This is a genomic window from Rhodococcus qingshengii JCM 15477 (genome assembly GCF_023221595.1).
GTDB lineage: Bacteria > Actinomycetota > Actinomycetes > Mycobacteriales > Mycobacteriaceae > Rhodococcus_F > Rhodococcus_F qingshengii.
The window spans coordinates 115,344-172,662 of record NZ_CP096568.1 but is presented as its reverse complement, the minus strand read 5'-3'; the positions used below and the strand labels follow the sequence as shown (position 1 = coordinate 172,662).

The following is a 57,319-nucleotide window of genomic DNA, read 5'->3' as shown; positions in this document are numbered from 1 at the left end:
CGGCGCCCGTTGCCGCGTCGCAACCGGCATCGGCGCCCGGCGCCGCCGGCGATTTCGACGTGGAGAAGCTTTTCGCGAACACGTGCGGGTGGTGCCACAGCAGCGGTGGACGCAGCCCGGGCCGGGGGCCGCAGCTGATGGACACCAAGCTCAGCGATGCCGAGCTGATCCAGCGCATCAAGGTCGGCAAGCCCGGCGCGATGCCGGCCTTCGCCACGGCCTTCAACGACGATCAGATGAAGGCGATCGTGAAGTACATCCGCGACCTCAAACCTGAAGGGGCGTCGAAGTGAAAGCCCGCGCCGTGGGGATGATTCCTGCATTCGCTGTGTGCGCTATGGCTGCGGCACTGGCCGCGGCGCCCACTGCCGCGCGAACGCTGGCCGAAGTGCAGGCGCGCGGCGTGATCTCGATGTGCGCCCACCCCAACGCGCTGCCGCACGCGAGCGACAAGCCCGAGGCGCCGGGCTTCCAGGTGGAGATCGGGCGTGCGCTCGCCGCGGCGCTCGGCCTGCGGCTGCACGTGGACTGGATCATCCCGCGCATGCGCGCCGGTCTGGTCGATTGCGACATGCTGCTCGACACCATCGCCGACCCCGACGCGCAGCGCGGGCCGATCCGGCTCACGAAGCCGTACCAGAAGAGCGGCGTCGCGCTCGCTGTCGGCCGCGGCAACGACTCGGTGCAGCGCTTTCAGGACATCGCGGCCGGCCGCCGCGTCGGCGTGATGATCAACTCGGTGGCAAGCCGGCTGCTCAACCAGCGCGGCCTGTACACGGTGCCCTATGCCTTCGAAGGCGAGATGGTGGGCGACCTGGCCAAGGGCGAGATCGACGCCTGCGCCGTCTCGCCGGCCACCGTCGCGTACTACATTCGCGCGCACCCGGACGCCGGACTGCGCTATGTGCATGCGTACGACAGCGAGCCCGAGCTGCGCTGGAATCTTGCCGTCGGCCTGCGCCGCAGCGACGAAGGCCTGGTCGATGCGCTCAACAAGGCGCTGGAGAAGCTGAGCGAGGACGGCACGCTGCAGCGCATCTACGCGCAATACGGCGTCGAGTACCGCCGCCCGTAATGCGACGGCGTTGATTCGTGCCGGCACACGGCGGCCTCGATCGGGGCCGTTGCAGCGGGTTTGTCCGGTCTGGCGCCAACCTTGCGGGCGCGCATCCAATTCGCCATGCTCCGCTGCCCGGTCGCGCTCATTGCCGCCCCCTTGGCCCCGCGGGCCGTCCTCGCCACCTTGATCGTGCTCGTTGCGGCACATGCGTCGCAAGCGCAGCAGCGCTCGCTCGAGCCGGTGGTGGTGACGGGTAACCGCGTCGAGACGCAGGTGCTCGAAGCACCGTACGCCATCGGCGTGGTCGATGCCGACGAGCTGCGCGCCGGCGGCCTGATGGTGAACCTGTCCGAGACGCTGGTGCGCGTGCCGGGGCTCGTCATCAACAACCGCAGCAACTACGCGCAGGACCTGCAGATCTCGAGCCGCGGGTTCGGCGCGCGCGCCAGCTTCGGCGTGCGCGGCCTGCGCCTGTACACCGACGGTATCCCGGCGTCGACGCCCGACGGCGCGGGGCAGGTCACGCATTTCGACCTCGCTGGCGCCTCGCGCATCGAGGTACTGCGCGGCCCGTTCTCGGCGCTGTACGGCAACAGCTCCGGCGGCGTGATCGCGCTGTACAGCGCGCCGGCCACCGTGCCGCGCGTCGAGCTCGGCTTCGATGCCGGCTCGTTCGGGCAGCGGCAGGTGCGGGCGTCGGCCGGCGCGCCGATCGGCGGCCAGTGGGACGTGCAGGCCCAGCTCGCGCACTTCGAGACCGACGGTTTCCGTCCGCACAGCGGGGCCGAGCGCGACCTGCTGAACTTCCGCCTCGGCCACAACGGCACCAACGACACGGTGACGCTGAACTTCAACAGCCTCGACCAGCCGGCCGACGACCCGCTCGGCCTGACGCGAGAGCAGTTCGATGCCGATCCGCGCTCGACGGCGCCGCAGGCGACACAGTTCAACACGCGCAAGGTGGCGCGCCAGTCGCAGGCCGGCCTGAACTGGCGTCACCGCTACGGCGGCGTGCTGTCGGCCAGCGAGCTGACGCTGTACGCCGGCGACCGCTCGGTCGTGCAATGGCAGGCGATTCCGGTCGCGACGCAGGCGCCGCCGCGGCATCCCGGCGGCGTCATCGACTTCGACCGCACGTACTACGGCATCGACGCGCGGCTGGTCTGGCGCTTCGCCGCCGCGCAGCTCGTCACCGGCGTCAGCGTCGAGACCCACGCTGTCGAGAGATCGCGCGCGAGGCGCTTGCACGACTAGATCTGGCGATCGAGTCGTACCAGCGACGACTCGGATGTTTCGGGGAGCGTCACGGTATTGACGACTTTTCCATCACGCAACACCGTGGCTTGCGGTTCTGGTCCGATCAGTACGAGCTCAATATCCAAACGGCCGGCGTTGTGGAAGGCGGAGACGATGTCGTTGTCCGTGGCAGCGTCGAAGATGGCAACTTCTGTGCATTCCACATTCGTCACGGGCGACTAGTTGGCACTTTCGCTATTAATCGCGGACGCGATGTGCGGGTCGCGATGCGCATGATGGAGTCGGGCGTCGCAGTGGTGCCGGCGGAACTTGCGGATACATCTAATGATCTCCGTCGCGTCGTCGCACGGCAGACGTAGAGCGCTTCTTGCAAAGAGTGTTTCGGTTAGCGGAACCGATCGCGGGCGCTCAAGTAGGGCCCTGACCTAGTGTCACGTGCCATGAGCTCCTCGACGACCGACCACGGCCGCCCAGGAGAACTCGGCGCCTCGTCTCTGGTAGATCTGAAGTCGGCTCGCCAGCGACACGATCGTCCTGCTATCCCTGACCGAGTTGTCCGTTACGGCATCGTTCGCCGACTCAGGGTAGGAGTTCACAGCACGGAGCTGCAAGTAGAGAGCGCTCTTGGCGAGCGCGTATGGCTGCGTCTTGACAGCCTTCCCGACCCCGCTGCGGCGGATGTGATGCTCCGTTCCGGGCTCAGGCCGCTGTCCGTCATCCTTGAGGTCGGTGCGGGGGGAGACGTTGATTGCGCTGCCATCTGTACTTCGACCTCGGGGCCTGCCCGTCGCAAGGTACCGCTGGCCTCTGCGTTGTCGCTATGTGCTGACGGTCGCCACACTGTCGTGACTCAACCGGACCTTCCGGCGCCTCGATCGCACGGCACCGAAGATCAGGCCTGAGAAAACGCGGCTTGCCGTCCTCAGGCCGGTAGTTCCACTCAACGACACCACGCTCTTGTTATTCGATTACGACGGCCGCAGTCTAGTCAGCGTGTGTTCGGTTCTGCGTTGGCGATTGGGTGATGGCGCCTTGTTGGTTTGTGAATCGTTCTCGGCGTCGGCACTCGGGCGTCAGAGGCGGCACTACTCCGCCCCTCGGCGGACATCGAGCCACCCCGCAGGCAGGCGGGCTCTTAGCAGCGCGTGCGAATGCGCTCGTCGTGACGAAATGCGCCACGGACGAGCCTGTACGTCCGAGCAGCGTTCCAGCTCGGTGGGACGCGCCTCGATTTGGGTCATTTAACGCAAACCGTTCCCGCAAGGGGGCCTAGTGGCCTTCGTTGCCTGCCAGCTACGAAGGAGGACGAGATGAAGCCTGCGCAGTTCTCCTACTACGACCCACGTACCGTTGAGGAAGTCCTTCAGTTCCTCGACGAGAAACAGGACGACGTGGTGCTGCTCGCTGGCGGACAGAGCCTGGTGCCTATGCTCAACATGCGGCTGGCCCAGCCTGAATGTGTGGTGGACCTAGGCAGGGTCGCAGGTCTGTACCAAGTCGAGGACACGAACGACTCCATTGCACTTGGGTCGATGGTCACGCTCGCGGCTATCGAAAGAAACGCAGCTCGTGGGAAGGGACGCCCTGAGGGCCTCGGAGATCACTCCTCTCTGGCAGCTCATCGGAGTGGCCACGGTAGTCGTTGTCGCGGCGGTCCCGTGCTACCTCCTGTGCGTGCTATCCAAGGCGCTGGGCGTCTTGCGGGGGCGAAGCGACTGAGATTACGGGAACTGATCTTGCGACGTGGGGTGTCAACAACTACGAGGAAGAGAACCTCCTGGGTCGACAACACGGCTCCGCAAGGCGCTGGGACAGGCCACTCTCGGTGGCAGGTGGGCAGCGTGTTGGCTTCCTCGCTTGAGGTTCTAAGCACACGTGATTGTCCACGAACGCCGTTGCTTGGGCCGAGCGGGGCGTGCGGTTCGTGGACAATCGCTTGAGGGAATGCAGCTCGGTGGTGGCCTCGCGCGGCAACGGGCGCCGTGCTGGCCCGGCCGAGACCGATGCCGACAGGTGCGGTCATCGCCTGCTCCTGACTCCAAGAGTCACTGATTGACGCTCATCTGGCTAATTGGCGAGTCAGGTGGGACCACGTCTCCATGGCGACGCGGATGCTTTTACGATCGGAGATCCAGTGAGTGCTTTACCGCTCAACAGACCGACCCCTGCTACGCCGGCTGCGTTGCTAGTACCGCGTCAGGCAACCTTCGCCCTCTTGATGGTGGCGGCGCGTTTGACCACTTTGCGTAGCCGTGGGTCGGTGGCGTGGGTGTTTCGCCAGATGATGTAGCGGCGGATCATGCTGGCCTGCGCGCGGTGGCTGGGGTGGTCGGTGCCGTCGAGGGCGAAGTAGCGCAGGGCGGTGAACTGGGCCTCGATCCGATTCAGCCAGGAGCCGTAAAACGGAACGTAGGCGAGCTCGACGTTGTTCGCGTCGGCCCAGTCCCCGACCCGAGAGTCGGTCTTGGTGGACAGGTGCGGGCTGTAGTTGTCCAGCACGATCGCGATCCGCACCTCGGGCGGGTGCAGGGAGCGCAGGTAGCGGCAGAACGCGAGGAATTCGGTGCGTCCTTTGCGGGCCACGACGTGACCGTAGAGCCGGTCGGTGGACAGGTCGTAACCGGCCATTAGGTGGCGGACCCCGTGTGGGCGCTTGTAGGTGGCTCGCCGTCGCCGGCGACGCGGCCGGGCGTGATCGCCCGGGCCATCCGCGACCCGCGCCCACTGCCGACCCGGGTGGGGCTGCAGGTTCAGCGGTCCGAACTCGTCCATGCAGATCACCACGTCCGGGTCGCCTTCACCGGCAGGCCTCTTGCCGTCGGCGATCGCGTACAGCTCCAGCACCCGGTTCTTCTTGGCCTCGTAGTCCGGGTCAGTGCTGGTCTTCCAGGTCTTGACCGCCTGGAAAGGAGACGCCCTCATCACGCAGCAGCATCCGCAGCCCCTCGTGAGAGATGTCCTCGACCACCCCCTGCGCCACCAGGTAGTCGGCCAGCTTGGACAGGCTCCAGGTTGAGAACGGCAGCCCGTGATCGCCAGGCCGAGCCAGCGCGATCTGCTTGATCTGCTCGCGTTGGGCGGTGTCGAACTTCGGTGGCCGCCCGCCGGCGTACTTCGGCCCGAGTGAGTCGAACCCGTCGGCGTTGAAGTTGTGAATCACATCGCGCACCCGATCGGGACTGGTGAACGTCACCTCCGCGATCTGCGCGGTGTCCATGCCCTGAGCGGACAGCAGCACCATCTGCGCCCGCCGCCACGTCACAACCGACCCCGAACCGCGGCGCACGATCCGCAACAGCCGGTTGCCCTCGTCGTTGGTGATTTCCCGGACCCGAACTCTCTCGGCCATCGGTACTCCTGGGGGAAGACAGGACCCAACGGTTCGAGCCTGCGGCACTCACAGCCCCGATCAGCGGACCCCGCCCGGCGCGTCACCGGAAGGGCGAAGGTTCAAGGCCGCGGTACTAGACAGAACGTTGCGCAAGCCGCACACTGACGGAGTGCGGTACGCAGAGCGGGATGGCGCCGCCTCATCGGTTCTGGGTCGCTCCTTCGCGCTGCTCTCCTGCTTCGAGGGGCATGAGGGCGAAATACGACTGAGCGAACTTTCACGCCGCACCGGCATGCCGAAGGCGACAGCGCATCGGCTGCTCCAGTCGCTGATTCAGTTCGGAGCCGTAGAACGCGAAGGAAACGGATACCGGATCGGCATCCGACTCTATGAGCTCGGCCAACTTTCCCAACAGGCACAGACGCTACGCGCGACAGCCCTGCCCATGTTGACTCGGTTGCACAGCGCGACTCACGCGACCGTGCATTTGGCCGTGCTCGAGCAGACGGAAGTCGTGTACCTGGACAAGCTAATTGGTCCCATGGGTCCACGCATACCATCGCGCCTCGGAGGACGGATGCCGGCTTATTGCACGGCATTGGGGAAGGTGATGCTCGCCCATTCAGGGCCGGAGACTGTTCAAGCCGTCATTGACGGCGGAATGCAGCGACGGGCACCCCGCACTATCGTGCTGCCTTCGTCGCTAGTCCGCGAGTTTCCCGCAGTGCGCAAGACAGGAATTGCGTATGAATGGGAAGAGTCGGCAGTCGGCGTCGTGTGCGCTGCGGCCGCAGTTCTTGACTCAGCTGGTAAGCCACTCGCGGCCATCTCAGTTTCAGGGCTGGGGAACCAAATTGATCCGCATCACATAGGACCCACGGTCCGGTCCGCGGCGCTTTCACTCGCACGTTCACTTGCCGTCGAGGCCCCCACTGCCGGGATCAGCAACAGTTCGAATTGAGGTCGGCACTGGCTCACGTGAACTGACGAAGGTCAGAGCCAGTTCGCACAGCAAGCTGGTGCGTTGGCCGACTCGGCATTGCGCATGCGATGAAGCCCCATCTCATTTGACGCTACAACCGCTGCACGATCAATCTAGGGACGCGTCATGCATTTGACTCCCGAGGATACCGAGAAGCGGCTGCTCGCGGTGGTGGGGATGGTCGCGCGCGACGGCTTGAGCGCGGGGTGCGGCTCAATCACCCGGAGACTGTCGCGGTGCTGAGTTGCTGGGTGATCGAGCAGGCTCGGGATGGTCTTGGTCTGGGGAAACTGATGGAGACCGGCAGGCACGTGCTGACAGCTGCCCAGGTGCTGCTGGACGTGACGCTGCTGTTGCGCGACATCCAGGTAGAGGCAACGTTCGCGGACGGCCGAAAGCTGGTCACGATCCACGACCCCATCGCACACCAGCCGCACGAGGGGTCGGGTGCCTTGCGACTGTGGACGGGGTGCTCGAGATCAATGCTGACCGGTCGCCCGACGAGCGTGGGACTCTCGTAATCGTGAACACAGGTGACCGGCCTGTGCAGATCGGGTCGCACCTCCACCTTCCCGACGCCAACGTGGCTCTCGAGTTCGACCAAGGAGCGGCTGATGGATTCCGGTTCGACATCCCTCCCGGCACCTCCCGTCGATTCGATCCCGGCGCTTCGCGCGACATGCCGATCGTGGCGCTGCGCGGACGTCGTGTCGTCCCCGGAATCCAGGTCAAGGCGCGAGTCCATGGCTGAGCTGACCCGACCCGGCGCGAGCAGGCCCTATACGGGCCTACGGTGGGCGATCAGATTCGGCTCGGCGACGCGGACCTATGGATCCAGGTCGAGAGGGACCTCACTTTCGGCGGCGAAGAGGCGTTGTTCGGCGGCGACAAGTCCATCCGCGAGCCGATGGCCCAATCGACCGTGCCTCGCAGCGCTGGCGCGCCCGACACCGTGATCACCAACACCGGCAACAACCTGGTCGTGCGGTCCTCGAGCGGGAACGCAGCGCGTCGGCAACCACAGATCGCACGGCGCGGCATCACCAGGCTGCCAGACCAGCCGGTCGGCCTGATCGACCGATCGACGCTCAGGCCACAGCCGATTCACGTTTTCAGAGAACACCGGATCGACCCCGTCCAACCGACCGGCTCGGCCAGCACCGTCGCGGGCATGTCCGGCGTCTGCTCCAACAACGCCCTGCACCCGGCGCTCGACCACCGTGAACAATGTCGGCCCAGGCTTGCGCTCATCCGCGGGCGGCGCATCGGAGTTCACCGCCTTGATCACCGTGCCCCGCGAAACCTCAATCGCGCCGCGATCCGCGCCTTCTGCACCCCCTCAGCAGCCAGCATCCTGATCAGCGCCAAGTCCTCCAAGGTGCTCACTCTCCAATCGTTGAGTATCACTTTTCACCGCCGGAAGTGTTCCCCTTCGAGTGCCGCCGCCAGCTGGTCCGCTGAATGGAACTATTGTATTGCGACCCGCGCTGGATGCGGTCACAGTTGCCATCCACCTAAGGCTGTTGGGAAGGTTTCTCATGGGAACGACGAGCATCGAAGGTAACACCGAACTTCGACGTGAATTCACGTTGTGGTCGTCCTTCGCGATCTCCTTCGCTTTCGTCTCACCTATCGTGGCGCTCTACTCCATTTTTGGTCTAGCAATTTCTACGGCGGGTCCCTCCTTCTGGTGGGGCTTCATTATCGTCTTCGCGGGCCAGTTCCTGGTCGCACTTGTGTTCGCAATGCTCGTGTCAAGGTGGCCATACGAGGGGTCGATAACAGGTTGAGTAGAATGCACGAATGCACGAATCGACTATTAGCCTAGAGGAAGAGCAAGTAATGGATCAAGACCGTGATCTCGTGGAACAATTCATTGTAGACAAATGCTCGGCTCGAGCATTTCCGCTCGACAAGGGGCAGATTCTGAGAGTGACCGCTCACGAGGGCAAACAGGTGGCGGATCTGAAGTTTATCCGTCGCGAGAATATGAAAGAGCAATTCTCGTCCTCCTGGTCTGTGCTGCTAAATACGCTAGAAGGTGTGGGGACCAATCACGCCATTACTAAGCTCTGGTCGAAGCCACCATACGAGAACGTTATGCTCACGGTGGTCCGTGACGATTCCGCTAGGCACTTCCTGAATGGAAGTTGTTCGCGCCGCTGGGCAGAGTTGAGCGGAGGAATGGAGGTTGTCGTTATGGGGGACAAGACCTGCTGGGACCTCTTCGATGACGCGTTGAGGCCTTTCGGGCTCGGCGCCGAGGACACCGACAGCCAAGGAACCTTCAATGTTTTCATGTCCGTTTCGCACGACGATTCCGGTGGGTTGATATTTGAGTCACCGCGGTGCCGACGTGGTGATGCAATAGAGTTCAGAGCCGAGATGGATGTTCTCGTTGCAGCCGTGTCCTGCCCTGATATAAATGAGATCAATGATTTCTCCCCAAAGGCTATGAAATACGAAATCCTCGGCCTGTCGAACGAGGATTGACACCCGGCAATCGTCCCATTTGTTGTTTTCGGACTCGTATTCCTGGGAGTTGAATTGGATCGCCCTGGTCGAGGCGCCGCTGACCTCGTGTCTGGGGGCTAGGTTGCGCGAGGCTACGCGGCCGGTTTCCGGACTAAGCCGGAAGCGGCAGACTGGCGTTTCGCGTCGCCTGCGACAGCTCTGCGACTCTCGAAGCGGGTTGAATCTGCGCAAATTGGGCGATTCACCCAAAGGTCGAAGCCTGGGCCCCGGCCAGGTTCGGCGTTGCGCCGTTGAGGTCGGCAGCGCGCCTGGTTGTGGCTGACGCTGCGATCTTTGAGATGGGGCGTTGAATCACGGAGGGGGTGGCCGAAGCGCCACGGCGGCGTGGGCGTTGGGGGTGGCTTCGTCGGCCAACACGTCCGACCGCGACAACGAGGTGGTCCGTTGGGGCTGCGATCCAGATACGCATGCGCATGGTCGCTGCGCTTGGCGCTGATCGGGCCGTCAACGGTGCGATGACGGGCGGCGCGCGTCTCCAAGGGTGGGCTGTACGAGCCTGAGAGCCATGAGCGGGGCAGGACCGGACGGCGTGCTCGGCGCGGGCTTCAGCGCCGACCGGGACCACCGGGTCACGCTCCCCGCCCAGGGATATGGGATAGCCCCACTCGGCTCGGAGCAGCTCTGGCACGAGCTCGCTGCAGGCCCCGTGGCCGTCGCACCGGGTCCGTGAACGGAGGGAAGTTGGAATGGCACTCTCGCGTCGCGAATGTTCCTTGATAGGTTGGGTGATGGCCTCTAGGTCCTAAGTTGGGAGAGGCGTCGTGGCTGAGCATCCAGTGGAACTGTCCACGGACCAATGTCTGGAGCGGCTCGGGTCTCACTCCGTCGGCCGAGTTATCTTCTGCGCCGACGACGGCCCCCAGATTTACCCCGTCAACTTCGCCGTCGACGACGGCACCATCGTGTTCCGCACTTCCGCGTACGGACCGTTGACCTCCCTTGTTCATCACAACGAGGTCGCGTTCGAAGTCGACGAGTTCGATCGCGAGCACCACCATGGTTGGAGCGTGATCGCGCATGGCCGGGCGCGCGCGCTCGAAGGCGACGAGGCGCACGAGCAGACGACATTGCGGATGCTGGAACCGTGGGCGGCGGGTTCTCGAACACTGCACATCCGCGTCACGCCTCGTCAACTCACTGGGCGTCAGTTCGGCGGCGACCGCTGAACTTCGGAGCACCCACGGTTCCTCTAACGCCGCGCGCGCCCGGCAGCACATCGACTTCGTCATCATGCGTCCCCGCGACAGCGATTTGACCCCCCACTGGACGAGCAGTCAGCACCCGCACAAATAGTTGAGCCATTCTCATTCTGGTCGCCGGACGATTGGTTCTTCGAGGTGCAACTGAGTGATCGCTCGAAGCGCATCTGGAAGACCGGCACGGTGGCGGAGTTCTTGCCACGGTTTGATCGCACGACACACATGAGCCTGCTCGTTCAGACTGGCCTCATCAGGTTGTCGAGGTCCTCGCGCAGCACTCGCAGTCCGCGCTTGCCGCAGGCGTAGGCCGGCAGCTCACCGCTAGCGATGCGCCGGCGGACGGTCTTGACGGACGTCGCGATGTATACCGCGGCCTCCTGGAGGGTCATCCAGTGCCTGTCGCCAGGAATCGGCTGGTCGGGGCGTCGCAAAGAAGAAGACATATCACCGGTCTCCTCTCAGGAAGCGCCGCAGCTCCGCGACGGTGACGTAGAGCCGGCCGTTGCCGTTGAACCGGTGCCAGGTCGGGCCTCGACCGCAACGGCGCCAGTCGCGCACGGTGCACTGCGGCGTACGGATGAAGGCGCAGAACTCCTCGAACAGGATGATGCCGTTGTCGTCCCACTCATCGGGGACGCGGATCGGAGCGATGGTCACGGCCCACCTCCTTTCGTGAATCGACCGCAGGGTTGCTGTCTGTTTGGAGAAGCAACCGCGATCGTGGAACTTCGGACACCTGTCGTCGGACTTCTCGATCACCTAGGTCACGCAGCGGTGCCAGCGATCGCGCGCACGCGAATCTTTCAGCGCCTCATGCCAGTCCCACGTTGGGCGCACTCACCGGATGCAATTCCTCCGGTCTCCGGACCCGCTCCATGAGGAAGCAGCCTGCGAACGCTGTCGACCGGCAAAGGACCCGCGGGCCGTGACGGTCGCTGTCATCCACGGCCAGGCACGCGGCTTGGTCGGGGCTGACGCCCCCGGCCAGGCCCGGTCGACAACGGCCCCAGATCGGTAGACGCCAGCTGTCCGAACCCGGGCGTGACCGGTTGCTTCTCCAGACGAACGTGCCCTCCAACCCGAGCAGGTGATCGTCGATGACCAACACTCTGAAGATCAGCTCGCACGACGAGCTAATCTCGTCTATCCCCCACACGCTGGGATTCACTCCACGGGGCATGGTCTGCCTCGCCTTCGGCGACGGTCCCACCGCGCGCCTCGACATTCCCGAGTCTCCCGAGGAGATGGGTGAGTTCCTCCAGGCGCTCACCGACGTCTACCTCCACCGCCACCACCCTCGCCGCGTCGCCCTCGTAGCGTACGGCGAGGACGGCCGCGCCTGCGTCCAGGCGCTGGCTGCCTTGGGCGAGGCTCTGATCAACAGCGAGGTCCGCGGCCCCGACGTCGGCCCGATGCTGTGGGTCAACGGCGAGGAGTGGACCGACCTTCTCGAAGGCACCCGCGGAACCGTCGACCCCAGCACCCGCGCCCGGATCGACGCGGAGTTCGCCCTGATGGGCCGGGTCATGCCCGTCGGCCGGCGCGAGGACCTCGCCGCCGCGATGCAGGGCGATCCAACCGCGGTTGCCGACCACCTGCCTGCCGCCGAGGCCCGCGCACTCGACATGGATGTGGCCACCACCCGGTCCGAAGTCGAGTGGCTGGGCGCACGGCTCGACCACTTCCGCCGCGATCGGGAGTACCTCTCCGACGACGACGCGGCCCGGGTCCTGGCAGTGCTCCACGACAGCGGCGCCCGGGACGCGGCGGTGTTCAGCATGAGCCGGAAGGACGCGCCCGTCTTCTCGGAGTTCTGGCAGGACCTCGTGCGACGGGCGCCGAGTGAGGTGCGTGACAGCCCGGCGACGATGCTGGCGCTGAGCTCGTTCCTGGAGGGCAAGGGAGCCCAGGCATGGACCGCCCTCGACCAGCTCTCGGAGAGCGACCCGTTGGCGGACCTGGTGGCCGCTGCCCTCGATCAGGCCGTGGACCCGCGTGAGTGGGACCGTGCGGTGCCCGCGGCGGCGGGTGCTCTGATGCAGCAGGCGGCATTGAGCGACACGTTCGCGCAGGAGCGCCGTGCCCACGACCGGGACGCCCGAAACGCCCCCGGCGTCAACGGTGCCGGCCCGGAGTCGTCGGCCCCGGGCCGCTGAGATGGACGGAGGCAGACCCGTGCAGAACACTCGCTCGCGACTGGAGAAGCGCCTCGCGAAGCTCCTCGCCGCCACTCTCCCGCTCGCTGCTCGGCACACGGCGGGACGCACCAAGGTCGACTTGGTCTACCTCGCCGAGGAGACCAAGACCGCTTGAACAGCGGCCTGTGTGAGTAGGCCAACGCCGCGGTTGTCAAGGTTACGGCCGGCGACCTGTGGATAGATATTCGCTATCCACAGGCCGTCGGCGGTGCGGTTGCGCTGTCGTTGGTTCGGCACACACTCAGAGTGGAAGTGTCGGCACGATCGGGTCGTGCCGGCTGGGCGCGGATTCGTGAGGGTCCCGCCGCCCACGAGGGGACGTGAGGAACATGCGGACGTCGACCAAGCTGATCCGCCTCTGCGCCGTCGTGCCGGCCGGTCTCGCCGGCAGTTTCGTCGCGGTCATCGGCCTGGGCTTTCTGCCGGGCGCGGGCCTGGTGTTCGCGTTCCTGGGCACGCTGGTGATCTCGGTCGTGTTGGCGTGCGGGTGGTGGGAGGCTCCAGCTGCCCGGGTCTTCGGGTTCGCCCGCGGCCTTCGGCCCGGGCAGCGCGCCGTGCTCGAGCCGACGCTGGCCCTGGTCGAGAGGCTGGAGCTCGCTCCCGGGCGGGTGCTGGTGCGGCTGACCGACACTGACGGGCTTCCTGCTGCTCCGATCGGCCGGGACACGGTGATCGTGGAGCAGTGGCTGGTGCAGGGCGTGTACGAGCGCCGGCTGACGGCCGCGGATGCTGCGACGGCGATCGGGCACGCGGTAGCGAGCCAGCGGGTCGGGCCGTCCCGGTTCGATCTGGCGGCGCGGCTGTGGGCGTTCCCCTGGACGCTGGTGTTCGTCGTCATCCGTCAGGTCGCGCGCATCTTCTCGTGGGTGCCGGCGGGCGGGTTCGCGTGGCACTTGCGGATCGTGATCGGTGTCGTCGCGGTCTTCCAGGGCTTCCAGCCGGGCGGAAATCCCACGCTCGGTGGCGCGACCGGTGTGCTGGTCGCGATCAGCTACGTCGCACCAGCGGCCGACCGGACCTGGCGCGCCGTGGTGGAGCGCGCCGCCGACCGCATCGTGGCCCGGCGTGGCCTCACTGATCCCCTGATCCACTTCGTGCAGTGGCGCCAAGGCGCCGACTCGATGGAGCGGGTCCACCGCATCCGAGCGGCTGCGGCCGATCGCCGCGCATGGACGCCGACCGCCGAGGTACCGGCGCCCGAGGAAGAGGCCGGTGGGCGGGTGTTGACCCACCCCACGGCCCTCAGGTGAGCCGGCAGGCCCCGTCGTGGATGACCTGCACCTGGAAGCCGACCGGATCTTCGGCCCCTGCAATGATCCGACCTGCCCAGGCTCCAGGTCTACGGCCGAACACGACACTCGCCTCGACTTGGACTGGACCGGACGAGTTCACCTTCGACTCGTCACGGACGCCGAGGATCGCACCTCGGGAGCCGACGACGCGTAGAGGCCTGCTGGCCTACGGCTGTTCCCGGACCCCCGGGGCGGCATGGCGTCGATGACCACCATGACGCTGCTCAGTAGTGCTCGTTGCTGGGCAGGGTAAGCCGATGGTCGACCGCCGGCGGGAGGGCCGGCATGTCCTCGGTGATGACCCACGTCCAGACGTCGATGCCGGTGGCGATCTCCGCGACCGCTTCGCGGTTGTCGTCCCTGGTGAGCAGGAACGCGGCAGTGGGTGTCTCAGTGTCCGTGAGAACCAGGGAGGCCATGGGCACATCGGGGGCGAGGTTGTACCGCAGCGACTTGGTGAACCGGCGGCGTGCATCGAGCGCGGTGTCGACCAGCAGCTTGTCGAACAGCGACTCATACGGCAGCCAGTTGCGGTCGGTCATGACCAGCGAGATCTCCTCCGCGGTGGCGAGGCCGGCCCGGCTGACGGAGAAGGTCGCGATGACGATCAGGTGGCCCTCGTCGTCGGTCTGCCACAGCTCCATCTCGTCACCGAACCGCTTGTTGAGGCGGGCCAGGAGCGTGTCGTCGACCGTGAGCGGCGCGTCGGGCAGGTGCTTGATGACCAGCTTGTGCCCGAACCGGGCTGGGTCGATGGCCTTGAGCTCACCGATGAGCATCATGAACTGCTGGGCCGAGCCGTGCTGCTGCATCGGCGCCCAGGCCGAGAGCCGCCGGGCGGCGATCTCAGTCTTCTTCTCGACGTTGAAAGGCTCGGGGATGTACAACCTGGTGGCGAGCGGCTTGCCCTTGGTGAACTTTCCGCGGGCGGCCTGGCGCAGGTACCACGACACGACCCGCCAGTTGCGCTTGCCGCCCATGCCGGGCGACCAGGTCGCGAGGTCGGCTTCTTGCCACAGGTAGTGCAGGACCGCGCGGAGGGTCAGCCGGTTCGGGTCCGCGGCCACGGAGTCGGACACTCCCCCGCCGCCTGCACCGGTCGGGGCTGCTCGCTCGGCCTTGGACATGCGGAACCCGAGCTCGATGGCGGTCAGGCCGCAGTCGGCTTCCTCGGTGATCGCGCTGCCGAGGACCTGCCCGAGCCCGGAGAGCTCGTCGGGCGGCAGGTAGGAGGCGCAGCGGTGCGCGTGCTCGAGACCGGAGTCGGGCATCCGCTTGATGACGTATTTCTCGGGTCCGACCTTGGCGACGTACATGGCGACCCCGTCGTTGCGGCACATGCACAGGGGCCGGACCCGCTCGGTGTGCGCGGCCGCGAGGAGCTGCTGCGCATCGGGATTGTTGGTTTGGGTGATCCGGTGTCCGTAGAGCTCGAAGGTCCGCCGGTCACTGGCATGCTCGCCGGTCGGGTCTGCCCGGCCCGGGGCTGGGCTCTGTGTAGTGGTCATGCCCGGAAAGGCAACGAGCCACTGCGCGGATCGGACGCCTCGCGCACGTCCGGTGGTTTGCGTTCCACAAAATTTCTCGCCGAGGTGTCCGATCCGCGACCCCGGTGGCTGCCTTTCGTGGTGAGGGCGGGGGTGAGCCCTGGGCTGGTGCTACGGCCGACGTCCTCCAAAGGGTTGGAGGTGCCAGGCGTGGCGCGACGGCGTGCGAGCGTTGACGACTCAGATCAGCTGGCGCTGTGGTCCGTTCAGGTGTACCGGTATTTCACCGAGTCGAGCTTCGACATCTACCTGGGGCAGACGGTGGAGCGGAAGGCGAATTTCATCCCGCGCAGCTGCTGTCCACCGGTTCAGGACTGCCGGGTGCACCGTGCTCGCCTGTTCTGTTCCACTGGGTAGCGGGGTCCCGCCTGCTACCGACCTCTCTCGAAAGGACACACGTGATGGCTGTTCCCACCACTGCTCGTTCTGGTGACGTGTACGACGCGGCCCCGGACTTCGCCTACGCGGTCTCGCTGCTCGCCGCGCTCGAGGACGCGACCGGACAGGACGAGCACTCCACGGTGCTGCCGTTCCTAGGTATGGCCCGCGCCGAACTCACCGACTTCGGCCAACGCCGACCCGCCGGCTACGTCCCCGTGCAGGTCGGCGACCTGCGGTCCGGGCTGGCCGACCTCGAGCAGCGCCTCACTGCCCTGCTTGAAACATCGCAGGTGCTTCAGCGCAGCCTCCGTCTCGACTCCGCGCGCAGGCTCCTGCGTCGCGGGGTCGCCGCGGTCTGCCCCTAACTGGAAAGCAATGAAACGACTAGTATGCATTGAATTGCCCTTGCCGAGCTGGTTTAGGAAGCAATGAAACGACTAGTAGGTGTTGAAACATGACGCGTGACCGCAGGGCGAATCCGTTCCGCCCCGGCTTCGGCAGCAGCCCTCCGAAGCTGGTGGAGAGTGACCACCACCTTGAGCTGTTCGGTGAGGCCCTGGACTCCGGCCCGGGCGCCTACGGGCGGATCCTGCTGCTGGTCGGGCAGCGCGGCACGGGGAAGACCGTGACGTTGAACGCGTTGGAGGACATCGCGGGCCCGAAGGGGTGGTTGGTGATCTCGGAGACCGCGACGAAGGGTCTCGTCGACCGGATCGCCAACGACAGGCTGCCGCGTTTGCTACGTGATCACGACCCTCGACCGACCACGTCTCACGTCACCAACCTCGACCTCCCGCTGTCGGCGGGCGGCGTTGGCCGCGAGGTCAGCAACAAGCACACCCCCGTGCCGACGCTGCGATCCCAGCTGGAGGATCTGACAGACATCTTGCGCGACACCGGCGGCGGAGTCCTGATCACGTTGGACGAGATCCACAAGGGGGTCTACGACGAGCTCGAGGCGGTGACGACGACCCTGCAGCACGCGGTGCGGGAGCGGCGCCAGGTCGCGTTCGCGGCAGCCGGTCTCCCGGGCAGCATGACCGCGCTGCTCCAGGTCGAGGATGAGAAGGACCCTTCCCCGTTGACCTTCTTGCGCCGCTCCGTGCGGGTCGACCTGGGCAGCTTGTCGGACGCTGATACCGCGCGTGCGTTTCGTGACCCGATTGACGCCACGTGGGCGATCTCCGACGACGCGCTGGCACTGGCGGTGGTTGAGTCGCACGGATACCCGTACATGGTCCAGTTGGTCGGCTACCACACGTGGCGTCACGCGGACGCCGGGGCTCCGAGGCTCGAGGTCGTCGACGTGCAGGCAGGACTCGACGAAGCCCTCCGCGATCTGCGACGGCAGGTCCTCGATGAGGCGATGAAACCGCTAAGCGCCAACGACCGGCGGTATCTGGCTGCGATGGCCCAAGACCATGATGAGGTCAGTTCGACCCGGAAGGTAGCGCAGCGGTTAGAGGTAGCGCCCGACTACGCCAACAAGTACCGCGAGCGCCTCATCGATCGCGCCTTGATCAGCGGCGAAACCCGCGGCGTCGTGGAATGGGCGATTCCCATGCTCGCCGACTATGTCCGCGACCTCACCAAGGATCCTGTGGCTGCCGAACATTGGATCCGGACGGGCCGCACCACGGACCTCTCCTCGCCCCCAGCACGCGCTGCCGACGACCTCGGCAACCTGGGAGCGAAGATCAACGAGCTCCGGGCGAGGCGCGGCCAAGCCCGCGACTGAAGAGGAGCACCGCTCGTCCGACGGGGCCGATCGTCCCGACACCACACGCCGGGATACCGGCGCTGAGCCGGGCCACGATTCGCACCCGATACACGCGCCGACGTGGGCCCCACCGACGCCGCACGAGGGCGTAGTCCACTTCTGCAGGCTGGCGAGTCCGCGCGGGCACACCCTATAGGCACCCACCGCAGGGATCCGTCGGCCCGCGCCCGGCTTCGGCCCGTGGCCGATTCGCTGAGCTTTGGCTGCTGCGACTCGCCACGAGCCCAAGGCCCGTTCCCCCTCCCCGTTTCCCCCGGGGGGTTGGAGGTCGGTTCGTAGCTGACGCTGGCGCCGTGTCAAGGGACAGTAGGAACTGCCCAGGGGCGGTCGTGAGACCTGCCCGCTGACGGTCACGAGAACTGCCCGGTGGTGGCCATGGGATCTGCCCAGTGGGCTTGCGGCCACCACCGACCAGAGCACTCAGCTCAAGGGACTCACCCCTCGGCCGGCGAGTGCCTGGGTAAGTCGCACGGAGTCTCCGCTGGTCTGGCACACGTGGGCGTGGTGCAGTAGCCGGTCGACGGTGGCGGTCGCCAGCGTCTTGGGCATCAGCTCGTCGAACCCGGACGGGTGCAGGTTCGAGCTGATCGCGACCGACCGCTTCTCGTAGGCGGCGTCGACGAGCCGGTAGAGCCCCTCGGCGGCATCCTGGGCGACCGGCAACAGGCCGATGTCGTCGACGACAACGAGATCGGCGCGCAGCACACGGGCGATGGCCTTGGACACCGTGTCGTCGGCACGATGGCGGCGCAGCAGGACCCCGAGGTCTTCCAGGGTGAACCAGGCGACCTTCAACCCGGCCTCGACGGCTTGGTGACCGAGTGCCTCCAGTAGGAACGTCTTCCCGGTCCCCGACGGCCCGCACACGACGAGGTTTTCCCGACGGTGGACCCATTCCAGGGTGCGGAGTGCCTGCTGGGTCGGTGCCGGGATCGAGGATGCCTCGGGCTGCCACGCATCGAACGTCTTCCCGGTCGGGAACCCCGCAGCCGCCCTGCGGGTGGCCAGTGCGGAGCGTTCCCTTCCGGCGACCTCCTCGGCGAACAGAGCCTTGAGCACCTCGGCGGGCTCCCAGCGTTGGGCCTTCGCGGTCGCGACGACCTCCGGTGCGTGGCGACGGATGTGGGGCAGCCGAAGCCGCCGCAAGAGGTCCTCCAACTCGGCCGGCAACGGCGGCGCGGACGCCATCGATGGTGTGGTGGTCTTGGTCGTCATCGGGTCACCTCGTTCCCCTCGCGGCTGTCGTGCTGGCTGTCGTGCTGGCCGAGACGTGCCCATCCGGCGGTGCCCTGGGTCAGCGACCGTTCTTCGCCGGCACGGTGCTCGCCAACAGCGGGTTGCCGGGCGTGGTGGTCGAGGATCGAGGACAGATCGGCCTCGGCGAACCGGCCGTGGACGGCGGCGTGGCCGAGTGCCCAGTCGACCTCGACGGGGTCGAACAGCTTGGCCAGGCTGAGGGCTTCGGCCATCTTGACCCTCATCCGCGGCGTGCCCGCCGCAGCGGCCTCGACCAGCCACAGGCGGGCGCCCTCGCCCAGGTCGAGGAACTCGGCTTCCGCTGGGTTCTTCGCTCGCGGCTGCCGGTTCAACGGACCTTCCGGCTGCGGTGGGAAGTGCTCGTCGTTGATCCTCGGCGTGCCCGGCGTCGCGCGCGCGTGGCGGGCGACCTCGGCGGGTCCGTCCTCGCCGACGTGAACGATGACGACCTCCTCGCCGTCGCCGAGTCCTTGGGCACGAACCCACACCGTGGCGCCGAGCAGGGTGTGTGGCACCGAGTACTGGCCGGACTCGAACATCACCATCGGCGTGTTGCCCGGCACTACCCGGGTGGTGCCGAACGCGACTGTGTGCGGCTGTGTCGGGACCGGGTGTAGCCGTGTCCGCTCTTCGGCCAACATCTCGACCGGTGGCCGCTTCGTGGTCCGGTGAGCCCGGGTGTTGACCTTCTGACAGAACGCCTCACACGCCTCCTCGAGCTCGCTAAACGACGCGTACTCCTCACGCAGGTTGGTGTCCTTGGGCACCAGGTCGGCCTTGCTGATCTTCACCGACGACTCGGTGCCGCCCTTGGACGCCGGATCCGCCGGCACACAGGTGTGGACCACGACCGAGTAGTGCTCGGCGAAGGTGACGAGCTGTCCGTTGCGGACCGGGATCCCGGCGATGTGCTCGGTCGTGACGGTCTTCTCGTTGTCGGTCAGCACGTAGGTCGGCACCCCACCCAACCGGCGGAAGGTCTGGTCCAGCGCGGCGAACACGGACGGCATGGTCTTATCGCGCAGCGCGATCACGACCCGGAACCGCGACCACGCCAGCCACGCCACGAACAGAACCGTCTTGACGCCGTCGACGACAGGTCCGTCGCCGTAGTCGTACTGCAGCCACATCCCCGGCTCGGTGACCCAGGGCCGGTGGACCCGCACATGTCCTGACCGGTATGACTTCTTCACCGATGCGACCGCACGACGGGTGGTGCGCTCCGAACCCTTGTAGCCCATCGCGAGCAGCTTCTCGTGCGCTCTGTCGGCACGGACCTTGCCCTTGGACCGCTCGACCCACTCCTCGACCTTGGGCAGGTACTCATCGATCAACTGCGGCCGAGTCACGGCCTTGTCCAGCTCACCCCCGGCAGCACGGCGGTCCACGTAGTGCTTGACCGTGTGGTGCGAGCATCCGGCCAGCTCGCCGGCATCACGCAACGACCCTGTCAGGTCGTAGGCATCCAGGATTTCCATGATCTCCTCGGCAGACTTCAAGTTGTCCCTCCTCAGGGCGACGGGCGCTTCAGCACCGCCGATCGCACCTGAGGAGGGGCCTCAACCGTCGGAGCCGGTGAGGCAGACGACGTCGTGTCGGGCAGATCCCATGACCGCCACCGGGCAGGTTTCATGTCCGCCAGCGGGCAGTTTCGTGGCCGTCTCCGGGCAGAATTTCATGGCCGCCGACAACTGGTAACGGGACGTGTTGAACTAGGACGAGTAGACCACCTATCTCAGAGGCCCGACGTCGTTGAGCCCGGCTGGGAAATAATGGGGCTCAAGCGAAGGCAGGGCCACCGAAGTACAACCGAACTCGAACCGAGTACTGGCACGCGCCGTCACCGATAGGGATAGTGCCGCTGACATATACGTCGCCGATGGAGACAGCTCCAGCATCGCGGGCCCTACGGAGTACAGCCTCGTTTATCTGCTCGCTGAGTTCGGGCCCATTCAATTGAGCCGGCAGGATGAAGCGGAACATCGCCTCGTTGCTCTTCGCTCCCACAGGACCATTGTGCGCCGTCCGGAGCCAAGCCGTGCAGGCGTCACCCCGATCAGACATGAAGTGGATGACCAGGCCGAGGTGCGCTTGGTGCAAAGCTCGGCTATCCTGCCATGTCTTGACCTTCCTCGGACATGTCCATACCGGTGAGACGCTTCCATTCCGGAGGAATGTGCAGGGCCACGATCTCTACCTCCTGTTTCGCCCCGAGATCTGGCCTGACTTGGTGAGTATCGGTCCAGCGGATTGGTAGCGAAAAAGTGGTGTCGATGTACAGCTCCGCCTCTGCGGGGGAGGTGTCACGGTTGAGGTGCAGGAGGTAACCGTGCTCGGTGGACTCGGCGCCCTTCATTCTCCACTTATCTCCCGGGCGCCCCCAGATCGGGAATCTACTCGGTGTCATCATCTTGATGAGCAGAGGCCAGTGGTCGAACCCTGATGGTGGTTTGGGAGGGATGAGCTGCCCGTCGTCATCGACCAGCTCCTGTCCGGCGCCACTGGAGTAGCGGCGGGTTTGCGCGGACTTGGTGTCGCGCTGAGACCATGAACCGAGCTCGTTGTCGATGGAGAAGTGCACTGTATCGACGCGGTTCGGCGGGCCCGCTATGTCGTTCTTGGGCCACCGTCGGTACTCGGCGGTCCCGGATATGCGAGCACATTTCTCGGTGTTCTGCAGCAGGCTGATCGCAGCTAAAGTGTCTTCTAGTGTTATCGCCATGCTCATAGCCTGCCAGAAAGGCGAATCGAAGGTTGTTTCGTCGTCTTTCTGGTCCGAGGTTTGCCGCGATTCTCTCTCGACATTCTTAGCTCCATCCCGGCCGCCAATAGTAGCCTGACATATCAGTACCGCGAGTTTATGAACGGCATCGGCCGCAGAAGCAGTTCGAGCTACACAACCCTAGCCATCAGCGTCAATCATCGCTACGTATCGGGCATATGTGGCTGCAGACGCCACCGCATGTCGCTCGATGGTGGCAGGGGAGTAGCCGAGAGTGTCGGCGAGGATTGCGGCGGGTGCGAGCTTGGTGAGTTCGTGCAGGGTGCCGAGCCGGGCGGCGCGGGTGCCGAACGTCGACTTCAGGCGGTTCCGCAAGTGGCCCGGGTTGATGTGTTGGCCAGGGATATAGCCGCGGAACACCCAGCGCGTACTTGGGTGGGCGGCGGTGTTCCCGAGGTCTCGTTCTCCGGCGAGATATCGGAATGGTTCGTCGAGCGGTGCGGGAAGAGCGATGGCGATGTCGCCGAGTGTGACGGTCACGAGTTCGTCTGAGACTATGACGTGGTCCCAGGTGAGTTTCACGACCCGGTCGATCTGTTGGCCGAAGACGAGCACCAGGATCGCCGCGGCTCGATCTCGCGGATTCAGTGCGGGTTGGTTTGATGTAATGCCATCGACGACGTCTTGCTGGGCCTCAGGGCTCATCTTAGAGCTTGTACCACGACGATGTGGTGTCATTGTAAGGTCCCGAGCGACCAGCTTTGTCTTGACTGCCCACGCGAGGAACCGGATGGCGAACTCTCGCGTGCTCGGGCCTTCGGCCTGCCACGCGTCCAGATCCGCTTGGGATAGATCGTCGATCGAGATGTCCCGGTCGGTGAGCCAGTTGAGGAATTCGATTGTGACGGAAACGGTTTGCTTCGACCGCAGGAACGTGCCGTGTGACACCGACTCCATGCAATACATCTGCCGCAGGTGATGCCAACGAATGTACCGGGTCGCGACTTCCCGGTGCTCGGACGACTTCAGCCGGTCGAGGGCTTCATCGGACCAGTCGATGTAGCGGTGGAGTAGTCCGTCTCTGGGCGGCAGGATCTGGTGGGTGACCAGGAGTTCTCGGACGTATTCTCGGGTGCGCGATCGGGGGAGTTGGTCGATGACGTCGTGGGAAACGAGCGGTGTGCGGGCCAGCTCGGTGAGGAACGCTGTGACATGTTCCTGGTTGATCCAGGTCAGACCGCTGTTGGCCCGTTTCATCGACTTCAGGGCAGCTGCAAAGGGTTTCAGTTCGTCGTTGATGCTAGCAGTCTCTGGATTCGTCAGTAGTCGGTCGACGGTCGCCCTCAGGACGCATCGCCAGCAGCATCCCTGTGCGTACAGTTCTTCCTCGGCGCCGCACTCAACGCAGTCGACGTTGAGTTTTATGCCCGCGCATTTGCGGCACGCCTGCTGGCCGTTGATGATTCCCGGCAACACCCCGTCGTGACCGCACGCGCATACGCCTCGAGTTCGTTTGGCTGCTTGGTAGCAGTAACCGCACACTCCGAGGCCCTGCCAGGTGACGACACATTCTCTGTGCTCACCGCAGCGATCGCATGGAACTTCCCACCGTTGTGGGTCTTCAGGTTTACGTGGTCTTGCCATCGTCATCATCGCTACGGACGACTCGGATCCGGCGGGCAACCGAGCGCTTGTCGCTGATGCCTAGGTCGGCCGGGTTGGCCGGTGCGTCGGCCGTGGCCGCAGCTCGGATCTCGACATATGGTTCGAAGAGATCGTTGGGTGTGCATTCAAGGATGTCGCACAGCGCGGCGAAGGTGCGCGCAGGGATCCGCTCGGGTGTGCCTGTCACCAATCGGTGCACTTGTGCGTTTGATAGGTTGATTCCGCGGGACTTGAGAAGCGGGATGAGTTCCGTTGTCTTCCAGAGGTTGTGATCGGCCATTCGTTGGCGGAGATTCCAGCGATAGCCGATTCGGCGTTGCTCGCTCACGTGTCCTTCCCGGTCCTTCTTTCGTCACGTGTGACGATTCGTTGCTGGATCATCCGTTGGATGGTCTTTTGTTTGAAGTCTGCCGAGACTGAGGTGTAGAGCGCGGTGGTGGATGAGTAGGCGTGGCCAACTTGCTGCTGGACAAACATAGGATCGTATCCGGCCTCGAGGAGATGAGTGACGTAGGAGTGGCGCAGGCAGTGCATCTTCAACTCTGTCGGTAGCCCAGCCAGTTCGCGGACCGCAGTGAAGGTGCGATTGAAGTTGCGGATGCCCGTGGCGCCAGCCCGTTCCGACGGCCACAACGAGGCCGAGCGGTCCGCAGTGGCGAACTGTTCGCGACCCTGCGGCGAGAGCCAGTGATCGAGAAGATCGACCACCCAGTCAAACTCAGGCACCGTGAGAACAGTGCGACGGCGCGGTCCTGACCCCGACATGCCTTTGGCGTAGCGGATCTGAACGGCGCCATAGCGGCCGTACTTGTCTACGTGCGGATTTGGGCCGAAGTCGTGGTAGTCGAGCATGGAAAGTTCCCGACGGCGCAAACCGTAGGCGTAGCACACCTTGAACGCGGTGGAGTCTCGCATCAGTGGGAGCCAGCGCTTCGAGCCCTTGGCGAACTCTTGATCGACGAGGTCATCGCAGGTGTCGAAGAATGTCTGCAACTCGGTCTGAGTGAAGCTGCGCCGGTCCGCTGGGATGGCGTCATCGGTCTTGTGGCGCGGCGTGTTCCACTCGAACACGACTTGGGCGGGAACGTCGTCAAATACTTTGCTGCAGAACGCAGCCCACCCATACCTTTCGTCAGTGACGTAATAGCAGAAGGACCTGATCGTGCCAGCGTTCGCGCGCAGCGTCGACACCGAGACGGCTTTCGGCCCGGTTCGTCGATCAGCCAGGAACTCATCGACATGGATCGGCTGCCAGCCCCACGGATACTCGTTGGAGTGCTCCTGGAACCGAGAGACCAGGCCGCACGAGGACCGAATGAACGGCACACCGAGCCCACGGGCCAGCATTTGCGCTCGCCAGCCATCGAGCATCGCCTCAAAGACTCGGTCCTCGGGTCGCAGCAGCCCGACGACGCCGTTCGACAGGAACTCTGGCAGCCGACCTGGAACACTCTGCATGAACGCAAGTGTAGCGCGAGAATCTCTCATCTGTTTGCATAAACCGATGTCGATCTGGGGATCAGGCTCGTGGGCCACCGTCCGGCAGCAAGTCGTCACCGGCCACAGGCAGCAGTTTCGCTTGAGATCCAATGGGACGAGTTCTCTCATCTAGTTGAACTCGACCTTCTTTATCGCCGATAACAGAGATTATGTCAACTAGTAGTTCGGTCACTCGTATATTCTGCGAATAGCTCCTCTGTTTGTAACGGACCCTCGTCTCGCCGAAAGCTACTGCGACCTGCATGAACACGCTCAGTCCGTGCCGTGGCGGATGCTTGCGGCGAATGAGAGCATGCGACGGACCTACTGCACGCGGACGGCTGTGACCTGGGTTTACGTCGGCATCTGTTGCGGTTTCTGCTCTCTGACTGCAAAATATGCAGGCCGACGAAGGGTGGATACGTGGATCGACGAGATGTTGGTGGACGGTTGATCTACCTACCGTCCGCCCCGGGTCCGGTTCTCGCCGAGGCGTTCCTCGATGACGTACTCGCTGGCTGGAGACGTGCACAGGCCACCCAGAACTTCCGCGCAGGCACTGCCGATCGACGAGTCAAACTCATCCACCGCATGGTCGACTTCGTGGGATCCCCACCCTGGCAGTGGTCCCCGCATGATGCCGATGAGTTCTTCGCACATCTGCGCGGGGTGCGGAACCTCTCCCACGCAACGATCCGTGCTTATCAATCCGATGTCAGGCTGTTTCTGGACTACGCCACGAATCCCCTCTACGAGTGGAACGAGAACTGCGGGAGGCTTTTCGGGACCGTGTTTTCGCAGGTGATCAACGACTTCAACCGCGCCACGCACGTGCAGACCAACGATACGCAGGACAAACGTCGACCATTCACCAGAACAGAACTGCAGCAGTTCTTCGACCTGGCCGATCTCGAGCCGGAACGCATCCTCAACTCAGGACGCAAAGGAGCCCTCGCCGCGTGGCGCGACGCGGTGGCGTTCAAGGTCTTGTACGGGTGGGGCCTGCGAGCCGGTGAAGGACGACAACTCCAACTGGTCGACAGCTCTCGAAACGTCCGTGCCCCCGGTTTCGGTGAATGGGGTCTGCTGCGCATCCGGCATGGGAAGGCGATGCGCGGATCTCCCGCCAAACAACGCACGGTTCTGACCGTGTTCGACTGGGCTGCAGAGGCGCTCGAGCACTGGGTGAACTACGGCCTTCCCCGCTACGGTCAACCCGTCAGCGACCTGTTCCCCACTGACCGCGGTGGCGCCGTCGCCGGCAAAGATATGTGGAAGCGGATGCGGAACCTGTTGGACGAGCTGGGATTTCCGCCCGGCCTCGATCTGCATTCGTTGCGACGTGCCTACGCCACCCACCTGCAAACGGAATACGGATACGACCTGAGCTTCGTTCAGATGCAGCTCGGTCACGAGCACGCAGCAACTACCTCGATTTACACGATTGCCTCCCCCGACTACCGGGCGCGCCACTTGGAGCAGGTGCTGGCGGAGACGCTGCGTCGCAGTGTCGGTGGACGAGACGGTGCACAAGGAAGGGACGAGGGACAACAATGAAACGCGAAATCCAGTACCGATGGCGGGTTCGTGAACACATGGCCCGCGCCGGGATGAAGAACAGCCGTGATCTAGTAGAACCGTTGCGAGACAGAGGAATAACGCTTTCTGAATCGCAGATCTACAGGATCGTCGGCCAAGATCCCGAGCGGATCGCGTTCAGTGTGCTCGTCGCCCTCTGCGACATCTTCGGTATCGAAGCCGGTGACCTCGTCGCCTACACCGCGACGGATGCCAGCCGTCGACGCGACAAGCGGGCAGTCAACTCGACCCGGGACGTTCCTCTCCTCGACGCATACAGACCGGTCCGGGCACGGATCGTCGACGACGATGCCTGACCGTCCCAGAGGTCGACCCAGGACGGTCGGCGGCTCATCGGTCTGCGACCGCTGCACGATGACAGTTCCACGGCACCGAGTCCGATGGCCCACCGAATCACTCTGCGGTGCATGCTTCACAGCGGCTGTCCGAACCTATGGCCGCTGCGCTCTATGCGGAGCCGAACGCATGACGCCAGGACGATCACCCCAGGGGCAGCCGATCTGCCGGGACTGCGCAGGCATCACCACTGCGCTCGACTGCACAAAGTGCGGCCGCGAGGCCGAGCGTCTACGCGGTGGCCACTGCGCACGATGTGTTGTCGCAGCAGACCTCACCGCGGTCCTCCGACCGCACGATCCCCCAGACCTCCGCCTCAAACGACTCCTCTGCGAACTCGCAGCCGTCTCGCGGCCGGAAAGCATCATCACGTGGATGCGAGGCAAAGCCGCCGCCGAGCTGCTGAAGCAGATCGGCGATCGTGATCTTGCGCTGTCGCACAGCGCTTTCGATGATCTGCCACCCGGCCGACACGTCGAGCACCTGCGGGAAATGTTGGTGGAATTGCACATCCTGCCCGACCGGGGCGATCCACTGTTGGCACGGTTCGAGATGTGGCTCGACAACCGCCTCGAGGCCCTCGCAGACCACCCCGAAGTCCGTGCAGCCCTCGAACCGTTCGCCCGATGGCACCACCTTCGACGCATACGCGAAGACCGCGTTCGCAACGTGGACAACGCCACTCGAAATGCGAAGCAGGAGATCACCGAGACAGGGAAGTTCTTGATCTGGCTGAGCGACCAGCATCGAGCCACTATCGACGCCCTCACCCAGGACCACATCGACGAGTACTTCTCCAGCGGCACCACCACCCGCACGGCTGCTCGCAACTTCCTCCAATGGCGAGCGAAGACCGGAATCGGGAAACGCTATGACCTGAGATGCCGAGAGGCCCGACAAACGCCGCTCGTCTCATCTCGCGAACGACTGGAGTTGATTCGGACCGTGCTCGAGTCGGACACCGCACTGCTCAGTCACCGGATCGCAGCTCTGCTGTTTCTTTTGTATGCGTTTCCGGTTCGTCGCATTGCCGAACTACGTTGCGATCAAGTAGAAGTCACACCGGCAGGCATCAAACTTCACCTCGGTGAGCATCCCGCCCCAGTCCCGCCACCGCTACTCCGCCTCTTCCACGATTACATGGCTGCACGCGCGAATCAGCGCACCACCAACAACCAATCGCCGTGGTTCTTCCCGGGAACGCGGGCAGGGCATCACCTCACCGCGCAAGCCCTCCAGCAGACGTTCAGGAGGGTCTTCGGCATCAACATCCTCGCAGTGCGCAACGCCGTGCTACACGATCTGACCAAGGAGCTCGACGCTGCTTCGCTGGCCGACCTACTCGGATACAGCAACCAGATCATGAACATCCACGCGGCGCGCTCGGGCGTCCCGATGGGCAGCTATCCCGCGAGCCACCTACCCCAGTAGAGCCCGCACCGCATCCGCGCATCGGACTACCGAATGCCATACGGGCGTCGACGAATAACTCCAACTTAGATAAGAGCTTTATCCAGTGGTCGATGAGATACGCTGCCCGGCAACGAAATACGTCCACACTGAACGTGCATTGTCAGTGTCGAGTGGCAGCGTCGCTACCAGAGTTGGAGTGGACGCTCTGCAACCTCGGCCGTGGCGATACGCTCTTCGATGGTGTCGAGTCCTAGGTTCTGCTCGATGTTATGAAGAGACCTGCTCACGATCAGCGGCTCTGTCCCCATCAGCGGTCCATCGACGTCACCGCACCCGGCGGCACCACCCCCCCGGATCATTGATGACAGGGGCACGAAGTCATACCTGGTTTGGCGACCGCAGCCCTCGGTTTCAAGGACCGTCTAAAGATAACGGGGGGCTGCCGGAGAACATGCTTTCCACCTTTGCGTCCCTACCGATGAGCCGCTCGCCCGTATGCCGTTTCGAGGTTGGCCGAGGGCGGATCGGAATGTGTGTGGTGGTCGTAGTGTCATGTGCCGCGGTTAGCGTCCGGATTGTCACCAGGACGTTTGTGTTGGAAGTCCTACCAGCGCACAAGGACCAAGGAGTTTGTCATGGCGTTCGATCCGATCTCGATTCTCGTCGCAGGTGTTGCCGCGGCGGGTGCAGCCGTTCACGGTTCCCCGCTGCCGCCGCCCGTTGCAGATGTCGCTACGAATGTTGTTGCTGCAGTGGAGTATGCGGCTCCCGAGTGGGAGGCTCAGTTAGCTCCGCACATTGAGCAGATTCCTGCGAACATATCTGCGCAGGTAAAGCAATTGCTGCCCTCAGAGGAGACATTGCCGGCCATTCCGGCGCCAGTTGCGCCGGTGGAGAACATCGAGTCCGCCCCTGCTCCGGCGCCGGTGGCAGTTGCGCCGATGGTTGCGCCCGTCGTACTCGCAGGTCCGGGATCATCTGCCCCGTCTGCTGTTCCACCGTTGACTTCGCTGATCCCCGGGTTGTCGATCGTTCCCCAACTTGTTTTCGATCCGAACATTCCGCGCGATGTGGAGGTGGCCCGCAAAGTCATCGAAGCGGCGTTGACTGCGCTTGGTCTGCCGTATCAGTGGGGTGGCGGCGCCCTCGACGGTCCGTCGATGGGAGATGGAACAGGCGGCGCGACAGCAGGTTACGACTGCTCCGGGTTGGTACGCTTCGCGGTGTTTCAGGCCACAGGCAAGGAATTGCCTCGGACGTCGCAAATCCAGTTTACAGTTGGCACTCAAATCTCTTGGGACAGTGCACAGCCAGGAGATCTTGTGTTCGGAAACTGGCAGGCTGACGGAGCGAATCACGTTGCGATCTACCTTGGTGGCGGCCGCATGATTGAAGCCCCTCAGACGGGCCAGCTAGTGCAGATCAGCGATGTCCGGTCGGACATGGTGCCGGTCCGTCTCTTCTGAGTGGTCAGCCATGTCCAGCGCGGACGAGGCACGTGAAATGGTCGATGCGACGGGTACACGTCGACGGCTGCAAGCCTTGCTCGCTAACGGGTACCGCGCGAAGGATCTCGTTACCTCCTTGGGTTTGCACATCAGTTGTCAACGCATCATCCGAAGCGAGAAAGTATCTGCGGTCATCCGCGACAGCGTTGCGCAGTTGTACCGAGAACTTGAAGATCAAGTCGGCCCGTCGGATCTGGCCCGCGAACGATACCGTGGGCTCGGTTACCTGCCGCCGATGTGGTGGGATTCCGACATCATCGACGACCCGTCTGCCGAGCCAGCAGGCGTTCGGGTGTACACAAAGATTCGAGTCGAAGACGCACAAGGCGTCAGCCGGTATCGCCGAGTATTGGTGGACGTCGTCACCGAAACACGAGCGGAACGTGTCGCTCGCATGCACCGACTGGGGTTGTCGGTAGATCAGATTGCTGTTCGTATCGGGACTCGGGCCCGCTACGTGAGGCGAACCTTGGTTGAACTTGACGTTGTACATCGTCGACGCTCGTGCCCTCGGTGAGGCAGATTCGGATTCCGTCCGTTGAGGTGAGCGGGGATCGCATTTCTTCGATTCCCGCTCACCTGGTCATGTCGAGAGTTCGACGAAACATGCAGATCACCAGGCATTTTCGTCGTGGTCCGTGACCGGCAACCCTAGGGGCGGCCTGTTCGAGATGTGCTGTACCGGATGTAGCGTCCCGTTCCGAGAGGTTGTTGGTGGAACAACCCGCACTGGTCCATTAACGATCGAGGAGATTCGACGACGATGAACTCACCGAAACCGTCAACTGCGCCGGCTTCCTTGCCTGGATCTGTGATCCACGGTGGACGAATGTCGGCAGAGATCTTGTCCACCTTCCTGCGTGCTGCAGTTCTGTCCGGGCATGTAGATGGAGTCCCTTTCCCTACCAACGGGAATGACGGCGCAGAGGTTGTAGACGAAAGGAAGATGTCATGAACAACGTGGGGGAGAGCCGCATCGAAAATCGATTGGGCGCAATGCTTTCGGAGTTCGATATAGGCGAACACCAGGATGGATCCATGCGGATCGACTTCGCGCTGGGTGCAAACGCTGACGGCGGGGATCCTCGATGAGGACTCGCGAGCTCGTTGTCGTGCAGGTCAATGCGACAGGAAATGATCCGGCGCGACACGTCGCGCTCGAAGTTGCGGCCGTGAGCCTTGTGAGCGGGAAAAGTTGGGACTTCACAGTGCCGCTAACTCATGAGCAGCTCGTTGACGCGGATCCATCAACTCTCCGTAGGAATGGCTATTACCGTCGAGGATTGGCTGACCGTGTCGATCTATCTCGTCCACTTCTCTCTGGTCGAATCGCCGACCTGGCGGGGGCTTTAGCCGGCAACACTCTCGGTGGTACTGCGCCGGAAGAGTCTGCGGATTTCCTCGCGCGACTGTTCCGTAGCGTCGATATCGAGCCACGATGGCACCCGCGTTTGGCAGACATCGGAGCTTTGACGGCTGGGGCATTCGGGCTGGCTGCGACGTCGATTCCGACATTCACGGCTTGCTGTCGAATGTGGGGAATCGACTTTGATGCAGATGAGCCGTCAGCGATGACCACCGCCGCAGCCGCCGCAGGGTGCTTCCACACTCTCGATCAGTACAACGCGGTCGATGTGTTGCACGGGAGTGCACCACAGCCGGTCAAGCTGTCGGTGGTCCCCGACCCTGTAATCCGCACACATCCATGACCGGGCGAGGAACTGTCGAGAACTTTCTTTCTCGGCTTGCGGCTCGACACCTCGTCGTCGCATATCTCGTCGTCGTAGTAGTCGTGAACGTGGCCCAGTCGCTGCGACGAGATGCCGCCTTACCGTCGTGGACCTTCTGGCTCCTCGATGTCCCATTGGTGATCGTCATTTTCGGAATGACCGGACTGTGGATCATGCAGCGCGTGCAGCGGTCTCGAGGAACGGGAGGTGCCCCAAACGATGAAACGTCACAGTGACGAACCGGGGGAGGGCCTGGGTACGCCCGACTCACCCGAAATATGCGCGAAGATCATCCGGCGATACGCAACACTGCGCGAGGAATATCTGAACGGCAAGTCCGACTCGGATTTCAACAGCTCGTCTACAACCGCTCAGGAACGTTGGCTGATGTGTGAAATTGGTGGCTTACGTAAAGCCGCCGATCTGCTTTCTTCAGATACATCAGACACTCTGATAGGGCTCCCCTCGCGGTACTGGGACCAATGGCCGGGCATGGTGGACGAGATCCGCAGTGGTCACGTCGAGAACCGAGACCGCGAGCATGGCGCGCCGCCAGCAGACCCTGCCTGCACAGGACCTGGAACTGAGTTCGCGGGAGACGCAGTCACATTTCGAACTGAGCTGCGATGCGTGCGGCACCGACGTCCAGCTCCAGCAAACCCACGAGCTTCCGGCGCCCTGGGCAGACGGATGGACACAGTCGCACGGCGAAAACTACTGCCCCTTGTGCTCCCTCGTCCGACAACAGACCTGGGGAACAACGCTCACAACCGAGTGAGCGAGGACGAATCATGACGGGCAACAACGGTGGATTCGAACGGCATTAGTTCAACTCTCGACCATCCACAGCGCCGCTGCTGTCGACAACGATGCCACCGCAACACTCATGCGGTTCCAACTGCACAAAATCGATCACAGTTTGGTGGTCCTCCTGTCGGTGTGCGGACGTTGCGCGTCCGATAGACAGGTGCGCCGACCGAAGCCCGTTCGCAGACCTCGATCTCATCGAGTCGCTGACCACACGGTGCATCGACGGATGCTTCGCCTCCGCATCAATGGATCTATCCTGTGGGGTGTGGGCCCGTCGACGAATGCATGGATCAGCCGTGGTGTTGGGCTCGATCGCGCTGTGGAGGTGACCGCAGCGTGGCTTGCTGACGCCGGCGACAACTATGGACAGCGTGCGCTAGTCGTTCCCCAGAAAGGGGATCTTCACGATCCCACTCCGGCTATTGCGCGCTTCATCGCGAACGGCAACGTAGGCAGTAGCCGTAGTTTGTCGGTGCAAACGGGCGGTCCGATACTTGCGTTTGTCCCAACTGTGGAGCTGCTAGCGGACGCGGTCCGGTTGGCCGACGGCAACGCCCTGGGTGTGGTCGAGCACGCCGCCGGTGAGGTAGCTGGGTGGGCGGCGGCCGTGGGCGCGATTGATCTGGCCACGGGCGCGGCGGGTCCGGAGGTAGATCCCGCGTTGCGTGAGGCATTCGAGTCGATCCATGACGCCGGCTACAACGGATACTCGTTGTCGGATTCGTTCCTCAGACGGCGGATAGACGAGGACCTGGAGTTGCTGGTCCAGGCCGATGTCTCATTCGAGTTCCTCGCCGGGTACATCGTCGGCCTCGGCGCTGGTGGGCATCGCCTCGATGGGTTGCGCCAGGTCTACACGAAGCACACCGGTCGGTAAGGCGTGCGTTCCACGCGGGATCTGGCTGTACGAATCGTCGAGCAGCACCGGCGCGCGGTGAGCGGCGAGCTGAGATCCGCGCTTGCCGCCTTCCGCGATCCGATCGTAGATTCGCCACGAGAGCGGGATGTGCAGTGGGCGGCAGGTGGTACAGACCAGCGTCGCGACTTTCTCTCCGGATTGTGGGAAACGGCGCTGGCAGAGGTAGTCGAGCTGTGGCGCGTGGCGGACGAGCACACCGCCGGCCTGGCTGTGTTGCTCGGCCACAACGAGCTCTTACCGATTCCGATGTTGTCGCTGGGGCGATCCATTCAGGAAGCGTTACGCGAGGTGTGCTGGGCGGTAGATCCCGTGATTGATCCCTCAACGCGGACATCAAGGTGGGCGGCACTAGCGCTACGGACGATCCAGGGGAATGCCGGTCCGCTTTCTCAGATGCCGAACGGTGCCGTGAAGTTGGCCGATGTGCGCGATGCAATGAGCCAGATGCATGCATTACTCGACGGTGAGCAGTTTGACCTCCGGTTCGACAAGGCCGGCGAGTTCGTCACCTCGATCGCATACGAGGGCAGCGCACGGGCGGCGTTAAAGATCAACATCACTGACGCCGCGGCGGCTTACATGCCTGGATCCGAGCACATGTGGTCGCTGGGATCGGGGGCTACACACTCACGCAACTGGTTCACCGGAGGACTCGAAGGCCCCAACGATCTCTTTTACATCATGATTGTCGCGCTGCTGCTTGACTTCACGGACGCCGTAATCGACCTCACTCACGGCTTTGTGGGCCTACCGACCGCTGACTTCCACAACCGAGCGCACCTACGACGAACCGCGCTGTTCCAGAGAAGGCCCGATCACGGTCGTTCGTTGATGCAAACCAGCTACAGCGACTACGCAACCGTCCGCGAAGCCGGCCTTTAGGCCACAGAGGGGACGGACAGCGATCGCTGCACGATTCCGCTGACACGACAGGATGCCAACGCGCACTTCGATACGGTGGGTTCATGGAGTTTGACGCGGTGCTCTTTGATATCGGTGGTGTCCTGGAAGTCGTGGAGAGCATGGACTTTTCCAGCAAGTACGAAGACCTTCTCGGTCTCCCTGCCGGGACGATCGCGGGCCATACCGCTGACCTATGGCCGGCCGGCGCCTTGGGTCTTCGGACGGAGGACGAGATACGCCGCGAAATGTCCAGCCGGGTCAATCTGTCCGCGGCAGTGGTGGAAGAGATCTTCGAGGACATGTGGGCGCAGTACCTGGGAACCGCCGACATCGAGTTGACGAACGACCTCGCCGGATTGCGACCTCGCCTGCGCACCGGGTTGTTGAGCAACAGCTTCGTGGGCGCTCGCGAGCGAGAGGAAACCGCTTACGGTTTCAGCGGCCTCGTCGACGACATCGTTTACTCGCACGAAGTTGGCATAGCCAAGCCTGATCAAGAGATATATGCGCTGGCATGTCGCCGACTCGACGTGGACCCCACACGGACAGTATTCGTCGACGACGCACAGATCGCCGTCGACGGCGCGGCCGCAGTCGGAATGACGACAATTCTGCATCACGACACCCACTCCACCATCGCCCAGCTCGACACCCTGCTCACATGATTGTCGACACCCATCGATCTATTTTGAGCGTCCGGCAGGAGTGTCACGACTGGGCGGCGCGACAGAAATCGGGAATAGCCGCGACATACAATCGCGGTCAGAGCGAAGCGCCAGGCCGAGATTCCGGCCCCGCTGTGAGGGAGGGGCAGAGTGTTCGATTGGAAGAAGAAGCGCCACGATTCGAAGATGACGCTCGACGATGTGATGTCGAAGCTCCGGCCTGACCTGAGTCGGGAATCGCTCGGCGTCGGGCCCGACTTTCCTGGCGTCGCCCCGAACCCGCTAATGAGCAGTGATGCACGCAAGCGCAATGCGGAACTACGTACGGGGGCGCTTGCGCTCGGCGTTCTCGTCGACTGGCGGGAGGTCAACAGCAATCCACGCGCGGTCCTGATGTTCGACGTGGAGACCTTCGACGGCATCTCGTTCCGCGGTATCGCAGACGAAGACCTCACGATCACCGAGCTGACACGACTCGCCCCGGGACAGACGTTGCCCGTGCGCTACCGGCCGGCCGTCATGGACCACTACGTCGCCCTTGCCAGGGACGCGGACCCCGCCGACGTGCAGCAGCTCTCTGACGAGATCGCGAGCCGCAAGCGGGCCTGACCCGAAGCCATTGGCTGGATCTCTAGGGGCACAACCAAAGGAATAGGCGCATACGCATTGAGGGCCACAGAACGAGTTCTGTGACCCTCAACGCTCGCAGGCACTGGTTGGATGCAACTAGGCGGTGACAGCTGCCCCGCCGTTGTTGATCTGAGTGCGCAGATTGTTCGTCAGTTCCTCCGCACCGGTTCGTCCGGAGTCATTGATCGGCGTGCTGGCATAGGAGTTGTGATCGTCGTTGGCGATGAATGTTGCGTAGTTCAATACTTCATCGAGAACCTTGCCGGGAGTGAGCTCGTCAGCCATCTTGTTGAGCATGGGGAAGGCGTCGAGAGGCAACGCTTTCAGCGTCTTGCGGACCGCATTGTTGAGCTGGCCGACGAGCTTTCCGAGATCGGGCGGCAATGCAATGTAGTTTTGCATCGCCGCATTCGCCGAGATACGTGACACGGTTACGCCGATGGCTGCGTATTCGTTGATCGGCAGCTTGGAGACGACCTGCCCGATGACAGTGGAGAGCTGTGTGGCGAAGTTGATCACCTGAGGAGCAAGCTGCGCGAGCAGTGCCGGAACGGCGAGGAAGTCACCCCGGGCGACTGTGTCGGTCAGCTGAGTGACAGAGGCGGTGATAGGTGCGATATCCGCGCCGGGGATCGTTTTGGCAGCGACATCTGCACTCAGATTGCCGACCTGTGAGGCGAGATCGAGCGCGAGCTGCGGGACCGCCAGGAAGTTTCCGGTAGCGACATTCTGATTGAGTGCATCGAGCGTCTTGGTCAGCGGAGCGCCATTGAGGCCGAGGAGAGTCGTGACGACGCCCGCGACGGATTTCACCGGATCACGCGCATCGATCTGAGATCCGAGCGCCCCGATGAACTGTGTCCCGACGGCATCGTCGGGGGTGTTGCAGTAGAGATCGCCGGCAGCGCAGACGCTTACAGCGATGTCACTCAGCTCACCGAAACCAGCCGGCCGAGCACCAGCAAATCCGACGCCCGTGATGGGAGCGCCGATGCTCTTTCCCGCGTTCTTAGATTGCCCGGGGTCGGCGAGAAGGGCGACGCCGAACATACGATTGCGATCAACTGGCCCCGATCCGCTGCCAATATCTGCCGCAAGATCGCCGGCTGCATCAGCGCCTTGGGAGAATCCGGTGAGACCGAACTTGGTGTTGGTGCATTCGGCGGCCTTATCCGCGATCATCTTCGAAGCGGTGTCGATTGCCTGCTTCTTGCTTGTGCCGTACGTGTCAGCTTTGTCGTCGACGATGAGAGCCATGTACGGCACGTACTCGACTTGGAGCTGCGCGGTCGAGAACTCGTTCGCCAGTGGATCCGTGACGTTCTTGAGCATGCCGCGCGACTGGGTTGGATCGGCATCCGCGGTTGTTTCTGTCGTGCCTGGAATGGCAAGAAGAAGGTTGTCTGGGCAGGCAGGCTTCGGTGCACTTTGATTGGCTGTCGCAGCCGGGACCGCGACGACAGCTGCCAGAACTCCGATGGCAACAGCGGCCACCGTGACTCGTCGTGCGGTGATGAATGTACTCATCGGAGTGTCCTTGTCTTGAGGGCGGGAGTGGAGTGAAGCTCAGCTTGCGAGGGAAAGGTTCTTCTTCGCAGAGCGGTACATGGAGATCCGCTTGATCTTGGGTTCAGAGACATTGAGGTGATCGCAAACGGCGTCGCGCACTCGGGCGATCGACCGACTCAGCCGCTTCCGGGCAGCCGCGTAAGTGATCCCCATTTCTTCCGCCAAAGCGGCGACATCGACACCGTCTTCGTTCATGTACGACCGCATGATCAGTGTGCGGTCGGAGGCCGAGATTGTGCCCTGATCGACTGCCCAATCCAGCACTTCCATGACATCGATCTCGGTGGGATCCTCGGCACGAAGAAATTCCTCCGCTGCTTTTTCCTCATCTGCGATTTGGAAATAGGTGTCGCCGACGGTGACGTCGAGAGCAGTGGTGGTCGCAGTGATTTTGTGGAGGGTGTTCAGTGCGAGCTGCCCAGCGATTCCTCGGTGCGCTCCGCGATACGTCGAGATTGTGTCCCAGAATGCATGAAGAGTTGCAGCGGTCCGGTCTGCGTACGCAGCGTGTGCGGCGACGCCGTTGGCGACTCGGGCGTACTTCTGCATCCCAGCCAGTTTCGGGCGCATGAATTCAATCAGCGTGTTGCCCGCCAACGACGAGCCGGCTTGGTGTGCGTGGAGCAAGACCGACAAAACTGCGTCGGGTTCGCAGAAGGTGAGTGCCTTCAAATCCGAGAACGACTCGGCGCCGGCAAGCTCGGGCCGCGTGCTGACCCATTGCGAGAGTTCGATGCGAGCGGAGGGCATCGCGGACTCTCGTATCCACTGCTGATGTAGAGCAGCGAGGAAGTCGGTCGAGTTGACGGGAATGGCGGCGCTGGTGTGCGCGTGGATGGACGTGTCCACGGCGATCTCCCTATGCAGAAGGAATTGGTCTGCAGAGGAGTAGATCAACGGGTTATTGCCGTGACCTGCATGTATGTCATTGCCATTGAGGTTCCTGTTATTGCCGCGGCTGTGCCGATCAGCTCAACTGCGCGGTGAATGAGGTCACAGTCGATTACGTCGCGATGGCCGGAGCAGGCACTTCCTCGACTGGCAATGACACCGAGAGCTGCTCCAGAAATATTTTTGAAAAAAGTTCGCCGCGACCTGTCACAGCGTCCCGAAAGCAGAACCTCCTCTCTTGTAGAGGCCCTCGAAATTGCCGAGAGCCAGACGAGAGGAAGGACCTGACATGGCCGAGCCGGACCCGCAGGTGAGCACCGATTCATGGCGAGACCCGTTCACTCGCTTCAGTGGTGAATCGGAAGATCTCGGTGCCCAGCTGCGCGATGCAGGTCTGGCGTTCGCCGTACAGGAACAGCTGCGGACCGCGCTGACCGAGCTCGCGGACCACCCTCTCAGCCCGGAAGCCGGCGCGCGCGTCCGTTACCTACTGGGAGAGCCTGCGGCCGGTGCTCGAGCAGCACTCGGACGAATGAACACGAGCCGAAAGGCAGCAACACAGGCACCGACTCTGTCGATCGTCGCGCCGCTCATCGACAGCGAAGACGGTGCCTCATGAGTCGCTTCAAGGGAATGAAACGGAAGCCGCATACGGACAAAGTCGTCCTCGAAGACAACGAACCGCAGAGCGAGCAAGCGACCTGGGCGCGCACTCAGGACCGCAAGACACAGGTGGTTCGTTTCGGGCTCTTCGGCGCCATCGGCGCGGGTGTTCTCGCACTCGTTCTCGTGCTGTCTGGATTCACGGCGTCCTCCCCAACTGTGGTGAAACCGAAGTCGACCGCTTCCGTGAACACTGCAGCACAGGCACAGGCGGAAGACCTCGCGCAACAGTTTGTTGTGACGTGGCTTCAAGCGAAACGTGGTGCAGAAAAGGCACTCACTCCATACGTCCGGGCGGAAGGAATCAGGCTCCCATCGGAAGCGCTCTTCGTCGCCAGCGACGCCCGAGTTGCCAGCGTTGAAATACAACCTGCACCCACGAGTCCTGTCGCAACATCCGGAACTGGCGCACCAGTTTCCAACACCTCAAGTGTCTATTCCGTCGTCGTCTCGGCATCCGTACGACAGGCATCCGAACCCTCCGAAGCAGCGCAGCGACGCTTCTATTCAGTACCCGTTGTCGTCAATGACGGCAGCGCTCGGGCGGCATCAATCCCGTCACCCGTTCCCGCCCCCGCGACCGGACCGGACGTGAATCTCGGCTACAAATACCGCATTGTCGCCGGGCACCCGTCGAACACAGCAGTCCAACAATTCCTCGCAGCTTTGACCGCAGGAACAGGAGAAATTTCGCGATACATCGCGCCAGGCACCTCCCTTCGCGCGATCAGCCCAGCCCCTTACAAGAGCGTCAAAGTCGTCGATCTTGTATCCGATCGCGACTTCTCCGGTGAGGCAGCAGACAAAGCGCCAGCCGACGGAATCAAGATCCGCGTGCTCGCCACTGCCGAACTCTCTGTCACGTCTACCGACTCGGTAACCGGCCAGTATCCGCTCACACTCACCTCCCGCGGCGGCAGATGGGAGGTGTCCGCCGTGGACTCCAGTCCGTTGCTTCCTGCCCCCGAACAGACCACGGCAATCAGCGGTGCGCCCTCAACTCCGGCCTCGACTGCACCAGCGAGCGCAACTGCTCCCGCTTCAGCTACCCCCGTCAACTGACATCACCGAAAGGCATCCCGATGAGTACAACCGCACTTCTCCTCGACCCGAACACCCACATCTTGGCCGAAGGAATTCTCGAGCTGGTCAACAACAAGGGAACCGAGGCGCAGGACACGATCCGAATCCTTACCGGCGCAGGAGCTTGCGGAGGCGTCGCATTCACAGCAGTCAAGAGTCGTTTCTCCTTGGCTCCCATCCTGTTGGCTGGGCTCGTCGCGGGACTTCTTGTCTGGCTTGTCTGGAACGTCACCGCAGTCAAGGACAAGGTCGGCTCCGAACTCGAATCCATGGGCCACTCGATCGTCGTCGATGCATCCGAGACGCCTACCGATCTGCTCGGATCGGCATTAACGAGCCTGCCAAACCCGCACGAAATCTAACTCACTCCAGCCCCAGTCCAACAGCGAGTCATCACGAAGGAGGTGCGAACGCCGTGAGCGAATCAGACCCACAGTCAACGTCCCGAGAGGTCGTCAAGAACTACACCCGCGCACGCAAGTTCCCGCAGCTGCTCGGCATGACGCCGGATGGAAAGAAGCTCCCCGGCGGACCGTACAGCTACACACAGTTCGTCGGCGCCGGACTGGTAGCCCTCGTGCTCTGGAAGACTCCGGGAATTTGGGCGACAGGCTCGCTGATTCGCAACGTATTCGTCTTCCTCGCACTCGTCGGAGTCACAGCGTGGGGACTCGGCAAGCTCCCCATCGGCGGCCGAAATCCACTGTCCATGGTCGCCGGTGTGAGCAAAGCACTCGGTTCGCCAGCACAAGCGCCGAAGGTCGCCGGACCTACACCGCGACGACCCCGAGTCCGCGCCCTCGCAGGCATGGTGACTGTGGTGCCAGTCCCGTCACTCGCGGCGCCGCCCGTCGTGGAGCACATTCCGAACGCTCGCCCGGTCCGCATCGAGTCCGAACCTGCCTGCCACACCCCTCCGGAGCGACGGCGAGTTTCACCGCCGTCCATTCCCCGGCCGCCACTGGCCACCCAACCCGCTGCATCCACCAGCGTCCAGCGACTTGTTGCCATGGCCGCCGCATCGCACAACGTTCGAGAGAAGGCCTGATGCTTCAACCAATCACAGCTGTCGGAGGAAATCTTCGGTGGACGCGCTCAGGCACGGTCTGGGCCGACTTCATCCTGACCGGAATCGAATACGGATACAGGCCGGCCGAGGACAAGAGCACAGCGAGATCTATGCACAAGATGCTGATGCGTGCACTCGACGGCGAGGCGCTTCTCCTCGGAATCTGCGCCAGCCTCAATCCCGAGGCAGTAGTGGCACGGATGGAAGAAGGCATCGACCTCGATGCACACCCGCAGTGGGCCGCCGAGTGCGACGCCACCATCGAGACATTGGAAATGTTCCAACCAGGCAAGCGCATCTACTGGCTGTCTATTCCTCTCGCCAACAGAGGATGGAAGAACCAGGCGGCCGCGGCCTGGTCTGCCGCGCGGACGACATTGACCGACTATCTCGGACTTCCGCGAACATCGCTGGACCCCGAAGAAGTGGCCAGGCGGACAACACAGGCAAACATGATCGCCGCCGATATTCCAGCCTATTTCCGCCCAACACCGGCGACGCCTGCACAGATGGTCTGGCTCCATCAACACAGCCTTCAGCGAGGGCTCGGCCTGGATTCGGACGTTCCACTGCCCTACGCCTCGATCGGCACAAAGCCGATGGCGGCATTCACCGCCGCACGCTTCGACGAAGGCGCCCAATCCGATCGCCCTAGTTCCGGCTGGAAATCGAAGGCGCCGACATTGACGAAGGCACTCAAAATCGATCAACCCTGGACATTGGAAGAGCGGCCCGCAAATTACCAATGCCTACTTGCGTTGGCCGACACTCCCTCCGGCAACACAGTCTTCCCCGGATCCGAGTTCCTCGCCCTGGCCGATGCCATTGCCGGCGTCGACGTGGATTGGGGCATCAGACTTCACATACGCAGTTCGGCAGAGGTATCGAAGAAGAACAAACGCGCTCTGATCAACCTGAACGAGCAGTTCAGCCAACGCGAGGGCGAAGTGTCCCACGGGCACGGGGTTCTCCACGCCGCAGCGGAGGACCTCGCCGAGTACGCCGCAAAAATGGACGCCGACAACATGGAAGTCGAAGTCCAGTCGACGACGATCTTCGCCATCGGGGCACACACCGAAGAGGTCGCACTCCGGGATGCACGGCAACTCGCGAAACTGTTCGAACTCTCCAGCTACAAGCTGGTCAGCCCGCTCGGATTCCAAGAGGACCTCTGGCACGCACTCAACCCTGGAGTGTCCACACCCTCAATCGTCAAAGAATTCGCTCAGATCACCACCTCGACCGATTTCTCCGCCTACGTTCCCTGCGTCCACAACGACTTGGGTGATTCGTCGGGCCCGCTGCTCGCATTGAACATCAGTTCGGCCCGGATCGGCGTGGTTCATCACGATGTCGCCAAGAAGTCGGCGGCAGACATTTCGGGGTCCTTCGCAGCGGTCGGTGCGCTGGGATCGGGTAAGTCGGTTCTCCTCAAAGGGATCGGCGGAGCCTTCCACGATCGCGGAGGGAAGATCGTCGTCATCGATCACACCGAGGTGGGGGAGTACGCCCGATGGGCCGCCACCATCGCCGAGGCTGTCATCGCGGATCTGTCTCATCCCAAGTGGAGCCTGGACCCACTGCGAATCTTCGGGCCCGACAAGGGCGCAGAGGTTGCGACATCAGTTCTACTGCCGCTTCTACAGCTTCAGCCCGACGAGCCGCTCGGTGTCCTCCTCGGTACTGTCCTCGAGCCTGCCTACCGTGGTGAGCACGGATTGCTCGACGGTGGCCTCGGAGACATCCTCGATCACCTCCGCAGCGACGAGTGCACCCTCGTTCAGCGCATCGAGTTGGCCGACAAACTCGGGGTCTACGCCCGCAAGTCCTACGCAGCGGCCTTGTTCGAGAAGGGACTGCCGGCGCTCGACATCACAGCGCAGGCAATCGTGTTCCGTACCCACACGGTCAAACTCCCGAGCCAGCAGGAAATCGTTCAGGAGCACCTGTTCCGCCAGCTCGGGCTGGAGAAGCGCGTGGGCCGCGCCATGTATGCGCTCATCGGTCTGATCGCCCGCGGGATCTGCTTTGCGAATCCGAGCGAGCCTGCGATGTTCCTCGCCGACGAGTGCCACCGCATGACGCGGGCCGAGGAAGGCGTCGACATTGTCATCGACTTCCTTCGAGAGGGCCGCAAGGAGCAGGCGTACATCGGGCTCGGATCGCAGGACCCGGATGAGGGTTTGGGCAACGAGACCTTGCGAGGCTTGATCCCCACTCGGTTCGCGATGCGCCAGACGGATGCCACGCTCGCTCGTCGCTCGCTGGCATTCGTCGGTCTGGATCCCAGAGACCCCGACATGTTCAAAGAACTCACCGAACAGACGTCCCCCGTTTCAGGCAAAGACCCGGACACCGGTGCGGAATACGTCGAGCCTCATCGCCGCGGGGAGGGCTACATGCGCGACGCCTACGGCAACATCGGCCGAATCAAGGTGCTCATGCCGTCGGAGCCGAACCGTGCACACGCAACCCAGACGACGCCGAACAAGGCGCCCAAGGAGCTGATCGACGCATGAGTGCCACAGCAACGTCGCCTGCCGACACGTCCCGCACCGTCTTCTCTGTTCGCGCCGGCGTCAAGGCGGCCTTGCTGTGGGTTCTCTGGTCATGGGTTCCCCAACCTGTGTGCTCAGCGCTCGACCGCCGTACCAAGAGGATGCGAGTGTGGTTGTGGGCAACGAGAATTCGACGAGCAGTAGTCAGAACTGTCGTCGGCTGGCACTTGATCGGCACGGTCGCGGTCATTGCCGCCTTGCCTGCCCATGCCGAAGACGGATCCCGATCACCGGAGAACCGCTACTTCAACTTCATGCCGGTCAAAGACTCACACGGAATTTCCGTATGGCGGTACTACCTCTCGATCGACGAAGGTTCGGCCCGCCACCCCACCTACATGGCGTACTCCATCATCATCCAGATCCAGTTCGAGATCTATCGAGCGATATCTGGCGCGGCAATATGGTTCATCACCTGGAGCATGTCCTTCGACTGGCTTCCGAAAATCGTTGCACCCGTGCGAACACTCGGAGACGCGGTCACATCGATCACCGGACAGTTCAACCTCACCACCACCTTCCTGACCGTGACAGCCGGCGTTGTAGCGATCTGGATTATCCGCGGACGCTGGTCCACTGGCATCTACGAACTCATGATCTCCTGCGCCATCGCGGCGCTGGCAGTGGGCGTCCTCTCGAACCCGATCGAGCGGATCGCCGGCCAAGACGGGCTGATCATGCAGGGCCGCGACGCCGGCCTGCAGATCGCGTCAGGCCTCGCCAACGACGGTGACATGAATTCGAGCCCCGACGAAATGATCAACGACATCGGAGCAGGCCTGGCGGACAGCTTCATTCGCCAACCCACCCAACTACTGAACTTCGGAACAGTAATCGACACCGATCCCTCGGCCGGCGCCGATTGCATCGAGGCATGGGACTCGGCGCACGAAGACAAGAAGGGCAACGACAAAGACACCCTCAAGGACAACATCGCCGATTGCGACGGATCCGGTGCGAAAGACATGAAGGACTACGCCGACAACCCTGGACCCTCCCAGGTCATTGGCGGACTGATACTCGTACCCGGCAGCTCGATCATCATGCTTTTCGCCTTCCTGTTCGCCGGGGCCATGTTGATGGCAGCGGCGGCAGCACTCGGGTCAGCAGTCAAAGCGATTCCCGCCCTCGTGATCGGGATTCTGCCGGGCGCCGGCCGTGGCTCCCTGCTGAAAACCGCCTCCACGGTCATCATGTCCGTGGTGATCATGGTGTTCGCCGTGGTCTTCGTAGCGGCGTATCTGCTGGTCGTGCGTTCGTTCTTCAATACGGAGAGCGGCGGTTTGATGGAGAAATTCGTCTTCGTCGACATCGTCCTGCTCGTCGGCCTCGTCATGTTCCGCAGAGGGGTCAAGCGTCTACGCAAACTCTCCGACACTCTCGCGCAGAAGATGGCCACCCGGCCTGGCGCAGCACCGACCGCGATCAGTAAGTCGACTCCGGTCGCTAGCCCGATGCAGAACGCCGCAGCCGCAGCTCAAGTCGGACGCCAGGTCTACCAGGGTGGAAAAACGCTCGCCAAGCACGGCGCCACGGCAGCCCGGCATGGCGCGACTGCTGCGAAAGCCACAGGCGCTGCAGCTCAAACCGCCGGTGCCGCCACGGGTACAGCCGCGACGGGTGGAGTGGCCGCGGCCTACTTCGTGGGTAAGGCAGCAGTCGCAGGGGTGAAAGCAGTCAAGAACAAGCGAGCAGCAGGCAAGGACGTCGACCAGCCTGCGAAATCCGAGACGAAGGGGAAGGACACAACTGCGACGGCCGCCGCAATCGCGGCAGGGCAGAAGGGCAAGGACGCCGCGAAATCGGCCGCGTCCACAGCAACCGCCGCGGCGGCATCGAAAGTCACGGGTGTCCCAGTCTCCACTGGTGCGCCGCGGCCGCGCCGCGATCAGGTAGCCAAGCCTGGAATCAAGAAGCCGGTCAGCAATGCACCCGTCTCGGCTGCCACTAGGCCCGCTCGCGGAGACAGAGGTGGAGCAACGCCGAAGACCACCAATGTCGGACGGGAAACTTTCCGCGAGTACCGCACCAGCAATGGTTCGCCGATCTTGTTGCCGGAACCGAAGAAGACTTCCGCCCGCCGTACGTCGGAGAAGCCGGCGTCGTCCAGTCAGTCCTCGGCGGTGCCTCGGGTTTCGCCGTCGACAGCTCGCCCGCAACCGTCCGAGTTGGTACGGCCTTCCAGACACTCCGCCGGGTAGGCGTCGATGACCTACAAGCACTGGATCGCGATCGCTCTCGTTCCAGTAATGGGCGCTGTCCTGATCGTTGCCATCCCGATCATGATGCTGCTCCGCAGCGGATCGGACGCCTCGACAAGTTGCGGCGGCCCGGCAGTCATGCCACCTGCCGGCGCCGAAGTGGCGCCGACCGACCCCTCCGTTCTGGCCGGAAAACAAACCGAGATCGTCCGCACGATCATTGCCGTCGGCGAACAGATGGGCTTCTCCGATCAGGGCATCATCGTCGCGCTCTCCACCGCATCCCAAGAATCCGGATTCAAGAACTACGCGAACGACGGAACCGGCATCTTGGCAGCCGATCAAATGGATGTCGGTAAGTCACTGAACTACCCGCACGACGCGGTCGGCAACGATCACGGCAGCGTGAATCCGTTTCAACAGCAGTATCCGTGGTGGGGAACGATGGACGAGCTGATGAACCCGCAGATCGCCGCGATCAAGTTTTACGAAGCACTCAAAAAGGTGCCCGGATGGGAAGCGTTGCCGGTCACCGTTGCCGCGCAGAAGGTGCAGGTTTCGCTGTACCCCGACGCCTACGCCGACGACGAGATCATTGCTCGCCGCTTGTATGCGGAGAACAAGGGCGCAAGCAAAGATGCGCCCGCGCTGCCCCCGCAATATGACAAGCCCGTCTCGGGCGGACCGCAGGACGTGGGCGACAGCCCGATCAACGTAGGCGACAGTTTCGAACTCGACGTTGCCGACGTCCTGTGTGGCGGCGGCGCGGCAATGGACTGTGCACCGACCAACAATCCTGCCGAAAAGGGACTCACACCCGACGCCCTCCGAGTGATGCGGTGCATCACCGAAACCTTCGGAGAGCGGCCCTGGGCGAATGTCGGCGATCGCCCATCGGGCGTCGATCGGGATCATCAAGAAGGTCGCGCCGTCGACGCGATGATGACCGAAGGCGACGACGACTACCGCACCCCCGCCGGCCGAGCCAAGGGCGATGCGATCGCAGATTTCGTCGTCAAGAACGCTGATGCATTGGGCGTCAAGTACGTCATCTGGTACGAGAAAATCTGGACGCGAAGCCAGGATGCGGTAGGACAACCCGGAAGTTGGGGACCCTACGACTACCCCCTCGGTGGAAACAGCACCGACACCGTTGCCCACCGTGACCATGTCCACGTCAGTGTCTACGGCAATGCCGCGATCGCAGCTCCCGGCGCCGGCGCGGTCGGTGATGGAAACGCGCGACTACCCGTCGACCCAGGCAAATACACGATCACCTCCGGCTACGGCTACCGCTCCAACCCCACCGGAACAGGCGGGCAGATGCACGCCGGTCTCGACTTCGGAGCAGCCTCCGGGACCCCGATTTTCGCCGTGACAGGAGGCACCGTGACCCAAGCGAGCAACGTCGGCGATGGCTACGGGAACTGTGTTGTCATCACCACCGGCAACACTGAGACCCGATACGCCCACCAAGTCGACGGCGCGATCAAAGTCAAGGTCGGAGATCAGGTGAGCGCGGGAACGGAAATCGGTGGAGTCGGGACAACCGGAGACTCCACCGGCGACCACTTGCACTTCGAAGTTCGGGTGGACGGCAAAAGCACAGATCCAATGCCGTATCTGCAGAACATGGGCCTGACCCCCTGAAAGAGAGAAGCACGCGATGTCATTGCCACCGCAGGACAACCCCGATGACCAGGAGTTCTCGGAGGAAAACGAGTCCACCGAGCAGAAGCAACCACCACGCTCACGGGCGATCATTGCCGGACTGCGCCGACATAAGCTCGCAGTCGTTGCCATAGCTCTGATCAGCGGATTCCTGCTCTACACGCTGGTTCTCGATCGACCGGACAATTCCTCACCGCCCTCGGAGTCGCCCCCCACGACATACGTGGCAGTGGCTCCGCCGACCGAAACGGAAGCAGACCATGGCGACGGCACGGACGCCGACCACAACACCCCGATGGGAGTTGCCGGCCAGTACAGGGTGGTCGCCCGCGGCTTCGCACAAGACTTCACCACGCCCGGCGCCGACTGGCTCGAACGTGTGAGCAGGTGGGTGACCCCACATCTGGCGGAGGCCTACACGAGCACAGATATTCGCCGGGTGCAGCAGGCGCAGCTGGTCGACCTCGCCGAATACTCCACCGGAGCTTCTGTTTCAGACTTCATCGCCACCTACGACACCGGCCTCGAGCTGGCTATCCGAGTGGAGTACAGCTCCACAGGTTGGCAGGCCAGCACTTGCCAACCGATGAAGACTGCGTACTGATCACTCGCTGAACTTTTCACCAGAAGGCCGAGACCGCATCCGATGAACGTGGTCTCGGCCTTCTGTCATGTGTCCACACGGCTTGCCGTTGACCGTCGATTGGAAGGTGTCTGTAAGGGCGCTCCACACAAATCTGACTGCAAGAGTTCCTGCGCTGACGCAGCTGTGGCAATAACGCAATATGGCCCCGGGCTGGGGGGACGCGCTCCGTCCTTAGACTCGCAAGCTCGTCACGTCGGAGCGTACCTCCCCTGTCAAGGGGGTGTCCACCGAAAACCTTTCAACCAGGAGATTCACCTCGACCACTGTCCTGGCTCATTGCATCTGATGCGAACTCAGTGAATCTGATCTTTTAGTACGCCAATGTGATGCGGACTCAGTGCATCTGATGCCAATGTGTCATGAGCGCTGCCCACATCAGGTTGGTTGCGGACGGACGGGAGCGCGGAATTGTCGGTCGGACTGCACGCTGTTGAGGACGCATTCGAAATCGGCTTCGTCGGCTCGGACGGGGCACAGGTTCGGTGTTCGCTGGCGGACGCGGTGGCGGTGCGGTTCGAACGGGTTCCGCCGATCCGATCGATTCCGTCATATCAGGGACAGCGGCACAATCCTGGCTTGTACTGGTCGGCGACGGTGTCGGCGCATGTGGAGTATGAGTCGTGGTTGGAGCGCGACGAGGCACTGGCGCTGGACTTCGATCCCGACGTCGTGGGGATCGCGGCGCAACCGTTCTGGCTGTTCTGGCGCGATGGGCAAAGGAGTCGATCACATGCACCGGATTTCTTCGCCCGCCGCGCCGACGGCACCGGGGTAGTGACCGATTGTCGACCTGCGGCACGGATCAAGCTACGGGATGAGGTCGCGTTCGCTGCGACCGCGCGGGCATGCGCGTCGATGGGCTGGGTTTATCGGCGAGTGAGCGAGCACGATCGGGTCTGGTTGGCGAACGTGCAGTGGCTGGCCGGGTATCGACATCCTCGTCACCGCGTGGAATCGACAGCGGCGACATTGGTGGCGGCGTTCGCAAAACCTCAGCCGCTGATCGGCGGCGCGCGTTCGGCAGGCGATCCGGTGGCCGTATTGCCGGTTCTGCATCACCTGTTGTGGTCGAAGGAGCTGATGGTGGATCTGTCACAGCGGTTGGAGTCGATGTCGATTGTATCGGTGGCGGCGGCGAGATGACGAAGCTGCTGAAGGTCGGAGACCGCATATTTTTCGACGACGACGAGCATCTGGTGGTGGCACTGTCCGGTGTACGGGTGAGGTTGGAAGCGGCAGATGGGACCGCGTCGGTGGTTCTGGTGTCGCATCTGGTGGACTCGCCGGGGTTCGCAATCCTCGGCCAGTCCGACGCCGGGTTCGGGTCGGGTGGACTGGCTGGGCAGAGCCTCGCCGACGTTCCTGCTAATGCCACCGAGCGAGCTCGTGACTGGGAACGACACGTCGTCGAGGTCCAAACCGGGTTGCCGCCCGGAGCGGATCCAGGAGCCACTCCTCGACCCGAGTACGACCCGGCGCGGACCACCATTCGCCAGCGCGAGGCAGCCAAGGCCGCCGAATTGACTGCAGCGGGGTTCCCGACCAGCGCGATCACGGTTCAGCGGATGCGCAGCCGCTATCGTTCCGGCGGCGTGCGCGGGCTGGTCGACGGCAGGGTGACACGGCCGTCGTCGACCTATCGGCGCACTGACGAGCGCGTGGTGGCAGCGGTCCTGGATGCGTTGGACGGGGAAACGAAACGGTCCACCGGAACCCGGGATCGACTGCGCCGGCAGGTAGAAATGCTTCTGGTGCAACGGCACGGTGACGGGGCGGTCGCGATGCCGTCGAAGGCGACATTCAACCGGTTGGTGACAGCGCTGTCGACGGGACAGCACACGTTCGGTTCGGCGAAGACGCGGCGATCCGCGGCGAATCGGCCGACCGGCCCCTTCACCGCGACATGGGCGTCGCGGCCGGGACAACACGTTCAGATCGACACGACACCCTTGGACGTGTTGGCAGTCTTCGACGACGGGAGCGCCCGACGAGTCGAGTTGACCGCAGCGGTCGATGTCGCAACGCGCACGATCGCGGCGGGAGTGCTCCGCCCGGTCGGTACCAAGGCTGTGGATGCATCCATGCTGCTGGCGCGGATGCTGGTACCTGAGCCGATGCGCCCGGGTTGGGCAGAGACGTTGCGGATGTCGGTGTCGCGGTTGCCGTATCGCAGTCTGGCCGACATCGACATCCGTATGGAGCAGGCTGCGGCGAAACCGGTAATCGTCCCGGAGACGATCGGCTGCGACCGCGGAAAGGTCTACCTGTCCGAAACGTTCCTGCGGTCATGTCAGACGCTGGGCATGTCGGTTCAGCCGTCCCATCCGCGCACGCCGACCGACAACAGCGTGATCGAGCGGACATTTTCCTCGATCAACACCCTGTTCTGCCAGTATGTCGCCGGTTACGTCGGCCGCGATGTCGGCCGCCGCGGCGCGCATGTCGAGGACGAAGCTGCGTGGTCGTTGGCGCAACTGCAGGATCTGTTCGACGAGTGGGTGATTCACTGGCAGCGCCGTCCACACGACGGGCTGCGCAGTCCCGACAGCGGTCAGGCGGTGTCACCGAACGAGATGTACGCGGTGCTGGTCAGCGCCGCAGGCTATCTGCCGTTGATGCTCAGCGGTGAGGACTACATCGAACTGCTGCCTTCGCAATGGCGCGCCATCAACGATTACGGGGTGCGCCTCGACCGGCGCACGTACGACGATCGCGGGTTCAATCCCTATCGCCGCCAGCATTCCGGTGTCACCGCGCACAACGGGGCTTGGGAAGTCCGCTACGACCCGTACGACCTGTCGCAGGTGTTCGTTCGTAACCACTACGAAGGTGGTTGGATCCGAGCGACCTGGACGCATCTGCCGATGGTGTCGGCTCCGTTCGCGGACTTTACCTGGCGTCACGCCCGCCAGATCGTCGCCGACGCCGGGCCGACAGCTGAACCGGTGGAGACCGCGACCGCGCGGGCGCTGGCGGATCTGCTGGATCGCGCGTCCGCGGGCCCGGATACGCAGTCGGCGGCCAGGACCAAGGCTGATCGCAAGGTGGCGGCACGTACCCGGGCTGCGGCACCTGAGCGAGCCACTGTCGTGCCGGTCGATCTGCGTGTGCTCGACGGTGGTGACGACTTCGACGAGGACAGCGGCGGTGATGAAGGCGAGCTGGGCACTGTGATCCCGTTCGGTGTCTTCGATGCCGCCGCGGAGGCCGAGAGGTGGCTGTGACCAGCATGAGTGAATTCGACCCGCCACCGGACGCCCCACTGACCACCAAGGAGGGCTGGAATCGCTGGGTTGGCCGTGACCGCTCTGCGCCTGAGCTGCGCGGAGATTGGTGCGAGCTGGCACCGTCCGAACGCGCCGACTACGACGACACCCGGCTGGACTACCACTCCGAACTGATCGTGGTGAACACCCCTGCCATCCAGGACATCACGAAAACCGTTCGGCGGCTGTTGATTCTCAATCGCCGCCAGATATCGGCTCGGCGCGGGCTGATCGTCACCGGCGGCGCGGGTACGGGCAAGACCACCGCGTTGACCCAGTTGGGGCTGGCCCATGAGCTTCGAACGCGTTTGCGCAATCCGGTTCGGGGGACACGGATTCCGGTCGTCTACATCACCTTGCCCCCGGCTGCGACTGCGCGCATGGTCGCGGTCGAATTCGCGCGGTTCCTCGGTCTCCCGGTCACGGGCCGCGCCAATCTCACCGACATCACTAATTCCGTCTGCGCGGTCCTCTGCGACGTCGGCTGCGATCTGGTCCTCGTCGATGAGATCCACAACATTTCGCTGACCACCCGAGCGGGTGCAGAGGTCTCCGATCAACTGAAATACTTCTCCGAGCGCATCCCGGCGACATTCGTCTACGCCGGAATCGACGTCGAACATGCAGGCTTGTTTTCCGGCATCCGCGGCCGCCAGATCGCCGGCCGCTTCGCCACTATTTCCACCCACCCGTTCGCCTACGGCAGCACCGCGCAGCGCGAACACTGGCGCGCTCTCATCGTCACACTCGAGCAAGCGCTCCGCCTGCATCGGCACAAACCCGGCACCCTCGCCCGTCAGGGCCAATATCTCTACCAGCGCACCAACGGCATGCTCGGGAGCCTGTCCCACCTCATCCGGGGAGCTGCCATCGACGCAATCCTCGATGGCAGCGAGAAGGTCACCAAAGCTCATCTCGACGCCCAGCGACTCGACCGCGCCGCCAACATTCAGCCGGAGTTGGCTCCCGGCAAGGGTTCGGCCAAGCGAAGTGGCGTTGCATGACCTCTCGGCGGCGCCTGAGCGGGCAAGCGCGCCCGCTGCCCATTCCCATCCCGCCCTCGATGAACGAGACGATCGAGTCCTACCTACGCAGACTCGCCGTCGTCAACCACATCAGCAACGACGCACTGAAGCGTCACCTCGGGCTCGACCCCACGCGGCTGGGATTACGCATCCGGCTCGGTAACCTCGCCAGGCTCGTCGCCATCACCGGTTATTCACGCGAGCAGCTCACACGCACGCTTCCTCAGTTGTCGAACTGGCACACCGACTCTGCCCGCTTCGCGGACTGGCCGCGACCGGCCTGCCCTGCCTGCACGAACCGTCACCGAGGTGGCCCAGTGACCCGCTACTACCCGTCGTACGTCCATGCCTGCCCGATGCACCAGATCTGGTTCAGCGGTGGGCAATTCGATCGCGGCCGCGTGCTCGATGTCAGCGACACACCAGCAGTCCTGGCCGCTCATTCCAGACATCGGCGCTTGGCGCAACGACGCGGACCGCAACCGACCCAATACGCCTTCGACGTCGCTCGCGGAGTGTGGAACAACCTCGTCTCATTTCCCGCGTGCAGCGGCGTCAAGGAAAGACTCGGCATCCTCCAGCCGAATGCGAGGCGGTTCATCGCCCTCGACGACTGCGAATATTTGGCGGCGAGCTACCCCAACGTCGTCAACACCGCCGCATTGCTGGTCTCACCGCACTGGCGGCGGGTCGCTTCCAGACAGCACACATGCAATCTGTTCCTCACCGAACTCGGATGGCGGACAAGCGGCGAACGGCATCCCTACTGGCCACAGGGCAAAAGCGACCCCATCGTGAAATGGATCGAGGGTCTCACCCGGGCCAGCATCGACTGGAACATGCTCTGACCACTGTCGACTTGACTTGTTGCACTAGAGAGCAGCTTGCCGGCGTGTCTGATGCCGCCATCGCCTGAAAATGAGACAGAAATCGGACATTGTGGGGTTGCGAAAGTCGAATGCAAACAAATTGATATCAATTCTGGCACCATTCATTGATGCTGCGGGCGGGCCTGGGCGCGATCCGAAGTATTCACGGCTTACGCGAGGTTCGCAGACAGACCTATGCGCAGACTGAACCCGGCCTCTTCTCCGGATGCGACATCGACTTGTGGCGCAACCGCTTCGAGGCGATGGCAGATCCGAATAGACTACGAATACTGTGCTGCTTGAGCACTGGGCCCCTGTGCGTCACGGACATGGCCGTGGACAGGAATGACAGCATCGGCGGTCTCGCATGCTGTTCGTATGCTTCATGATCGCAAGATTGTTTCGGACACGAGACGGTCGACAGATGTACTACCGATTGGCGGATGAGTTTATGTGCGTTCTTCTCCGCGGGCAGCGTGTCGTCACGGAGAAATCTCTACTCTGAGCGGTCTCGCATCAGCGCAGTACTCTGTCGTCACCAGGTGAACAGCAGTCCGTCGTTATCGCATCGCGGAACGGCGGGGCGCGCGAAATGCCGACACAGTCACGTGGATTTGTCCGGCCACGCTGCAGCGGAGACGGTAGCCGGAATCAGGAGCAGTGCATACCGGTTCTGACGGGCCAGTCGGCTCGAGACCGAGGTGTGGAACAGAGTGCCGCCGGCCGATACCGCTCCCAGGCGCGGAGCGCCGATCACGATGACGAAGGCCCCGTATGTGTCGGCGATTGTCATCAAATATTGTGCAGGTTCGGCGCGCTGGCAGTCGTAGGTCCAGTTACCGGGGAAGGCGTGCAGTATCGCGAGTGCGCGATCGCGTTGGGCGGTGACAGCCTGGTGGAAGCGATCTTCGTAATAGGGGGAATCGGTTTCGACGGGCATGTCTTCGACGTCGATGCAGTGCACGATATGCAATGCTGCGCCCTGCTTCGCTGCGAAATCCGTGGCGAATGTCAGTGCGTTACTGCTAGGGGCGCCGGAACCGAGGCCGGCAACGATGTGACCTGCGACGGGTAGATGTGAGCGGGTTTCGTGCAGATGACAGGTCAGTGGTGAGTGCGCCGCGTGCGAAATCTTCTGCTGGCTGTTCATGGGGTCTCCTGGAACGGTGGACGACCATCGCATCTGGTGCCGGAAGTCGCAGGCTCGCCCGGAATTCGCAGGCTCGCAAGGGCAGTCGCACTGCCGGGCACCGGGACGGGATGGGTGACGCTTTTCATCCGAGGTGATGGTCAGAGGGGTTGCTGATCGATGAGATCGATTCTCCACCTCCCCTCGAGGTAGATGAGCACCTGGTAGGACCCTGTGGGGACGGTGATCGTCGTTGCGTCCGGGTCGATGTGCAGCATCAGTGGCCGGATGACGGCGTCGTGGGTGACGACGATCAACGGTGTCGAATCGGCGCCCGGTACCGCGAATTCGTCGAGTGCGGGCAGGACACGGGTAAGAACCGTCTCGGACGTCTCCACCCCGGGCGCTGCATCGACGGTGCCCCATTCTGCTAGTACCTCACTCTTACGGTGCCCGGTCCAGAACCCGTAGTCGCGGTCGTTCAAGCGTGCATCGATGCGCTGCTCTATGCCCAGCGCCTCGGCGATGATCTGCGCGGTGCGGACGGCGCGGCGGAGTGGACTGGACAGAACAAGGCTCGCTCCGATATCGCTCAGGGCCCTCGCTACGGCGGCGGCTTGTCGCTCGCCGATCTCGTCGAGCGGTGGATCGGCCAGGCCGCGTAGGCGGCCTTCGGCGTTGAGGGCGGTTTGTCCGTGGCGGACGAGGTAGAGCTGCGAGGTCATGACGAGTCCTCTCTCATCGGTTCTTCGATGTCAACGACATTCGGCGCGTCGATGCCATTACGTAGCCATCGGCCGGTCACCAAGCGGAACCCGGCAGGGATGTGAGAGCCGACATGAACCGCGAGAATGGCGGTGGCGGCGGCGAGGAAGCTGGCAATCACGTCGCTGGGGTAGTGCACCCCCAGATACAGGCGTGATGCGGCGACGGTGAGGGCGAACAGGACTGCGAGAAGACGGGCGCCCCTGCGCAGTGCCGAGCGTGAGTGTGCGGTCAGCAGAACAATGATGCCGACACCCGCCGCTGCCACGGCGGTATGTCCAGAGGGGAACGACCAGTGTGTGTCCGGCGTCATCGCCCACAACGACACCGGAGGCCGGGGCTCCCGGATTGCATACTTGGCGACGGTCGAGACGATCAGTGTTCCCGCCATGATCGCCAGAACGAGGATCGCGTCCGAGCGGCGCCGACGCATCCCGAGCCAGGCTGCGAGAACGAAGACGACGCCGACTCCGACCGCAGGTTGCGCACAATCGGTCACCACCTCAGCCAACACGACGCCCCACGATGTGCGGTGGCGTTCGATCCCTTCGTCGAGATCCAGTCCGTGCTCGATGACCCACGTCTTCGAGAAGACACCGACGACGAGCAACACGGCAAAACAGGTGATCGCCGCGATCAGCGGCCGGATCCACGGTTGGCCAGGGGTATCGGGGTGGTGGGACACGAAAGGAACCGTCCGATCGGAGGATGAATTCAGGAAGGGGAACGACTGGTGTGAGATCGAATGTGTGTGGTGCCGATCAGGCACACGACAGCGAGAATTTGAATGGTGACGACGGTGCCGATCAAGATCGGGATCGAGACTTCGTAGAGGAGTCCGGTCAAGGCCCCGCCCACGGCGGTGGCGACTCCGATGATCGCGGCGTAAAGACCGTAGGCGGTGGCACGGCGAGGTGGTGGGACGAGGTCGGCGACGACCGCGCGCAGCGTCGACTCCTGCACGCCGACGGCCGCTCCCCATACCAGCGCGCCGGCGATCACCGCGACCACGGAGTCGGTGAATGCCAGCACAGGCACGAGAGCGGCAAGGACGGGAAGACTACCGAGTACTTTCGCGCCGACCTTGTCGTATGCCCATCCTGTTACCAGTGCAGCGACAGCGTCGGCGCCCATCGCCGCGGCATACACGAGCGGGACGGCAGCCGCGGGCAGGATATTGCGAGCGACCAGATGGAAGGAGAGCACCCCGAAGGTGGCGAATCCGATCATCGTCGCGGCAGAGAACCCGGAATAGACCCAGAACGATTCGGGCAGAGACTGCCACCAGTGGGTTCGAGGGGCGTGGGCGAGATGATCGGGGTTGGTCTCCTCACCTGGCTCGGTGCGGTGGGGAATTTCGTAGAGCACCGGGTCGGGGACGCGGGCTCGCAACCACACCAGCATCGCGATTACTCCCACGCCCGGTAGCGCCAGAATCCCCAATGCAGGCCCGTAGTCTCCGCCGGTGATTGCCAGGACGAGAGCGACCACCAGCGGACCGATCAGCGCGCCGACTTGATCGAGTGCTTCGTGGACGGCGAAACCGCGACCGCGGCCGGTCGCAGCGGTGGCGTGGGAGAGGAGAGTGTCCTTTGCGGGGCTTCGGACGGCTTTGCCGACGCGTTCGGCGATGACCAATGCACATGCCACCCAGAGTGTTCCCGCGATGCCGAGCAACGGAACTGTCACCACGGTCAGGGCATAGCCGGAGATGGTCCATGTCCAGAATTTGCGGGTTCGGTCCGCTAGCGGACCTGAAACCAGTCGGAGCATCAGGGCTGCGGCTTCACCGATACCGGTGACGATGCCGACGACCAGGGCGGTGGCACCGAGTGAGGCGAGTAGCGGCCCGGTGATCGAACGGGCGCCCTCGTACACGAAGTCTGCGAGCAAGCTGACCGTGCCGAACGCGACGATGAATCGCCACGGTGTCAACGGTATGCGGGTAGCAGTGCTGGTTATTTCCTGCCCATCGGTCCGATCAGGCACTAGGTGTGTGTCCTTCCGTCATTCTCTGTCCTCGATGGCGGAGCAGCCATCACGGTGTGGCCGTCCATCCGGAGAACCGGGCCTGCGCCGGAATCATCAACAGCGGCCGGTGGCCTTTGTGGATCAGGTGCGCGGACACCGACTCACCGGACACCCGTTCCATCATCGAGACGAAGCCGCGCCGCGGAGTGCCGATGATGATCATCAGCGCGTCGTGACGCTCGGCGATCGAGATCAGTAGCCGCATCGGATCCTCGTGGGTGCAGTCGTACGACCAGTTCCCGGGCAGCGGTGCGAGCATCGCGCACGCCTCGCTACGTTCGGATTCGAGTCCGTCGGCGAGTTCCCTCTCGTAGTTGGGGGAATCTGGATCGATGGGGAGATCGTTCGGGTCGACACTGTGCGCCACGTGCACACCGGCATTGATGCGCAGCGCGAAGTCGACCGCGAACCGCAATGCCGAATGGGAGCCGGCATTGCGGTCGAAGCCGACCACCAGATGACACGCCGGCGCAGGCACTGCCGGTGGCCCGTCGATATGCAGCGGTTCGAGTGACCTCAAGTTCTCGGTGAACCGGTGACGTGCGTCTTTGCTCATCGTGTTCTCCTCACAGTCCCGCCAACGCGAGACCTGCGGCGCCGGCCGTCACGGTCAGGGCCAGAGTCCCGACCGCATTACCGAAAGCGGGCCAATAGCGTTGGCGTTGAATCAGCCGCACCGTTTCGA

The 57,319-nt window shown here is 63.4% G+C and carries 57 protein-coding genes and 4 pseudogenes (2 of these 61 only partly in view); 40 read left to right on the top strand and 21 right to left on the bottom strand.

Features of this window, described 5'->3' with window-relative positions; genetic code table 11:
- From M0639_RS34410 to M0639_RS34400, 3 genes are all read left to right on the top strand, one after another.
- Positions 1-293: the 3' portion of a c-type cytochrome gene (locus tag M0639_RS34410; protein ID WP_197486150.1), read on the top strand. It extends 109 nt beyond the left edge of the window; the window shows 293 of its 402 coding nt (coding positions 110-402); its start codon lies off the left edge, out of view; its stop codon occupies positions 291-293.
- Between the two features lie 44 nt (positions 294-337).
- Positions 338-1,075 (top strand): substrate-binding periplasmic protein, encoded by a 738-nt coding sequence (locus M0639_RS34405; RefSeq protein ID WP_197486151.1) that lies wholly within the window; start codon positions 338-340, stop codon positions 1,073-1,075.
- Positions 1,076-1,156: 81 nt separating this feature from the next.
- Positions 1,157-2,314, top strand: coding sequence for a TonB-dependent receptor (locus M0639_RS34400; RefSeq protein WP_197486152.1), 1,158 nt, complete (start codon positions 1,157-1,159; stop codon positions 2,312-2,314).
- On the opposite strand, the gene M0639_RS34395 is transcribed toward M0639_RS34400, so the two are convergent.
- Entirely contained in the window at positions 2,311-2,529 is a 219-nt protein-coding gene (locus tag M0639_RS34395; RefSeq protein ID WP_064233830.1) for a hypothetical protein, read from the bottom strand. The two genes, M0639_RS34400 and M0639_RS34395, sit on opposite strands and share 4 nt — an antisense overlap.
- Between M0639_RS34395 and M0639_RS35345 the strand changes: the two genes are divergently transcribed.
- Both M0639_RS35345 and M0639_RS35340 read left to right on the top strand, forming a co-directional pair.
- Entirely contained in the window at positions 2,455-2,676 is a 222-nt protein-coding gene (locus M0639_RS35345; protein ID WP_353505274.1) for an oxidoreductase C-terminal domain-containing protein, read from the top strand. The genes M0639_RS34395 and M0639_RS35345 overlap by 75 nt on opposite strands.
- Positions 2,677-3,627: 951 nt before the next feature.
- Positions 3,628-4,257 (top strand): FAD binding domain-containing protein, encoded by a 630-nt coding sequence (locus tag M0639_RS35340; RefSeq protein ID WP_082893119.1) that lies wholly within the window; start codon positions 3,628-3,630, stop codon positions 4,255-4,257.
- Positions 4,258-4,513: 256 nt separating this feature from the next.
- Here M0639_RS35340 and M0639_RS34390 read toward each other — a convergent pair.
- A pseudogene (locus tag M0639_RS34390) lies at positions 4,514-5,666 on the bottom strand (IS630 family transposase).
- Between M0639_RS34390 and M0639_RS34385 the strand changes: the two are divergent.
- From M0639_RS34385 to M0639_RS34360, 5 genes and pseudogenes are all read left to right on the top strand, one after another.
- Positions 5,635-6,609, top strand: coding sequence for an IclR family transcriptional regulator (locus M0639_RS34385; protein ID WP_338150728.1), 975 nt, complete (start codon positions 5,635-5,637; stop codon positions 6,607-6,609). The pseudogene M0639_RS34390 and the gene M0639_RS34385 sit on opposite strands and share 32 nt — an antisense overlap.
- 147 nt (positions 6,610-6,756) lie before the next feature.
- A pseudogene (ureA, locus tag M0639_RS34380) lies at positions 6,757-7,052 on the top strand (urease subunit gamma); the annotation flags it as partial.
- Between the two features lie 47 nt (positions 7,053-7,099).
- A pseudogene (locus M0639_RS35335) lies at positions 7,100-7,594 on the top strand (urease subunit beta); the annotation flags it as partial.
- Between the two features lie 574 nt (positions 7,595-8,168).
- Positions 8,169-8,411: pseudogene (locus M0639_RS34365) on the top strand (amino acid permease); the annotation flags it as partial.
- A gap of 22 nt (positions 8,412-8,433) precedes the next feature.
- Entirely contained in the window at positions 8,434-9,123 is a 690-nt protein-coding gene (locus M0639_RS34360) for a DUF1989 domain-containing protein (protein ID WP_064073815.1), read from the top strand.
- 223 nt (positions 9,124-9,346) lie between these two features.
- On the opposite strand, the gene M0639_RS34355 is transcribed toward M0639_RS34360, so the two are convergent.
- Entirely contained in the window at positions 9,347-9,793 is a 447-nt protein-coding gene (locus tag M0639_RS34355) for a hypothetical protein (protein ID WP_231915171.1), read from the bottom strand.
- 133 nt (positions 9,794-9,926) lie between these two features.
- On the opposite strand from M0639_RS34355, the gene M0639_RS34350 reads away from it, so the two are divergent.
- Positions 9,927-10,331: a pyridoxamine 5'-phosphate oxidase family protein gene (locus M0639_RS34350; RefSeq protein ID WP_082893122.1), complete on the top strand. Its 405-nt coding sequence runs from the start codon at positions 9,927-9,929 to the stop codon at positions 10,329-10,331.
- 269 nt (positions 10,332-10,600) lie between these two features.
- Here the strand turns inward: M0639_RS34350 and M0639_RS34345 are convergent, their stop codons facing one another.
- Together M0639_RS34345 and M0639_RS34340 are read right to left on the bottom strand one after the other, a co-directional pair.
- Complete coding sequence (locus M0639_RS34345) at positions 10,601-10,807, bottom strand: helix-turn-helix domain-containing protein (RefSeq protein ID WP_082893123.1); 207 nt, start codon at positions 10,805-10,807, stop codon at positions 10,601-10,603.
- A 1-nt stretch (position 10,808) separates the two neighbouring features.
- A complete protein-coding gene (locus M0639_RS34340; protein WP_156525011.1) occupies positions 10,809-11,021 on the bottom strand; it encodes a PLC family EF-hand domain-containing protein in 213 nt (70 codons plus the stop codon).
- A 440-nt stretch (positions 11,022-11,461) separates the two neighbouring features.
- Between M0639_RS34340 and M0639_RS34335 the strand changes: the two genes are divergently transcribed.
- From M0639_RS34335 to M0639_RS34320, 4 genes are all read left to right on the top strand, one after another.
- Positions 11,462-12,520 (top strand): DUF4192 domain-containing protein, encoded by a 1,059-nt coding sequence (locus M0639_RS34335; RefSeq protein ID WP_064073818.1) that lies wholly within the window; start codon positions 11,462-11,464, stop codon positions 12,518-12,520.
- A 19-nt stretch (positions 12,521-12,539) separates the two neighbouring features.
- Positions 12,540-12,677 carry a hypothetical protein gene (locus M0639_RS34330; RefSeq protein ID WP_156525012.1) on the top strand — a complete coding sequence of 46 codons (138 nt, stop codon included), beginning with the start codon at positions 12,540-12,542 and terminating at the stop codon, positions 12,675-12,677.
- A gap of 214 nt (positions 12,678-12,891) precedes the next feature.
- On the top strand, positions 12,892-13,812 hold the full coding sequence (locus tag M0639_RS34325; RefSeq protein WP_064233827.1) for a hypothetical protein: 921 nt from the start codon (positions 12,892-12,894) through the stop codon (positions 13,810-13,812).
- 16 nt (positions 13,813-13,828) lie between these two features.
- A complete protein-coding gene (locus M0639_RS34320) occupies positions 13,829-14,008 on the top strand; it encodes a hypothetical protein (protein WP_064073820.1) in 180 nt (59 codons plus the stop codon).
- A 70-nt stretch (positions 14,009-14,078) separates the two neighbouring features.
- Here the strand turns inward: M0639_RS34320 and M0639_RS34315 are convergent, their stop codons facing one another.
- Entirely contained in the window at positions 14,079-15,362 is a 1,284-nt protein-coding gene (locus M0639_RS34315; RefSeq protein ID WP_082893124.1) for a DUF1173 domain-containing protein, read from the bottom strand.
- A 440-nt stretch (positions 15,363-15,802) separates the two neighbouring features.
- Between M0639_RS34315 and M0639_RS34310 the strand changes: the two genes are divergently transcribed.
- Positions 15,803-16,147, top strand: a complete 345-nt coding sequence (locus M0639_RS34310; RefSeq protein WP_064073822.1) for a hypothetical protein — start codon at positions 15,803-15,805, stop codon at positions 16,145-16,147.
- An 89-nt stretch (positions 16,148-16,236) separates the two neighbouring features.
- Entirely contained in the window at positions 16,237-17,520 is a 1,284-nt protein-coding gene (locus M0639_RS34305) for an ATP-binding protein (protein WP_064073823.1), read from the top strand.
- A gap of 462 nt (positions 17,521-17,982) precedes the next feature.
- Here the strand turns inward: M0639_RS34305 and istB are convergent, their stop codons facing one another.
- The 7 genes from istB to M0639_RS34270 form a co-directional block, all read right to left on the bottom strand.
- Complete coding sequence (istB, locus tag M0639_RS34300) at positions 17,983-18,777, bottom strand: IS21-like element helper ATPase IstB (RefSeq protein ID WP_183591811.1); 795 nt, start codon at positions 18,775-18,777, stop codon at positions 17,983-17,985.
- Positions 18,774-20,318 (bottom strand): IS21 family transposase, encoded by a 1,545-nt coding sequence (gene istA, locus M0639_RS34295; protein ID WP_064075337.1) that lies wholly within the window; start codon positions 20,316-20,318, stop codon positions 18,774-18,776. Before istA ends, istB begins: the two co-directional genes overlap by 4 nt.
- 280 nt (positions 20,319-20,598) lie before the next feature.
- Entirely contained in the window at positions 20,599-20,826 is a 228-nt protein-coding gene (locus tag M0639_RS34290; protein ID WP_156525133.1) for a hypothetical protein, read from the bottom strand.
- A 100-nt stretch (positions 20,827-20,926) separates the two neighbouring features.
- Positions 20,927-21,541 (bottom strand): hypothetical protein, encoded by a 615-nt coding sequence (locus M0639_RS34285; protein WP_156525134.1) that lies wholly within the window; start codon positions 21,539-21,541, stop codon positions 20,927-20,929.
- 180 nt (positions 21,542-21,721) lie between these two features.
- Positions 21,722-23,017: a Fis family transcriptional regulator gene (locus M0639_RS34280; protein WP_248671205.1), complete on the bottom strand. Its 1,296-nt coding sequence runs from the start codon at positions 23,015-23,017 to the stop codon at positions 21,722-21,724.
- Positions 23,018-23,168: 151 nt separating this feature from the next.
- The gene (locus M0639_RS34275; protein ID WP_054802584.1) at positions 23,169-23,534 is read right to left on the bottom strand and encodes a helix-turn-helix domain-containing protein; all 366 of its coding nucleotides are present in this window, start codon (positions 23,532-23,534) and stop codon (positions 23,169-23,171) included.
- The gene (locus tag M0639_RS34270; protein WP_064075756.1) at positions 23,531-24,664 is read right to left on the bottom strand and encodes a tyrosine-type recombinase/integrase; all 1,134 of its coding nucleotides are present in this window, start codon (positions 24,662-24,664) and stop codon (positions 23,531-23,533) included. The genes M0639_RS34275 and M0639_RS34270 overlap by 4 nt, the downstream gene beginning before the upstream one ends.
- A gap of 444 nt (positions 24,665-25,108) precedes the next feature.
- On the opposite strand from M0639_RS34270, the gene M0639_RS34265 reads away from it, so the two are divergent.
- From M0639_RS34265 to M0639_RS34215, 11 genes are all read left to right on the top strand, one after another.
- Positions 25,109-26,242 (top strand): tyrosine-type recombinase/integrase, encoded by a 1,134-nt coding sequence (locus tag M0639_RS34265; protein ID WP_082893326.1) that lies wholly within the window; start codon positions 25,109-25,111, stop codon positions 26,240-26,242.
- The gene (locus tag M0639_RS34260; RefSeq protein ID WP_054801363.1) at positions 26,239-26,580 is read left to right on the top strand and encodes a helix-turn-helix domain-containing protein; all 342 of its coding nucleotides are present in this window, start codon (positions 26,239-26,241) and stop codon (positions 26,578-26,580) included. Before M0639_RS34265 ends, M0639_RS34260 begins: the two co-directional genes overlap by 4 nt.
- Before the next feature lie 169 nt (positions 26,581-26,749).
- Positions 26,750-28,051: a hypothetical protein gene (locus M0639_RS34255; RefSeq protein WP_064075581.1), complete on the top strand. Its 1,302-nt coding sequence runs from the start codon at positions 26,750-26,752 to the stop codon at positions 28,049-28,051.
- Positions 28,052-28,668: 617 nt separating this feature from the next.
- On the top strand, positions 28,669-29,499 hold the full coding sequence (locus M0639_RS34250) for a C40 family peptidase (protein ID WP_064075580.1): 831 nt from the start codon (positions 28,669-28,671) through the stop codon (positions 29,497-29,499).
- A gap of 10 nt (positions 29,500-29,509) precedes the next feature.
- The gene (locus M0639_RS34245; protein WP_064075579.1) at positions 29,510-30,058 is read left to right on the top strand and encodes a hypothetical protein; all 549 of its coding nucleotides are present in this window, start codon (positions 29,510-29,512) and stop codon (positions 30,056-30,058) included.
- Between the two features lie 434 nt (positions 30,059-30,492).
- Complete coding sequence (locus tag M0639_RS34240) at positions 30,493-30,633, top strand: hypothetical protein (RefSeq protein WP_155404355.1); 141 nt, start codon at positions 30,493-30,495, stop codon at positions 30,631-30,633.
- Between the two features lie 191 nt (positions 30,634-30,824).
- The gene (locus M0639_RS34235) at positions 30,825-31,250 is read left to right on the top strand and encodes a hypothetical protein (protein WP_064075577.1); all 426 of its coding nucleotides are present in this window, start codon (positions 30,825-30,827) and stop codon (positions 31,248-31,250) included.
- Between the two features lie 1,096 nt (positions 31,251-32,346).
- Positions 32,347-32,958, top strand: coding sequence for a hypothetical protein (locus M0639_RS34230; RefSeq protein ID WP_156525108.1), 612 nt, complete (start codon positions 32,347-32,349; stop codon positions 32,956-32,958).
- Positions 32,959-32,961: 3 nt separating this feature from the next.
- Complete coding sequence (locus M0639_RS34225; protein WP_064075573.1) at positions 32,962-33,882, top strand: hypothetical protein; 921 nt, start codon at positions 32,962-32,964, stop codon at positions 33,880-33,882.
- 83 nt (positions 33,883-33,965) lie between these two features.
- Entirely contained in the window at positions 33,966-34,568 is a 603-nt protein-coding gene (locus M0639_RS34220; RefSeq protein WP_054801376.1) for an HAD-IA family hydrolase, read from the top strand.
- 150 nt (positions 34,569-34,718) lie between these two features.
- Positions 34,719-35,177, top strand: a complete 459-nt coding sequence (locus M0639_RS34215; RefSeq protein WP_197486223.1) for a hypothetical protein — start codon at positions 34,719-34,721, stop codon at positions 35,175-35,177.
- A gap of 117 nt (positions 35,178-35,294) precedes the next feature.
- Here the strand turns inward: M0639_RS34215 and M0639_RS34210 are convergent, their stop codons facing one another.
- Together M0639_RS34210 and M0639_RS34205 are read right to left on the bottom strand one after the other, a co-directional pair.
- The gene (locus tag M0639_RS34210) at positions 35,295-36,725 is read right to left on the bottom strand and encodes a cutinase family protein (RefSeq protein ID WP_064075572.1); all 1,431 of its coding nucleotides are present in this window, start codon (positions 36,723-36,725) and stop codon (positions 35,295-35,297) included.
- A 39-nt stretch (positions 36,726-36,764) separates the two neighbouring features.
- Complete coding sequence (locus M0639_RS34205) at positions 36,765-37,616, bottom strand: RNA polymerase sigma factor (protein WP_064075571.1); 852 nt, start codon at positions 37,614-37,616, stop codon at positions 36,765-36,767.
- A 331-nt stretch (positions 37,617-37,947) separates the two neighbouring features.
- On the opposite strand from M0639_RS34205, the gene M0639_RS34200 reads away from it, so the two are divergent.
- The 12 genes from M0639_RS34200 to M0639_RS34145 all read left to right on the top strand — a co-directional run bounded on the left by M0639_RS34200 (position 37,948) and on the right by M0639_RS34145 (position 52,688).
- On the top strand, positions 37,948-38,277 hold the full coding sequence (locus M0639_RS34200) for a hypothetical protein (protein WP_054801383.1): 330 nt from the start codon (positions 37,948-37,950) through the stop codon (positions 38,275-38,277).
- Entirely contained in the window at positions 38,274-39,383 is a 1,110-nt protein-coding gene (locus M0639_RS34195; RefSeq protein WP_064075570.1) for a conjugal transfer protein, read from the top strand. The genes M0639_RS34200 and M0639_RS34195 overlap by 4 nt, the downstream gene beginning before the upstream one ends.
- A gap of 20 nt (positions 39,384-39,403) precedes the next feature.
- Complete coding sequence (locus M0639_RS34190; protein WP_011133396.1) at positions 39,404-39,766, top strand: hypothetical protein; 363 nt, start codon at positions 39,404-39,406, stop codon at positions 39,764-39,766.
- 53 nt (positions 39,767-39,819) lie between these two features.
- Positions 39,820-40,452 carry a hypothetical protein gene (locus tag M0639_RS34185; RefSeq protein WP_052741061.1) on the top strand — a complete coding sequence of 211 codons (633 nt, stop codon included), beginning with the start codon at positions 39,820-39,822 and terminating at the stop codon, positions 40,450-40,452.
- Positions 40,452-42,992, top strand: coding sequence for an ATP-binding protein (locus tag M0639_RS34180; RefSeq protein WP_064075569.1), 2,541 nt, complete (start codon positions 40,452-40,454; stop codon positions 42,990-42,992). Before M0639_RS34185 ends, M0639_RS34180 begins: the two co-directional genes overlap by 1 nt.
- Entirely contained in the window at positions 42,989-45,232 is a 2,244-nt protein-coding gene (locus tag M0639_RS34175; RefSeq protein WP_064075568.1) for a hypothetical protein, read from the top strand. The genes M0639_RS34180 and M0639_RS34175 overlap by 4 nt, the downstream gene beginning before the upstream one ends.
- A 6-nt stretch (positions 45,233-45,238) precedes the next feature.
- Complete coding sequence (locus M0639_RS34170) at positions 45,239-46,882, top strand: M23 family metallopeptidase (RefSeq protein WP_052741062.1); 1,644 nt, start codon at positions 45,239-45,241, stop codon at positions 46,880-46,882.
- Positions 46,883-46,898: 16 nt separating this feature from the next.
- Positions 46,899-47,507: a hypothetical protein gene (locus M0639_RS34165; RefSeq protein ID WP_064075567.1), complete on the top strand. Its 609-nt coding sequence runs from the start codon at positions 46,899-46,901 to the stop codon at positions 47,505-47,507.
- Between the two features lie 450 nt (positions 47,508-47,957).
- Complete coding sequence (locus M0639_RS34160; RefSeq protein WP_182262169.1) at positions 47,958-48,692, top strand: TnsA-like heteromeric transposase endonuclease subunit; 735 nt, start codon at positions 47,958-47,960, stop codon at positions 48,690-48,692.
- Positions 48,689-50,773, top strand: coding sequence for a Mu transposase C-terminal domain-containing protein (locus tag M0639_RS34155; RefSeq protein ID WP_064075566.1), 2,085 nt, complete (start codon positions 48,689-48,691; stop codon positions 50,771-50,773). The genes M0639_RS34160 and M0639_RS34155 overlap by 4 nt, the downstream gene beginning before the upstream one ends.
- Positions 50,774-50,778: 5 nt before the next feature.
- On the top strand, positions 50,779-51,819 hold the full coding sequence (locus M0639_RS34150) for a TniB family NTP-binding protein (RefSeq protein WP_064233800.1): 1,041 nt from the start codon (positions 50,779-50,781) through the stop codon (positions 51,817-51,819).
- Positions 51,816-52,688: a TniQ family protein gene (locus M0639_RS34145; RefSeq protein ID WP_064074700.1), complete on the top strand. Its 873-nt coding sequence runs from the start codon at positions 51,816-51,818 to the stop codon at positions 52,686-52,688. The genes M0639_RS34150 and M0639_RS34145 overlap by 4 nt, the downstream gene beginning before the upstream one ends.
- Before the next feature lie 625 nt (positions 52,689-53,313).
- Here the strand turns inward: M0639_RS34145 and M0639_RS34140 are convergent.
- The 6 genes from M0639_RS34140 to crcB form a co-directional block, all read right to left on the bottom strand.
- A complete protein-coding gene (locus M0639_RS34140; protein WP_064074703.1) occupies positions 53,314-53,859 on the bottom strand; it encodes a universal stress protein in 546 nt (181 codons plus the stop codon).
- A 140-nt stretch (positions 53,860-53,999) separates the two neighbouring features.
- Entirely contained in the window at positions 54,000-54,563 is a 564-nt protein-coding gene (locus tag M0639_RS34135; protein ID WP_064074698.1) for a histidine phosphatase family protein, read from the bottom strand.
- Complete coding sequence (locus tag M0639_RS34130) at positions 54,560-55,288, bottom strand: phosphatase PAP2 family protein (protein WP_064074697.1); 729 nt, start codon at positions 55,286-55,288, stop codon at positions 54,560-54,562. The genes M0639_RS34135 and M0639_RS34130 overlap by 4 nt, the downstream gene beginning before the upstream one ends.
- Before the next feature lie 29 nt (positions 55,289-55,317).
- Positions 55,318-56,592 carry an MFS transporter gene (locus tag M0639_RS34125; RefSeq protein WP_371736607.1) on the bottom strand — a complete coding sequence of 425 codons (1,275 nt, stop codon included), beginning with the start codon at positions 56,590-56,592 and terminating at the stop codon, positions 55,318-55,320.
- Between the two features lie 49 nt (positions 56,593-56,641).
- Complete coding sequence (locus M0639_RS34120) at positions 56,642-57,190, bottom strand: universal stress protein (RefSeq protein WP_064074696.1); 549 nt, start codon at positions 57,188-57,190, stop codon at positions 56,642-56,644.
- A 10-nt stretch (positions 57,191-57,200) separates the two neighbouring features.
- Positions 57,201-57,319 carry the 3' portion of a fluoride efflux transporter CrcB gene (crcB, locus tag M0639_RS34115; protein WP_064074695.1) on the bottom strand. Its footprint extends 247 nt past the window's final position, so 119 of the gene's 366 nt are visible here — the last part of the coding sequence; its start codon lies off the right edge, out of view; its stop codon occupies positions 57,201-57,203.

What these genes read in the sequence shown, in the direction of transcription:
- M0639_RS34405 (WP_197486151.1), top strand. Translation starts at nt 338, where the DNA reads ATGGCTGCGGCACTGGCCGCGGCGCCCACTGCCGCGCGAACGCTGGCC.
- M0639_RS35340 (WP_082893119.1), top strand. Translation starts at nt 3,628, where the DNA reads ATGAAGCCTGCGCAGTTCTCCTACTACGACCCACGTACCGTTGAGGAA.
- M0639_RS34360 (WP_064073815.1), top strand. Translation starts at nt 8,434, where the DNA reads ATGCACGAATCGACTATTAGCCTAGAGGAAGAGCAAGTAATGGATCAA.
- M0639_RS34345 (WP_082893123.1), bottom strand. Translation starts at nt 10,807, where the DNA reads ATGTCTTCTTCTTTGCGACGCCCCGACCAGCCGATTCCTGGCGACAGG.
- M0639_RS34335 (WP_064073818.1), top strand. Translation starts at nt 11,462, where the DNA reads ATGACCAACACTCTGAAGATCAGCTCGCACGACGAGCTAATCTCGTCT.
- M0639_RS34325 (WP_064233827.1), top strand. Translation starts at nt 12,892, where the DNA reads ATGCGGACGTCGACCAAGCTGATCCGCCTCTGCGCCGTCGTGCCGGCC.
- M0639_RS34315 (WP_082893124.1), bottom strand. Translation starts at nt 15,362, where the DNA reads ATGACCACTACACAGAGCCCAGCCCCGGGCCGGGCAGACCCGACCGGC.
- M0639_RS34310 (WP_064073822.1), top strand. Translation starts at nt 15,803, where the DNA reads ATGGCTGTTCCCACCACTGCTCGTTCTGGTGACGTGTACGACGCGGCC.
- M0639_RS34305 (WP_064073823.1), top strand. Translation starts at nt 16,237, where the DNA reads ATGACGCGTGACCGCAGGGCGAATCCGTTCCGCCCCGGCTTCGGCAGC.
- istB (WP_183591811.1), bottom strand. Translation starts at nt 18,777, where the DNA reads ATGACGACCAAGACCACCACACCATCGATGGCGTCCGCGCCGCCGTTG.
- M0639_RS34285 (WP_156525134.1), bottom strand. Translation starts at nt 21,541, where the DNA reads ATGGCGATAACACTAGAAGACACTTTAGCTGCGATCAGCCTGCTGCAG.
- M0639_RS34270 (WP_064075756.1), bottom strand. Translation starts at nt 24,664, where the DNA reads ATGCAGAGTGTTCCAGGTCGGCTGCCAGAGTTCCTGTCGAACGGCGTC.
- M0639_RS34260 (WP_054801363.1), top strand. Translation starts at nt 26,239, where the DNA reads ATGAAACGCGAAATCCAGTACCGATGGCGGGTTCGTGAACACATGGCC.
- M0639_RS34255 (WP_064075581.1), top strand. Translation starts at nt 26,750, where the DNA reads ATGACGCCAGGACGATCACCCCAGGGGCAGCCGATCTGCCGGGACTGC.
- M0639_RS34250 (WP_064075580.1), top strand. Translation starts at nt 28,669, where the DNA reads ATGGCGTTCGATCCGATCTCGATTCTCGTCGCAGGTGTTGCCGCGGCG.
- M0639_RS34245 (WP_064075579.1), top strand. Translation starts at nt 29,510, where the DNA reads ATGTCCAGCGCGGACGAGGCACGTGAAATGGTCGATGCGACGGGTACA.
- M0639_RS34240 (WP_155404355.1), top strand. Translation starts at nt 30,493, where the DNA reads ATGAACAACGTGGGGGAGAGCCGCATCGAAAATCGATTGGGCGCAATG.
- M0639_RS34220 (WP_054801376.1), top strand. Translation starts at nt 33,966, where the DNA reads ATGGAGTTTGACGCGGTGCTCTTTGATATCGGTGGTGTCCTGGAAGTC.
- M0639_RS34210 (WP_064075572.1), bottom strand. Translation starts at nt 36,725, where the DNA reads ATGAGTACATTCATCACCGCACGACGAGTCACGGTGGCCGCTGTTGCC.
- M0639_RS34200 (WP_054801383.1), top strand. Translation starts at nt 37,948, where the DNA reads ATGGCCGAGCCGGACCCGCAGGTGAGCACCGATTCATGGCGAGACCCG.
- M0639_RS34195 (WP_064075570.1), top strand. Translation starts at nt 38,274, where the DNA reads ATGAGTCGCTTCAAGGGAATGAAACGGAAGCCGCATACGGACAAAGTC.
- M0639_RS34190 (WP_011133396.1), top strand. Translation starts at nt 39,404, where the DNA reads ATGAGTACAACCGCACTTCTCCTCGACCCGAACACCCACATCTTGGCC.
- M0639_RS34180 (WP_064075569.1), top strand. Translation starts at nt 40,452, where the DNA reads ATGCTTCAACCAATCACAGCTGTCGGAGGAAATCTTCGGTGGACGCGC.
- M0639_RS34175 (WP_064075568.1), top strand. Translation starts at nt 42,989, where the DNA reads ATGAGTGCCACAGCAACGTCGCCTGCCGACACGTCCCGCACCGTCTTC.
- M0639_RS34170 (WP_052741062.1), top strand. Translation starts at nt 45,239, where the DNA reads ATGACCTACAAGCACTGGATCGCGATCGCTCTCGTTCCAGTAATGGGC.
- M0639_RS34165 (WP_064075567.1), top strand. Translation starts at nt 46,899, where the DNA reads ATGTCATTGCCACCGCAGGACAACCCCGATGACCAGGAGTTCTCGGAG.
- M0639_RS34155 (WP_064075566.1), top strand. Translation starts at nt 48,689, where the DNA reads ATGACGAAGCTGCTGAAGGTCGGAGACCGCATATTTTTCGACGACGAC.
- M0639_RS34150 (WP_064233800.1), top strand. Translation starts at nt 50,779, where the DNA reads ATGAGTGAATTCGACCCGCCACCGGACGCCCCACTGACCACCAAGGAG.
- M0639_RS34145 (WP_064074700.1), top strand. Translation starts at nt 51,816, where the DNA reads ATGACCTCTCGGCGGCGCCTGAGCGGGCAAGCGCGCCCGCTGCCCATT.
- M0639_RS34140 (WP_064074703.1), bottom strand. Translation starts at nt 53,859, where the DNA reads ATGAACAGCCAGCAGAAGATTTCGCACGCGGCGCACTCACCACTGACC.
- M0639_RS34135 (WP_064074698.1), bottom strand. Translation starts at nt 54,563, where the DNA reads ATGACCTCGCAGCTCTACCTCGTCCGCCACGGACAAACCGCCCTCAAC.
- M0639_RS34120 (WP_064074696.1), bottom strand. Translation starts at nt 57,190, where the DNA reads ATGAGCAAAGACGCACGTCACCGGTTCACCGAGAACTTGAGGTCACTC.